Source organism: Fortiea sp. LEGE XX443, from assembly GCF_015206815.1.
Lineage (GTDB): Bacteria > Cyanobacteriota > Cyanobacteriia > Cyanobacteriales > Nostocaceae > Nostoc_B.
This window is the reverse complement of the sequence record NZ_JADEXZ010000027.1, coordinates 1-57,671: the sequence shown is the minus strand read 5'-3', so window position 1 is coordinate 57,671 and position 57,671 is coordinate 1. Positions and strand designations below refer to the sequence as shown.

At 40.1% G+C, this 57,671-nt stretch carries 43 protein-coding genes, 1 pseudogene and 1 riboswitch (1 of these 45 running past the window's edge); of the genes and pseudogenes, 25 read left to right on the top strand and 19 right to left on the bottom strand.

Annotated elements, in window-relative coordinates; all coding sequences use genetic code 11:
- Both IQ259_RS12580 and IQ259_RS27160 read right to left on the bottom strand, forming a co-directional pair.
- Positions 1–1,368 carry the 5' portion of a CHAT domain-containing protein gene (locus IQ259_RS12580; RefSeq protein WP_339383876.1) on the bottom strand. It extends 408 nt beyond the left edge of the window, so only the first 1,368 of its 1,776 coding nucleotides appear in the window; it begins with the start codon at positions 1,366–1,368; its stop codon lies beyond the left edge, outside the window.
- Between the two features lie 66 nt (positions 1,369–1,434).
- Positions 1,435–1,980 carry a tetratricopeptide repeat protein gene (locus IQ259_RS27160; protein WP_228014507.1) on the bottom strand — a complete coding sequence of 182 codons (546 nt, stop codon included), beginning with the start codon at positions 1,978–1,980 and terminating at the stop codon, positions 1,435–1,437.
- A gap of 464 nt (positions 1,981–2,444) precedes the next feature.
- Here IQ259_RS27160 and IQ259_RS12575 point away from each other — a divergent pair, with 464 nt between their 5' ends.
- The gene (locus IQ259_RS12575) at positions 2,445–3,770 is read left to right on the top strand and encodes an APC family permease (protein ID WP_193885145.1); all 1,326 of its coding nucleotides are present in this window, start codon (positions 2,445–2,447) and stop codon (positions 3,768–3,770) included.
- A 9-nt stretch (positions 3,771–3,779) separates the two neighbouring features.
- Here the strand turns inward: IQ259_RS12575 and IQ259_RS12570 are convergent, their stop codons facing one another.
- The 5 genes from IQ259_RS12570 to IQ259_RS12550 form a co-directional block, all read right to left on the bottom strand.
- Positions 3,780–5,276 carry an NAD(P)/FAD-dependent oxidoreductase gene (locus IQ259_RS12570; RefSeq protein ID WP_193885143.1) on the bottom strand — a complete coding sequence of 499 codons (1,497 nt, stop codon included), beginning with the start codon at positions 5,274–5,276 and terminating at the stop codon, positions 3,780–3,782.
- 112 nt (positions 5,277–5,388) lie between these two features.
- Positions 5,389–6,480 carry a threonine-phosphate decarboxylase CobD gene (cobD, locus tag IQ259_RS12565; RefSeq protein ID WP_193885141.1) on the bottom strand — a complete coding sequence of 364 codons (1,092 nt, stop codon included), beginning with the start codon at positions 6,478–6,480 and terminating at the stop codon, positions 5,389–5,391.
- A gap of 26 nt (positions 6,481–6,506) precedes the next feature.
- On the bottom strand, positions 6,507–6,791 hold the full coding sequence (locus IQ259_RS12560) for an HU family DNA-binding protein (protein ID WP_193885139.1): 285 nt from the start codon (positions 6,789–6,791) through the stop codon (positions 6,507–6,509).
- Between the two features lie 339 nt (positions 6,792–7,130).
- Positions 7,131–7,403: a hypothetical protein gene (locus IQ259_RS12555; protein ID WP_370568021.1), complete on the bottom strand. Its 273-nt coding sequence runs from the start codon at positions 7,401–7,403 to the stop codon at positions 7,131–7,133.
- Between the two features lie 673 nt (positions 7,404–8,076).
- Positions 8,077–8,217 carry an Rrf2 family transcriptional regulator gene (locus IQ259_RS12550; protein WP_228014506.1) on the bottom strand — a complete coding sequence of 47 codons (141 nt, stop codon included), beginning with the start codon at positions 8,215–8,217 and terminating at the stop codon, positions 8,077–8,079.
- A 771-nt stretch (positions 8,218–8,988) separates the two neighbouring features.
- Between IQ259_RS12550 and IQ259_RS12545 the strand changes: the two genes are divergently transcribed.
- Positions 8,989–11,175: a hypothetical protein gene (locus IQ259_RS12545; RefSeq protein ID WP_193885136.1), complete on the top strand. Its 2,187-nt coding sequence runs from the start codon at positions 8,989–8,991 to the stop codon at positions 11,173–11,175.
- Positions 11,176–11,491: 316 nt separating this feature from the next.
- Complete coding sequence (locus IQ259_RS12540; RefSeq protein WP_193885134.1) at positions 11,492–14,368, top strand: calcium-binding protein; 2,877 nt, start codon at positions 11,492–11,494, stop codon at positions 14,366–14,368.
- A gap of 117 nt (positions 14,369–14,485) precedes the next feature.
- Here the strand turns inward: IQ259_RS12540 and rppB are convergent, their stop codons facing one another.
- From rppB to IQ259_RS12525, 3 genes are all read right to left on the bottom strand, one after another.
- Positions 14,486–15,814 carry a two-component system sensor histidine kinase RppB gene (rppB, locus tag IQ259_RS12535; RefSeq protein ID WP_193885132.1) on the bottom strand — a complete coding sequence of 443 codons (1,329 nt, stop codon included), beginning with the start codon at positions 15,812–15,814 and terminating at the stop codon, positions 14,486–14,488.
- Between the two features lie 5 nt (positions 15,815–15,819).
- Entirely contained in the window at positions 15,820–16,554 is a 735-nt protein-coding gene (gene rppA / locus IQ259_RS12530; protein WP_193885130.1) for a two-component system response regulator RppA, read from the bottom strand.
- 209 nt (positions 16,555–16,763) lie between these two features.
- On the bottom strand, positions 16,764–17,555 hold the full coding sequence (locus tag IQ259_RS12525; protein ID WP_193885129.1) for a peptidylprolyl isomerase: 792 nt from the start codon (positions 17,553–17,555) through the stop codon (positions 16,764–16,766).
- Between the two features lie 314 nt (positions 17,556–17,869).
- Here IQ259_RS12525 and IQ259_RS12520 point away from each other — a divergent pair.
- From IQ259_RS12520 to IQ259_RS12490, 7 genes and pseudogenes are all read left to right on the top strand, one after another.
- A pseudogene (locus IQ259_RS12520) lies at positions 17,870–18,146 on the top strand (IS4 family transposase); the annotation flags it as partial.
- Between the two features lie 184 nt (positions 18,147–18,330).
- Entirely contained in the window at positions 18,331–18,591 is a 261-nt protein-coding gene (locus IQ259_RS12515) for a hypothetical protein (RefSeq protein ID WP_193885127.1), read from the top strand.
- A 204-nt stretch (positions 18,592–18,795) separates the two neighbouring features.
- Entirely contained in the window at positions 18,796–19,617 is an 822-nt protein-coding gene (locus tag IQ259_RS12510) for an A24 family peptidase (protein WP_193885125.1), read from the top strand.
- A gap of 241 nt (positions 19,618–19,858) precedes the next feature.
- Complete coding sequence (locus IQ259_RS12505; RefSeq protein ID WP_193885123.1) at positions 19,859–23,602, top strand: PAS domain S-box protein; 3,744 nt, start codon at positions 19,859–19,861, stop codon at positions 23,600–23,602.
- 70 nt (positions 23,603–23,672) lie between these two features.
- Positions 23,673–23,909 (top strand): hypothetical protein, encoded by a 237-nt coding sequence (locus IQ259_RS12500; protein WP_193885121.1) that lies wholly within the window; start codon positions 23,673–23,675, stop codon positions 23,907–23,909.
- Positions 23,909–24,142: a hypothetical protein gene (locus tag IQ259_RS12495; protein WP_228014505.1), complete on the top strand. Its 234-nt coding sequence runs from the start codon at positions 23,909–23,911 to the stop codon at positions 24,140–24,142. Before IQ259_RS12500 ends, IQ259_RS12495 begins: the two co-directional genes overlap by 1 nt.
- 53 nt (positions 24,143–24,195) lie before the next feature.
- Entirely contained in the window at positions 24,196–25,239 is a 1,044-nt protein-coding gene (locus IQ259_RS12490; RefSeq protein WP_193885119.1) for a hypothetical protein, read from the top strand.
- A gap of 324 nt (positions 25,240–25,563) precedes the next feature.
- Here the strand turns inward: IQ259_RS12490 and uvrA are convergent, their stop codons facing one another.
- Positions 25,564–28,446 carry an excinuclease ABC subunit UvrA gene (gene uvrA, locus IQ259_RS12485; protein ID WP_193885117.1) on the bottom strand — a complete coding sequence of 961 codons (2,883 nt, stop codon included), beginning with the start codon at positions 28,444–28,446 and terminating at the stop codon, positions 25,564–25,566.
- Between the two features lie 1,034 nt (positions 28,447–29,480).
- Between uvrA and IQ259_RS12480 the strand changes: the two genes are divergently transcribed.
- On the top strand, positions 29,481–29,858 hold the full coding sequence (locus IQ259_RS12480; protein ID WP_193885115.1) for a Mo-dependent nitrogenase C-terminal domain-containing protein: 378 nt from the start codon (positions 29,481–29,483) through the stop codon (positions 29,856–29,858).
- Between the two features lie 159 nt (positions 29,859–30,017).
- Here IQ259_RS12480 and IQ259_RS12475 read toward each other — a convergent pair whose 3' ends face one another.
- Positions 30,018–31,952 (bottom strand): caspase family protein, encoded by a 1,935-nt coding sequence (locus IQ259_RS12475; RefSeq protein WP_193885113.1) that lies wholly within the window; start codon positions 31,950–31,952, stop codon positions 30,018–30,020.
- Between the two features lie 199 nt (positions 31,953–32,151).
- Between IQ259_RS12475 and IQ259_RS12470 the strand changes: the two genes are divergently transcribed.
- The 3 genes from IQ259_RS12470 (at position 32,152) to IQ259_RS12460 (ending at position 33,942) form a co-directional block, all read left to right on the top strand.
- Positions 32,152–32,661, top strand: coding sequence for a hypothetical protein (locus tag IQ259_RS12470; RefSeq protein WP_193885111.1), 510 nt, complete (start codon positions 32,152–32,154; stop codon positions 32,659–32,661).
- Between the two features lie 116 nt (positions 32,662–32,777).
- Positions 32,778–32,948 (top strand): 50S ribosomal protein L32, encoded by a 171-nt coding sequence (gene rpmF / locus IQ259_RS12465; protein ID WP_193885109.1) that lies wholly within the window; start codon positions 32,778–32,780, stop codon positions 32,946–32,948.
- A gap of 388 nt (positions 32,949–33,336) precedes the next feature.
- Positions 33,337–33,942, top strand: a complete 606-nt coding sequence (locus IQ259_RS12460; RefSeq protein ID WP_193885107.1) for a sulfite oxidase-like oxidoreductase — start codon at positions 33,337–33,339, stop codon at positions 33,940–33,942.
- A gap of 40 nt (positions 33,943–33,982) precedes the next feature.
- Here the strand turns inward: IQ259_RS12460 and IQ259_RS12455 are convergent, their stop codons facing one another.
- Positions 33,983–35,365, bottom strand: coding sequence for an aldehyde dehydrogenase (locus tag IQ259_RS12455; protein ID WP_193885105.1), 1,383 nt, complete (start codon positions 35,363–35,365; stop codon positions 33,983–33,985).
- A gap of 479 nt (positions 35,366–35,844) precedes the next feature.
- Positions 35,845–36,990 (bottom strand): hybrid sensor histidine kinase/response regulator, encoded by a 1,146-nt coding sequence (locus IQ259_RS12450; protein WP_193885103.1) that lies wholly within the window; start codon positions 36,988–36,990, stop codon positions 35,845–35,847.
- 478 nt (positions 36,991–37,468) lie between these two features.
- Between IQ259_RS12450 and IQ259_RS12445 the strand changes: the two genes are divergently transcribed.
- A complete protein-coding gene (locus tag IQ259_RS12445) occupies positions 37,469–40,099 on the top strand; it encodes a DNA polymerase III subunit alpha (protein ID WP_193885101.1) in 2,631 nt (876 codons plus the stop codon).
- Between the two features lie 60 nt (positions 40,100–40,159).
- Here IQ259_RS12445 and IQ259_RS12440 read toward each other — a convergent pair whose 3' ends face one another.
- From IQ259_RS12440 to IQ259_RS12430, 3 genes are all read right to left on the bottom strand, one after another.
- Positions 40,160–41,236 carry a fatty acid desaturase gene (locus IQ259_RS12440; RefSeq protein WP_193885093.1) on the bottom strand — a complete coding sequence of 359 codons (1,077 nt, stop codon included), beginning with the start codon at positions 41,234–41,236 and terminating at the stop codon, positions 40,160–40,162.
- A 214-nt stretch (positions 41,237–41,450) separates the two neighbouring features.
- The gene (locus IQ259_RS12435; RefSeq protein ID WP_193885091.1) at positions 41,451–42,503 is read right to left on the bottom strand and encodes a fatty acid desaturase; all 1,053 of its coding nucleotides are present in this window, start codon (positions 42,501–42,503) and stop codon (positions 41,451–41,453) included.
- Positions 42,504–42,744: 241 nt separating this feature from the next.
- On the bottom strand, positions 42,745–43,563 hold the full coding sequence (locus tag IQ259_RS12430; RefSeq protein ID WP_193885089.1) for an acyl-CoA desaturase: 819 nt from the start codon (positions 43,561–43,563) through the stop codon (positions 42,745–42,747).
- An 85-nt stretch (positions 43,564–43,648) separates the two neighbouring features.
- On the opposite strand from IQ259_RS12430, the gene IQ259_RS12425 reads away from it, so the two are divergent.
- The 9 genes from IQ259_RS12425 (at position 43,649) to IQ259_RS12385 (ending at position 52,497) form a co-directional block, all read left to right on the top strand.
- Positions 43,649–44,878: a methionine gamma-lyase family protein gene (locus IQ259_RS12425; RefSeq protein WP_193885087.1), complete on the top strand. Its 1,230-nt coding sequence runs from the start codon at positions 43,649–43,651 to the stop codon at positions 44,876–44,878.
- A 978-nt stretch (positions 44,879–45,856) separates the two neighbouring features.
- Entirely contained in the window at positions 45,857–46,171 is a 315-nt protein-coding gene (locus IQ259_RS12420) for a PqqD family peptide modification chaperone (protein WP_193885085.1), read from the top strand.
- Entirely contained in the window at positions 46,155–46,598 is a 444-nt protein-coding gene (locus IQ259_RS12415) for a lasso peptide biosynthesis B2 protein (protein ID WP_193885083.1), read from the top strand. The genes IQ259_RS12420 and IQ259_RS12415 overlap by 17 nt, the downstream gene beginning before the upstream one ends.
- A gap of 84 nt (positions 46,599–46,682) precedes the next feature.
- Entirely contained in the window at positions 46,683–48,569 is a 1,887-nt protein-coding gene (locus tag IQ259_RS12410; protein ID WP_193885081.1) for a lasso peptide isopeptide bond-forming cyclase, read from the top strand.
- Between the two features lie 134 nt (positions 48,570–48,703).
- Positions 48,704–48,886 carry a hypothetical protein gene (locus IQ259_RS12405; RefSeq protein WP_193885079.1) on the top strand — a complete coding sequence of 61 codons (183 nt, stop codon included), beginning with the start codon at positions 48,704–48,706 and terminating at the stop codon, positions 48,884–48,886.
- A 377-nt stretch (positions 48,887–49,263) separates the two neighbouring features.
- On the top strand, positions 49,264–50,160 hold the full coding sequence (locus IQ259_RS12400) for a hypothetical protein (RefSeq protein ID WP_193885077.1): 897 nt from the start codon (positions 49,264–49,266) through the stop codon (positions 50,158–50,160).
- Positions 50,161–50,303: 143 nt separating this feature from the next.
- On the top strand, positions 50,304–51,200 hold the full coding sequence (locus IQ259_RS12395; protein ID WP_193885075.1) for a class I SAM-dependent methyltransferase: 897 nt from the start codon (positions 50,304–50,306) through the stop codon (positions 51,198–51,200).
- A 38-nt stretch (positions 51,201–51,238) separates the two neighbouring features.
- Positions 51,239–51,403: a hypothetical protein gene (locus IQ259_RS12390; RefSeq protein ID WP_193885073.1), complete on the top strand. Its 165-nt coding sequence runs from the start codon at positions 51,239–51,241 to the stop codon at positions 51,401–51,403.
- 125 nt (positions 51,404–51,528) lie between these two features.
- Positions 51,529–52,497 carry a hypothetical protein gene (locus tag IQ259_RS12385; protein ID WP_193885072.1) on the top strand — a complete coding sequence of 323 codons (969 nt, stop codon included), beginning with the start codon at positions 51,529–51,531 and terminating at the stop codon, positions 52,495–52,497.
- Between the two features lie 167 nt (positions 52,498–52,664).
- Here IQ259_RS12385 and IQ259_RS12380 read toward each other — a convergent pair whose 3' ends face one another.
- Positions 52,665–52,841: a hypothetical protein gene (locus tag IQ259_RS12380; RefSeq protein WP_193885070.1), complete on the bottom strand. Its 177-nt coding sequence runs from the start codon at positions 52,839–52,841 to the stop codon at positions 52,665–52,667.
- 22 nt (positions 52,842–52,863) lie between these two features.
- Positions 52,864–54,486, bottom strand: coding sequence for a sodium:proton antiporter (locus IQ259_RS12375; protein ID WP_193885068.1), 1,623 nt, complete (start codon positions 54,484–54,486; stop codon positions 52,864–52,866).
- Between the two features lie 84 nt (positions 54,487–54,570).
- A riboswitch (Fluoride riboswitch) is annotated at positions 54,571–54,660 on the bottom strand.
- A 360-nt stretch (positions 54,661–55,020) separates the two neighbouring features.
- Between IQ259_RS12375 and IQ259_RS12370 the strand changes: the two genes are divergently transcribed.
- The gene (locus tag IQ259_RS12370) at positions 55,021–57,249 is read left to right on the top strand and encodes a peptidoglycan-binding protein (RefSeq protein ID WP_228014504.1); all 2,229 of its coding nucleotides are present in this window, start codon (positions 55,021–55,023) and stop codon (positions 57,247–57,249) included.
- Positions 57,250–57,671 lie beyond the last annotated feature (422 nt).

Here is a 57,671-nt window from a genome sequence, read left to right as displayed (position 1 = left end):
CGGATCAGCAAAGCCATGAGTAGCAAAATGAACGTAGCGATATTGTGACAGTTGTTTATTTGTTACCCAGTCATAGTTAGCATCAAAATTAAAGGCAGACAAGCTACTTGCAGGTGGTACTAGCGGCAAAATCGCCTCAGCTTCTTTCTGCGTACCAGGAAGCGCATCCCACTCGCTGCGGTTGAGACTTCGTGCTGCTCGTTTTAAGGCAGACTGTTCCAATTGATCGCGTGTGTCTAAGTTTGGTGTAACGCCTTCTGGTTTGCCTGTCACCCTTGTATCATTGGGTTTGAAGACGGGGTTAGCAAGAATGGCTAGGGTTTTGGGCGCGGGTTGACGTTGACGAAGTTTTTGCCTATGGGTAGCGATCGCCGTCATCGAGGGCAAATTGACAATTTCATGCTGTAGAATGAGAGGCTGGTAATCTTTTTGATTCGTGGCGGGAGTGTTTGGTGCAACTAAGGCGGCGAAGGGGATATCTTGCAATGCGCCATCAGCAACAATGACTAAGCGTTTGTCACCTAACTTATCAGCCACGGGTGCGAGAATGATTTGACTTAGTTGGGTTGCAGCTTGGAAAAATTCGGCTTTTTGGGCAGGAGAACGTTCTTGACAGTTAACGTTTGGTTTTTGGCAGATGAGTAACGGTTTTTGATATTTTTCTACGGCTTGGCCTATCTTGTCGCGTCCTGGTAGTTCGTAACTGTGGAGAGAATTGGGTGTAACAGCCCAGAGATAACTGCGTTCTTCACCTACGGAGTATTGCAATAGCAGTGTGTCTTTATCAAGTTGTTGCTGAATTTGCGGCAAGGTGAGGGGTTGGGGATATTTCAACGCCGCATACTCTGGGTTAGTCGCCCGAATTTTATTTGTGAGTTCTCGCTGTTGGTTGAGTATGTCTTCGATTTCTTTTTTGGTAGCAGCGATGATTTCTGTTGATGGTTGCTGTTGACTGGCAAGTTGTGATAGTTGTTTTTCTTTGGCTTCCCGTAACAGTTGCAGACGTTGTTCTGCGGCTGCTAAATCGGGTGTAATATTTTTGCGAATATCAATGTTGGCTTCAGTTAATAGTTCTATCAAACTCCTAGCACGGGAGCGTTCGCTGATATGTAATGCTTGTGCGGCGTAACCTTTAGATGGTTCTTTTTTGTGCAACTGCATTAGCAAGTCGATGTAAAACTGATAATAGTCTTGTACGGTGGCGAAGTAGGAAGTACGCAATTCTTGGTCGTCAATTTTGGTGCGTAATTCTTCGATGATTTTGACAGCTGCTTCGATTTGGGTGAGTGCGGCTTGCAAGTTGCCTTTGTCTCGTTCTACGTAAGCGACGTTGTAGAGTGTGTTTGCTTCCCCGGAGCGATCGCCCACTGCACGTCTGAGGGGCAGAGCTTGGTTGTAAAATGACAGTGCTTTCTCCTTTTCTCCTAAAGCGTCTTAGACTTTACCAATGTTATTGAGAGTGGTAGCTTCCCCGGAGCGATCGCCCACTGCACGTCTGAGGGGCAGAGCTTGGTTGTAAAATGACAGTGCTTTCTCCTTTTCTCCTAAAGCGTCGTAGACTGTACCAATATTATTGAGAGTGGTAGCTTCCCCGGAGCGATCGCCCACCGCACGATATAGAGGCAGAGCTTGGTTGTAAGATGACAGAGCTTGCTGCTTTTCTCCTAATGCGTTGTAGACTGTACCAGTTCCTAATAGAGTCAAAGCTTCGTTAGATTTATCACCTAGTTTCTGCCACAGGGGTAAAGCAATTTGAAATTTGGCAAGTGCTTGTCGTAAGCTTTCGGCTGTACCTTGCTGATATAACTCTAATCCTTCATTAAATGCTTGTTGTGCTGCGGCGCGGGTTGCGTCTGCTTGGGTTGGTTGTTGTGCTATCTTTAACCCTTGAGTTTTTGATGTTGCGCTGACTGTATCAGATAGCAGCAGCGAACTCAGCAATAATGGCAAAAAAAGGGAGTGGGGAAGAGGATTTTTCATGATTTGGTTAGCTTAAAGCACTGCCTGATACTTATGATGGGCTACGAGATCCTGGACTTCTTCAAGTCGGGGATCTGAACAACCAATGTATTAACCTGTGGCTATAACGGATAAATAAAGGTGATTATTTATTTGTCAACAGAGATATTGCGGAACTTTTATTGTTATCTTACTAATTTCCGGGAATATTGCTGTTGCTGTTGCATTTTTTGCAACAATATTTTTTTACTAACCGCAGAGGCGCAGAGAGCGCAGAGTTAGAGATTAAGAGAGTTGGTCTATCGATAGTGACAAAGCGACTATATAACTCATACCAATTCTCTAAAATTAGGCAACACATTCAAACCCCACAACCCAGACCAAATCAGAGTTTCTTAATTACGAATTACGAATTGGTATTACGATGAATGGTAAAAAGTGCTGTATCTTATGGGTAACTAGCTAAAGAATCAGATGTAAGGAATATGCAACAGCAAAAACCTACACAATCACTCCAGCGGCAATTGGGAGTGTTGGGTGCGATCGCCTTGGGTTTAGGTTCTATTGTCGGTGTCGGCGTTTTTGTGAGTGTGGGTATTGCATCGGGGGTTGCTGGGCCGGCTGTGATTATTTCTGTAGCGATCGCTGCTTTGGTGGCTATCTGCAACGGATTGAATAGCGCTCAACTCGCTGCTAGTCATCCTGTTAGTGGTGGGACATATGAGTATGGCTACCGATACCTCAACCCTTGGCTAGGGTTCACGGCTGGCTGGATGTTTCTCGTTGCTAAATCGGCTTCGGCTGCTACGGCTGCTTTAGGCTGTGCTGGCTATTTACTCAATCTTTTGGGGATACCTGCTAGTAATTACTTAGTTCCCACGGCTTTAGTGGCGGTAGTTCTGCTGACATTAGTTGTGCTGACAGGAATTAAGCGGTCAAATGTCATCAATATAGCGATCGTCTCTATCACGCTGTTTTCTTTGCTATTTTTTATAATTGCTGGTTTACCTGTAGTTTTATCCGCAGGTTTAGATAATTTCACACCTTTTTTTCAACCCATTGCCGATAACACAAAAAACCCCATAGCCGCAGTTTTACAAGCAACAGCACTGATGTTTGTCGCCTACACTGGTTATGGCCGGATTGCTACTATGGGCGAAGAAGTTAGAGAACCAGAACGCACCATCCCCAGAGCCATGATCATCACCCTGGGAATTACGATGCTGCTATATATTGGTGTGGTAGTTGTGGGTATTGGTGCAGTAGGCGCTCCTACTCTAGGCGCAGTTACCAGTAAACAAGTTGCACCTCTAGAAGTTGCTGCACGCACTTTCAATATTCTGGGTAGTAGTTGGATTATGGCAATTGGTGCAGTCACAGCAACATTAGGAGTATTGCTCAACCTGATTTTAGGCTTATCTCGCGTATTGTTGGCAATGGGTCGCCGTCAAGATATGCCAAGTTTTGTCGCTCGTTTGAATGCGTCGAGAACTACACCTTATATTGCTGTATTAATTATGGGTACAGTGATAGCTTGTCTAGTTTTGATTGGTGATGTCAGAACAACTTGGTCATTTAGTGCTTTTTCTGTATTAATTTACTACGGCATTACAGATTTATCCGCATTACAAATTCCAGAAGAACAACGACTTTATCCTAAATGGATCGCATGGGTAGGTTTATCGGCTTGCTTTTTTCTGGCGTTTTGGGTGGAACGGCAAATTTGGTTAGTTGGTGTGGCACTAATTATAGTTGGACTAATTTGGAAAACCGTCATCCGCAAGCTGGTTATGAGTTTTCCTCAGGAATAAAAGCAGGATTTATAAATTCCAATTTCGCCGAAAATGGAAGAAGCTTTCTAATCTGTCTTGTAAAGCTGGATTGTTATTTAATTTTTGTTGATGCCATTCTTGTGCAGTTTGGGTCAAAATTTCTGAGAAATTGGGATGGACAGGAGCTAAGTTAGCTAAATGTTTGACTTTAATTTTTTGGGCTATAGCTAATGCAATTATATTAATTAATTCTGCTGCTGCTACACCTAAGATAGTGGCTCCTAAAATTTCGCCATTGCGTAGCACAATTAATTTACAAATACCTGTAGTTTCGCTTTGAATTTGTGCTGCTGTTAAAGATTTAAAATATTGTCGTAAAACTAAAAATTCATGATTGCGAAATTGCCGTTTTGCCTGTGTTTCTGTTAAACCAACTTGCGCTAACATTGGGCAAGTAAATATTCCCCAAGAAATATGTTGATAATTGACGTGCAATCTGGGGAAGAAGAGGGCATTATTGAGAGCAATTCTCGCTTCATAATTAGCAACGTTAGGGAAATCGTAACCACCAATCACATCGCCACAAGCATAAATGCGTTTGTTGGTAGTTTGCAGTTTATCGTTGACTATTAAGCGATCGCAGTACGATTTCACACCTGCTGCTGCTAAATTTAAAGACTCGAAATTTGGTTTTTGTCTTGTTGCTACTAAAATTTCATCAGTTTCAATTGCTTTGTCTCCGGCTTGAATCCATTTTTTATCTTCAATTTGTCTGACTTGAGTGACTAGTGTTTGAGTCAGAACGCGCACACCATCAACTTCTAATTGTGCCTGGAGTAGTTGAGCAATTTCAGGATCGATATTTTGCAGAATATAAGGATATTTAATTACTAGGGTGACATTGCAACCCAAACGGGCTAAAGTTTGAGCTATTTCAATACTTTGAGGCACACCGCCAATAATTACCCAGTTTTGGAGTAGTGTTGGTTTTTTGAGCGACTGCCAAATGTTAGCTAAGGTAATGTAACCAGTGGCTTGTAAACCTTCAATGTTGGGAATGGCTGGACGGGAACCACTAGCTAGTAAGTAAGTACGTCCGCGTAGCAAGCGGAGGATTTGATGTTGTGCAGAGTATGATGATTTTTTATCATTGTCATAAATGGCAAATGCCAAATGAGGTGAAGATTGAAATTCACCCTGACCAAAAATTACATCAACTCCCAGCGCTGCTAGTGTAGCTAGAGAATTCAGTTCGCGGATATTGGCAGCAACTCCGTCTGCGTATAGCATTGCCTCTTGCCATGCAACGGATATGTGGCATTTTTCTGCAATGTCGGCATGGTTGGTATGTATACCAAAGCCTGCTGCATCATTGAGAGACTGTAGGCGGTTAGCAATTTCGCAGAAAGTGTGGTGATAAATAAATCCGTAATTTATTTGTGGTTCTACTAAAGCAACTTTGGCTTGCAGTTTGGTTGCAGCCAAAGCAGCATAGCGTCCGGCAAGACTGCCGCCAATAATCACGACATCATAATCAATACTCATTTAGTCATTTGTCAATGGTCATTAGTTAATTGTAGAGACGCTAATCGTCTCGTCTCTACAAAAAAGATCAACATAATTCGTCGTTGGTATTCTTAATTACGAATTACGAATTCTAGAGTAATGCTCGAAGCGCTGTTAGTAAGCGCTGATTGTCAGACACAGAACGCACTGCCACTCGAAAGAAGCGATCGCCTAATTCTTTAAAGCTCAGGCAATCTCGAATTAAAATCTGATGGTGTTGGAGTAATTGTTGCTGTAACTGCGAACTTGATTGTTGTGATTCCACAAGTAAAAAGTTCGCCGCACTAGTGTGAGGCTGCAATCCGGGAATGGTGGCCAAACCCTGAAACAGTTGGTTTCGTGTAGGTGGTAGCCATTGCCAGGTTTGCTGTTGGAAATTGCGATCGCTAATTACCGCAATTGCAGCAGCCGCAGCTAGATTGTTGACAGGCCAAGGATCGCGCCATGACTGCCATCGTAATAGGCAATCAGGGTGGGCGATCGCATATCCCAATCTTAGCCCTGGTAGACTGTAAAATTTGGTGAGCGATCGCAACACGACTAAATTTTCATATTCCTGCACCACGGAAATTAGGCTTTGTTCTTCTTCGGGTGGCAAAAAATCCATAAACGCTTCATCCACCACTACCAAGGCAAACTCTTCTAACAGAGGTAAAATTTCCTGCCGCGAAAATAATTTTCCCGTTGGATTGTGGGGATTGTTTAACAGTAGTCCTTTGTCATTGTTGCTTTGTCCTCGAAGTTCTAAGGGAAGTTTATCTTCACTCAGACTCCTGTCATTGTTTATTAACAAATGACTTAAATCAATGGGAAACTCCAGAACTTTAGCGTTATCAGCCGCTAGGGTGCGGTAATAGTCACCAAAGGCTGGAGTGATCAAGATTGTTGCAGCTAACGCCGCTAATTCTCTACCCACCAAAGTTAATAATTCTGCTGAACCGTTACCAGGCAAAATCCACTCTGGTGGTAATTGATGGAAGTGACTGAGAGCTAGTCTCAGTTCACTATATTCTGGTTCTGGATAGTGCCTCAGACTACTAATTTGAGACTTAATCGCTGCGATCGCACTATCCGGTGGCCCTAAAGGGCTGATGCTTGCAGAAAAATCAAGAATAGCATCACGGGGACAGCCAGCCAGTGCTGCTGCCCAGGCTAAGTTTCCCCCGTGTGCTGGTTGCTGCATCAAAATAAAAATCCCGTAAACAAAACCTAAGATTTTGGGGGTGCGACTCTTTCTCTAAAGAGTTTACCAGCGGAGAAAGCAGGCACTTTAGTTGCCGGAATTTCCATTTTCTCATTGGTTTTGGGATTACGACCTTCACGGGCTTTGCGTTCCCGTGATTCAAAGGAACCAAACCCTACTAGTGTGACTTTATCTCCAGAGGAAACCGCTTCAATAATGGTTTCCAAAGCAGCGGTTAAAACCTGATCTGCTTGTTTTTTGGTAACACTAGCCTTTTCTGCCACTGCATCAACCAATTCGCCTTTGTTCATATAAACTCCTTCAGATTTACTTGAGATTTGTTAGAGATGCACCGTGTAGCATCTTTACTGAAATCTCTGTTTGCAGAATTACAAAAATCGCTTCTAGGGAGTATTTTTACTCAAAACGGCTACACATCCCGTAGACTCGACTTTTCAATGAATCATTCTAAGGTGTAGAAGCCTGAAGTGGATATATGAAACCGTTAATTTATATGGATTTCAGGATTTTTTGTGTTTTTTGGGGTTGTATTGCACTCAAAACCACCCCTAAAGTAGGAAAAAATACTTAGTAAAAACCCCTGTTGCGAGAGAAACAATTAAATTATTGGACAAGAGAAAAATCTGGATTCATGTCTGGTTGCTTCCTGATGAGACAATTTCTCCAGGTAATATTATGCCAGAGGCGATCGCTTCCAATTTCTCCCCATTAAGGATGGTAAGCTTGCCGCCTCGGCTATAGGCAATGACTGATTTCAGACTTTTCAGCAGCCGCACACGTTCTTCGTAAGTAATTTCAATACTCCGTGCCATGTGATAGTAAAATAACTTAACATTTAATACTGCACCTTGGAGAGTTGAAACGCTGCCTGATGTCGTTGCAAAGTACTGAATCAATCTCACCAAACGCACAATTGCTCTTTCTGACAGTAAGCTTAGTCAGGCCAGAGGTAAGAAACATGCACTCGCCACGCACCTACTTAGTCTACAGCTTCTCCTCATAGAACTGCCGCTAGTTCAGAAACTCAGCCAATTAGGCAAGCTTCAACAAAAGCAAAGCGCCTGGAAGCATTTGTCGGGAAAGCCTCAAGCAGAGAATTCTACCTCTGACTAAGTATATTCTTGGCGATCGCTGGTCACAAGTGAAGGTATGCAAAGGTTTGGAACGTTTTACTGTTTACCTTATAAATACCTTCTTTTCAGAAAATGAAATTCAGATGAAATTCTTCTCTGCTTAAAGATAGATATAAAAGATAACAGCACATTTGTTAGTGCCACTTTTTTATAAAAATGAAATTCAGATGAAATTCTTCTCTGCTTAAAGATGGATATATGAAATAACAGCACATTTGTTAGTGCCACTTTTTTATAAAAATGAAATTTAAATGAAATTCTTCTCTGCTTAAAGATGGATATATGAAATAACAGTGCATTTATTGATGTAATTTTTTGTAAAAATGAAATTTAAATGAAATACATTTCAGTCTAAAGACTGAGGTAAATTATTAAAATATTGTCTGGATGATATAGTAATTAGCTAACAAATCAAATATAGTGACAAAAGGTAACACAGTATCTAAAATTCCACGCATCTATAAACATTTAAAACTGTAATCTGCTTGGATTGTCGTACCAGAGTATAGCCATTATTGGCATCACGTATGCTTTGAATTAGACCACCACATCTTAATGTCTTTAGCAGATGATCTAGTCTCAAAAACGTGTTCTGTATTGGCTAAAAGCTTTATAGTGCAGGCATTGTAGCTCTCAATCAAATATGCCTTACCACCCTGAGCTTTTGCAAATTCTCATTACCGTTGATGCTAATCCAAACTCCAGATATTGAGGACTAACCGGAATAGTATTAGCAGATAACTTAAAAAAAAAGGTGATTGCTTCTTCTCCGGCAGTCACCTTTTACTTAGTCAATGCGAGCCTCAATTATGCCATAAATACAAACAATAATCTAGATTGTAAAATCATGATAAATAAAATTTACAGGCAATATAAAGTGATAATCTCTTAAGAGGAGAAAGCATTTGCTATCATCGCTACCATTTAGATACAGTTCATAAAATATGAGTTAAGACCAGGTTAATAAACATACATTTGAGGAAAATCTTAACCTTGCAGCTTGATAAAAGATTGGAAGGGTTTGTTTAATTCGGCATCAGTAAAATTTTCAAGCGTGAATAGAGCAATTATTAAATTATTAGTAAAGAGATGCTGAATTTACTGGTTATATATTGTATCTTTTATTTATGTTGAAACAGTGTATGTTTCTGATAGTGAGGCAGTATGAATCATCACCTAGTTGATGATTGATAGCCTTATAAGAAGCAACTTTCCTATGAAAATCTAGAAACTTATGAGAGAGCGAAACATCTTGAAGTTTACGCGCAAGCGTAAGCTTCCAACTTTGCTATTGATAGTATGTTGTTCATTTGCCCTTGCCATATTCTCGACGGCTCTATTTCCAGAGGTCGGTTTGGCAAACATTTTCTCCTCTGCTCCCATTGGGAGTAATACCCCTGATAATGCTGCATTACTGGCTCAACGACAAATAGAGGTTACAGCCAATGTATTTGATGTAGCAGAACCAGGCCCAGGAACTGTATTTACTCCAGCAGAACGTGTACCTCGTCGGAAGTTTGGTGTTGTCGGAACCTTCCCTCTGGGTCTGAAAGACCTTGATGCGTTGGTCTATCCTTCTGCAACTCGCACACAACGTGAGGCGTTGGTAGAAGGGATAGAGTTCTTTACAACACCCCACCTCGCAATAGAAGGTGCGGGGCCAATTGCCAACCAACAGATGTGCTTGGGTTGTCACTTGAGTTCAGCAGAGGCAACACCCAACAGCCGAGTAGTGCGTGACGTTTCTAACGTATCCCGCGCTGCACGTTCGACACCAACTAACTTCAGGTTTACAGCCATCGACCCAGCTACTGGTGGTGGAAGGCCAGCCGATAACCTTGATGCCATCAATAACACTGGGCGGACAGCTGCCTTTACAACCTTCGGTGACTATAACCCCACACAGAATATATTCGATCCTCTTGATGGGACTGCCCGAAATGGAGCCTCACCACGTCTCGGTGGCTTTGTTCAACACGTCCGTTTTTCCATCCCAGAGTGTCTGCCTGAGCGCATTCCAACAATTGCTGAAGACCCGAACTTACCCAACGTTGATCCGGTAACAAAACTTAGCTCCCTTGGTTTCAGAAGAGGTGTGGTAGAGTTTGCCGGGCCTCCATATATTGGTCGTGGTTTGATGGAAGCTATTCCTACAAATGACATCCGACGCTTTGAGGATGAAGGTTCTGATAGCCAAAGTATCCCCTCATCCCTTAACAATGCAGCTATCTTCGCCTGTACAGGTGACTGTGTTACTGGTAAAACCAACACTATCCCTGTCCCTTCAGAGACTGCTATCACTGCTGGTTCAGCTTTTGCCGGTGGTGTAGGGCGCTTCGGTCTTCGGTCTAACGGTGTAGAAATCCTCCAGTTTGTTGCCGGTGGTCTTCAAGGAGAAGTCGGGTTCACAAGTATTCTGAACCGTCGTGAACCAACTGACTCTCCTACCAATGTTGGTCGCCCAGGCTGTAATGATCCATATCCTGACACACCAGCAGATTCGTCGCTAGAAGCGCATCTCAGCGTACCATTGGGCGAACGGAACTTCCTTCGCATGACGGCTCCTCCGGAGTTTGGTGACACACTATTGGCGGTGTTGAATAATCCTACACGATCGCGTCCACCACAAAGTCCTGAAGGTCAAGTTAAGCGCGGAGCAGAGCTTTTTGGAATCGACTTAGTAGCCTTCTCTAACCGCATGATTCCAGGCCGCTTCCCAGCAGGTGGTGACGATCGCGATCCTAATGCTATCAACCGTCAAGATTCTATGGTTAGCTGTGTCACCTGCCATATCCCAGTTCAAAGAACAGGGCAGTCCCCAGCAACCACAACCAGAGACGGTGCGATCGTTGCTCAACATTTGAGCTATAAGTGGGCACCAATTTTCTCTGACCTACTTCTGCACAACGTACCTCAAATCGATGCAGAGCGTTGGGCTTCTTTACCTCGTGATCCACTAGTTGTTGACAGACAATATCAACCAACTCTCTCTAGAGAACAAGGTGCTACCACAGCTGTAGGTCGTTCCTTTGCTACCTTTGATATTCCCCGTAACTTAGCTGGCGACGTATTTGCAAACGGTCAAGCTGCTGCTTTTGGTGATGAGTTCCGCACACCACCCCTCATGGGCTTGGGTAGAATGGGTTCCCCATTCTTACACGATGCTCGTGTGTACTTGAGCAGACTCACATTTAACACCAACCCAGCTGGTACCGTATTCACCAACAGTCAAGTGACCAATGCGCCACTAGTAGTTCGCACCTTGGATGATGCTATCCGTGCAGCTATTGAGTTGCACGACTTACCAGTCCCCGATGATAGCCAGACACCTAACGTTCCTGGCGCAGGATGTCCAGTACCACCTGGTGGAGCCGTAGGCAATATTTCTTATGGCCCTTCACCAAGCAGTGTGATTTGTCCTCCTTACAATAGCGAGATTTCTAGAAACCACCGCAGTGATGCGAAGGAAGTGATTCGTCGCTATCGTGCTTTAAATCCTGCTGACCAGCAGGCCATGATTGAATTCCTGAAAGAGTTATAAAATTTACGACTACCTAAATATTCCTAGCTCTAACGGAATTTAATCTTTGTTCATTTTGATAATCACAGGAGAGATGAGCAATGCTCACCTCTCCTTTCTCTTACTTCACAAAATTGTCAGATACATCTGCATCTGTAAATTATCAAATTCAGAACTAACAGAGAGAAAAATCAAGGCATCGCATAATCCAGGAATGAATTGAATTGTTTTATCTCAATATCACAAAAATTATGCTAAAAGCCTCAACTATCAGTATTTCTTTTCTCCGTTAAAACAGCCAAGTTACTGAAAAAATCGATTTATTTAGGTAAAAGTTATGGCAAATATCAATGGTACGAACGGCAATGATAACCTCATTGGCACAACTGGCAATGATATTATTAGAGGCCTTGCAGGGAATGATACCTTATCGGGTAATGGTGGCAACGACATTATAGATGGTGGTGCTGGAAATGATAGCCTCAATGCTGCCACTGCTGTTGCCAGTTCCACAGGGAACAGTATCCTCAGAGGTGGAACAGAAGATGATTTTTTAGATATTACCAGTTCTTCAGGAAATAATCTTTTAGAAGGTGATGATGATAATGATACTCTACTAGCTATCTTTTCTCTTGGGAATAACACCCTGAGTGGCGGTGAAGGTGACGACATCATTGATATCAGTTTTTCCGCAGGAGACAATCTGGTTGAAGGTGGTAATGGGAATGATGAGATTTATGCAGAGCGAGTTGAAGGAAATAACAGCCTATATGGTGGTGCAGGTAATGACTCCTTCTTCATCAGCAACATTGTGCCACAAGAGTCAAGTTCCATAACAACAACTCAAATAGTCGATGGGGAGGATGGCGAAGATTATCTCTCAGTTGATTACAGCGATGCTGATGCACCGATTTCTTCATCTTTCAATAGTGCGACAAACATTGGCACAATCACCGCTGGAACAAATGAGGTGAGCTACAGCAACATCGAAAGTCTGAACATTATTGGTACAGAGTTCGATGATTTCATCACAATTAGCAATGCGCGTTTAGATGACAATATCGACTTGAGTGATGGAGACAACAACATCGCAGGTGAAGATGGCAATGACGTAATCCTAGCTTCCTTTACCACAGGAAATAACACCCTGAGTGGCGGTGAAGGTGATGACATCATCGATATCAGTTTTTCCGCAGGAGACAATCTGGTTGAAGGTGGTAATGGGAATGATGAGATTTATGCAGAGCGAGTTGAAGGAAATAACAGCCTATATGGTGGTGCAGGTAATGACTCCTTCTTCATCAGCAACATTGTGCCACAAGAGTCAAGTTCCATAACAACAACTCAAATAGTCGATGGGGAGGATGGCGAAGATTATCTCTCAGTTGATTACAGCGATGCTGATGCACCGATTTCTTCATCTTTCAATAGTGCGACAAACATTGGCACAATCACCGCCGGAACAAATGAGGTGAGCTACAGCAACATCGAAAGTCTGAACATTATTGGTACAGAGTTCGATGATTTCATCACAATTAGCAATGCGCGTTTAGATGACAATATCGACTTGAGTGATGGAGACAACAACATCGCAGGTGAAGATGGCAATGACGTAATTCTAGCTTCCTTTACCACAGGAAATAACACCCTGAGTGGCGGTGAAGGTGATGACATCATCGATATCAGTTTTTCCGCAGGAGACAATCTGGTTGAAGGTGGTAATGGGAATGATGAGATTTATGCAGAGCGAGTTGAAGGAAATAACAGCCTATATGGTGGTGCAGGTAATGACTCCTTCTTCATCAGCAACATTGTGCCACAAGAGCCAAGTTCCATAACAACAACTCAAATAGTCGATGGGGAGGATGGCGAAGATTATCTCTCAGTTGATTACAGCGATGCTGATGCAGCAATCTCTTCAACGTTCAATGCTTCAACCAACAGTGGCAGAATTACCGCAGGTACAAATCGGGTTAACTACAGCAACGTCGAAAGTCTGAATATCATTGGCACAGACTACAGTGATAGCATTGTCGGCAGCAATGGCAATGATACACTTTCTGGTGGTAGTGGTGGCAATGATCGGATCAATGGTGGTGCAGGTGACGATACATTAAATGTTGACTATTCAACAGGCAATAACCTTCTGAATGGTGGCGCTGGAAATGATGTGCTTTCCGCTATTGGTGCTTCTGGTAATAACACCCTCGATGGTGGAGTGGGTGACGACAGACTAATTGCGGATGATTCAACAGGCAATAACTTGCTGAATGGTTACAACGGTAATGATGAGCTTTCTGCTATTGGTTCATCTGGGAATAACACCCTCAATGGTGGTGCAGGTGACGATACATTAAACGTTGACTATTCAACAGGCGATAACCTGCTAAATGGTGGTACTGGTGATGATGAGCTTTCTGCTGTTGGTTCATCTGAGAATAACACCCTCAATGGTGGCGCTGGTAGAAACACATTAAATGTGAATCAATCTACCGGCAACAACGTCCTCAATGGTGACAATGCTGATGATTATCTGTCGGCGGTGGCTTCTGAGGGGAATAACATCCTCATTGCTAGAGGTGGGAACGACATATTAATTGTGGATAGTTCCAGTGGCAATAACTTACTAGATGCCGGTACTGGTAATGATGAGCTTTCTGCGATTGGTTCATCTGGTAAGAATGCCCTCAATGGTAGTAATGGTAATGACACATTGACTGTCGATGGTTCTAGTGGCACTAACATACTGAATGGTGGCAGTGGTAATGATTATCTTTCGGCTGCTGGTGCTTTAGGTAATAACACCCTCGACGGTGGTACTGGCAATGATATCCTGATTGGCGGGAATGGAAATGATTTTCTGATAGGTGGCAGAGGTAGTGATCTCATCTCTGGAGGTGGTGGTGCAAATACCTTTGTATTTAATAGTTTCAATGAAGGTACTGATACTATTAGTGACTTCAGCACAACTAATGACATCATTCAAATATCTGCTGCTGGTTTTGGTGGTGAATTGTTAGCTGGTTCACTTTCGATTAGTCAGTTTACTTTGGGAACATCTGCAACAAGTAGTGACCAGCGATTTATCTATAACAACACGACTGGTGCGCTATATTTTGACCGAGATGGTAGCACTGGTGGATTTAGACAGGTGCAACTCGTACAACTATCTAGTGCGCCTTCACTGAGTATCAGCAATTTTGTGATTGTTTAAAGATTTCTACAAAATAAATTATTTGCTAGTCATCTGGCACATTTGAAATAGTTCAGCAAAACAAGGTTGCGCTCATAGCGTGACCTTTTATTTATTAATGATTTGTGGAAGCGATAATTATAGAGGAAGCCGGATTGTAAATGTAGTACCCAAACCAGATTGACTTTGAACGTGAATATTCCCTTTGTGAGCTTGGACGATCGCCAAAGCAATGGCTAAACCTAAACCAGAACCACCAGAACTACGGGAGCGATCGCGATCTACTCGATAGAACCGATCAAAAATTCGCTGTTGATGTTCGGGTGCAATCCCAATTCCTGTATCTTGAACCTTTATAATTGCATAAAGCTCACTAACTTCTAAAAAAATAATAACTTTTCCCCCACTATGTGTTGCTTGAATTGCATTAATAATTAAGTTAGCAATTAAACGATAAAGCTGTTCTTCATTTCCCTGAACATAAACTTTTTTTGTAACTTGCATCTGCCTAGCGAGATTTACTTGATTCTCTATTGCTAAAAATGCTAACTCCTCAATTAAATCGCTAATTAAGTCATTCAAACAACAAAGCTGATATTCTACTGTTATTTGTTTTTGATCTATTCTTGTCAACAACAACAAATCACCAACTAATTGTGATAAGCGATAATTTTGGCGTTTGAGGACATCTAAAGTTCCATTATTTGATTTTGGTTCTTGCTGTAACTTGATAGCAGCCTCAATAGTAGAGTGCATTGCTGCTAAAGGTGTACGGAACTCATGGGCAGCATCAGCAGTAAATTGTTGCATCTGTTGATAGGAAGAATACACAGGTTGCATTGCCCTTTCTGCTAACCACCAACTAGACAAAGCAACAAAAATCATCGAAATTGGCAATCCCAAAATCAAAGTTAATCTCAAATCAGCCAGATGTTGCTCCAAATCAGTGATACTACGTGCTACTTGTAGATAACCTGAAACTTGGTTTTGAGTATACAAAGGTAAAGTGATTTGACGGTATCGAGTCCCAAAAGAATCAGTAATTATTTGCCAGCGTTGTGATGAGAAGGTAAGTTGTAATTTATCAAATCTTATACCTGTACTTGCAAATACTTTTTCCGAACTATCCAATAAGCGTACATAGTAATTAACCTGATTAGCAGCATCCTCTATTGGTTGTTTAATAATAGTTGTTTTAGGCAAACAGTTTGTAGAAGCTATACATAATTCTAAGGAAAGTTCTTGAGCAATTTGTTGTAAATGTCCAGGTTGTTGCCAAGCAGGTTCAATACTTTTATGAAGTGCCTTTGCTACTGATTTTAATCCCTGGTCTATAGTTTCATAATAAGTATGAGCAATTACAGTATAAACTCCTAAACTAGATAGCCCTAAAATACTACCCATGACTAGGGTATACCAAGCTGCTAATCTCAACCGAGTATTGTGGAAAATAGGATTGCGTTCCATATAAATTAACTGCCTATTTCCGTAGCCTGAATATTGAGACGATAACCTACACCATAAATAGTTTCTATCAAAGCTTCGCTGTCTTCTTCTCCTAATTTACGTCTCAATAAGCGAATTTGCGCTGCTACTACATTGCTGACTGGTGCTGCGCCAACTTCCCAAAGTTGATTAATAATCTGGTCGCGGTTGATAATTTGGTTAGGATGTCGCATGAAATATTCTAACAATTGAAATTCCTTAATAGTTAAAGATAAGACTTGCTTTTCACCGTTAGTATACTGGCGAGTTAGTTCATGAGTGTTGTAATTAAGTGTCAGGCAACCTATTTGTAAACGTCGGGGTTGGACTTGGGGTGTAAGCGTTATTCCTGTGTAAGAAGCCCGCCTTTGTAAGGCTCGCAATCTGGCCAGCAATTCTGCCATATCAAAAGGTTTAACTAAATAATCATCTGCACCGCTATCTAGACCAATAATTTTTTCTTCCATCCGGTCTTTAGCAGTTAGCATCAACACAGGTAGGGTTAATTGGTGATCGCGCAACCACTTACACAACTTTATGCCAGAAATTCCAGGCAACATCCAATCAAAAATCGCTAATGTGTACTCAGTCGAGCAGTTTTTGAGATATTGCCATGCCTGAGTCCCATCAAGAAACCAATCTACTACATACGCCTCATGACTAAGAACTTGTTTGATTGCTGCACCTAAATCCGCTTCATCTTCAACTAATATCAGCCGCATAGTCAACCCAGTGCTAAAAGCTTTCTTTAAATTATGCTGGCAAAAGAACGTCAATCAATTTTGGGTGTTTTGAGTCAATTTCCGAGAAAATTATTTATGTTAGTTTTCTTTGTGACAAAGCGGCTGTAACAGCCGCTTTGTCAAGGAGAATTTCTGCCCCTTTCTGCGTCGAGAGGGTTTGGGGAGAAGTTCATCGAACTCACGTCACTCTATTGAGGAACTTTTAGATTCTCTGCGCCTTGAGTGACTTTAGCAGAATCAATGCGATCGCCTTGCTGAATTTTGTTCACCACATCAAAGCCATCTGTGACATAGCCAAATACAGCGTAGTTACCATCCAGAAAACCCAAATCAGCTAATGCAAAGTAAAACTGTGAAGAAGCTGAGTCTGGTTGTTGCGATCGCGCCATTGCGATCGCACCTTGTTTATGGGTTAATTCTGGTGTTTTAGTTACACCAGCCATTTCAAAGGTTTTACTGTAAATTGGGCTGGCTTCACCTTTGGGTTTGATTTCTAAAGGTACATAACGTTCATTGCCACTTTTCGGGTCAATATAGCCGCCTGTCCCTAATCTACCAGCAGGAACTTTGGGGTCTTTCCCTTGAGGATCGCCACCTTGAGCGACGAAAGGTTGAGGATCGCGCACCACTCGATGGAATGCCAACCCATCGTATACACCTTTTTGGACTAAATCTACAAAGTTACCAGACGTAATTGGGGCATTTATGCCGTCTACTTCGATAGTGATTGGCGAACCTTTTACCGTCATCACCACAGTAGCTTTGCCTTCGAGCCGTGGTAAATTGTTCATTCCTGGGATACTCTCACTTATTGTTTCAGATACAGACGTTGCTTCAGTAGTAGTTGTGGTACTGGTTTCGGTGGCTGTAGATGTAGGAGATGAAGAATTAGAGCTAACTTGCTGCGTGGAACATCCTCCCAACATTAAAGCAGCGGCCATCAAAAACGTAACCAAAAATTTTGTCAATATTAAACGCATTTTCAGGTACTGACTCAACCAGAGTATCTTAGCCCAATTTGCAATACGCAATACTTCTCTACGAGAGGCTACGCGGTAATCGAGCGAAGTCGAGATTAGTTTATTTTCATACTTTACGCGATGTGCGACTGATTTTTAAAACCTCTCCCCTGCCAGGCTACGGTGTACACACAAGTCCAAGTAAAGTAATAAGGGAAGGAGTTGCGGGGAGTAAAAGGCAGTGGAAAATCCAATCAGAATACACGCGCAAGCAGTGGATGGAAAAGCATTTGGAGATCCGCGACTCTCTAAAAGGGGCATCATTGTACGAAGCTTTGGGAAAACATCAATCAGTGAGCATTCGCCGAATAAGTAAAAATAGAGCCGAACAAGATACTATCGGTTTTTGGAGAATGAGAATGTGACAGTAGGGGAATTAGTGGGAAGCCTATCAGACCACTGCGTATCTCATGTAGAAGGAAAGCATATATTAGCTATCAGTGATACCAGCGAAATTAACTTGCAGTCTCATGTAGGAAGATGGAAAGCCACAGGTTTAGGTGTGGAAACAACACAGATATAGGATTTTATATTCATCCGACACTAGTGGTCTACCAACCCAACATTGCCATGTAGATCGACCAGGGAAGGGGAGGTTTGGAGAGGGGTTTTAAAAATCAGTCGCACATCGCGTGAAATAATTCTTTAGTATAAACTCGCCAATTTGGCAATCTTTACAAGAAGTTTCGGGTACACTATAGACAAACAAAATCTAGTAAGTAGATAGCAGTAAATAGTGTACGCTTTACGACAAGAGCAAGCTAATTTCACCGCCTCGATAAACCAGTCATCTCTGATTGATCCCGCCGTCATCAGAGCAGCTGGCAAGATTTATTACACATATTGTGAGGTACATCCTGAAATCGTTGGGCAAGCTTCCGGGGTAGCAATTAATCGAGTTAATCATCGGGGTAAGGTGATTTTTACTCACCAACCCGTCCTCTTACCCCAAGAATGTTTTGTGCCTTTGAATCAAATTGAATCGCACATGTATTAAGTAGTCGGACACAATAAAATTCATGGGTGGAGATAGGCCACAGGTTAAAGGCTTCCGCCGTGAGCGTCAGCCGAACGGTTACAGGTTACAGTCAAAAATTTGTGTAATTAATTCTGCCTGATTACTTAGTCAATAGTCATTGGTCATTTGACAAAAGACAAATGACAAAGCACAAATGACACAGGACAATTGACACATGACTATATGGACTTTTTAATGGCTGTTCCGGCAATTATTGTTGTTTTCGCCTTGGGTGCATCTATAGGTAGCTTTATCAACGTTGTTGTTTATCGATTACCTGCGGGTTTGTCGATTCTTTGGCCGCCTTCTCGTTGCCCCCATTGCTTAAACCAGCTAAAAGCTTATGATAATGTACCCGTGCTGGGATGGTTGTGGTTAAGAGGAAAATGCCGTTATTGTAAAAGTAAGATTTCTATTCGTTATCCGGTGGTAGAGGCGATAACGGGCTTAATTTTTGTCATCGTTTTTGTAGTATTTCAAGTTTCCATCGCCACATTAGGATATTGGGCTTTTTGCAGTTGGTTATTAGCGTTAGCGTTAATTGACTTAGATACAATGACTTTACCTAATGCCCTAACTCAATCGGGGTTAGTGCTAGGCTTGGGATTTCAGATGGTTAGCGGTTTTTTCTCAGAAGCCAGCGGAGTAGGATTAATCAGACACCTAATGATGGGGATAGTCGGCGCAGTTATCGGCTTATGGCTATTTGATGCGATCGCCATTGGTGGTTCAATAGCTTTAGGGAAAACCGCAATGGGCGCAGGAGATGCCAAACTAGCTGCGATGATGGGTGCTTGGTTGGGTTGGCGATATTTACTCTTAGCTGGTTTGATTGCCTGTACTGTGGGAGTATTAATAGGTGGAGTTGTAGTTATGCGATCGCAACGCAAAACGGGAATCAAAATCCCCTTCGGCCCTTTTTTAGCTCTAGGAGCAATCATAACTGTATTCACCGGACCGAATATCTTATCAGCCTACTTGCAGTTATTTAATCTATCCCAATAACGCAGTATTGAAAGCACGATCATTGGATTTCAATTACTTGGTAAACAGGTAGAAAAAACACAACTAAATATATATAAATAAATCTATCAAGAGTGAATTGATTCAATTGGATTTGTGAAAATCGCCAGACTCAGATTCTCGAATTATCAAAAAATTTGGGAATCTTGTAGTTGTTTACCTGAGATTGGGAAATATATAACTTAAGTTCATTTTATTTTCCCAACGGGTAAGCAACAAAATTATGGTCGGCAATCTGATTACTGTAGATAAAGATACTTACGAATCTCTGCAAAAAGAACTAATACAGTTGCGTCAGGTAGTTGTCCAGCGTCAGCACACCCAGTCATCAAGTAACCCAGAGCAAATAAATTTGTTTATTGAACATACGCCTGCGGCGATCGCTATACTAGATGATCGAATGCACTACTTGTTAGCAAGTCGGCGTTGGCGAGAAGATTATAATTTGGGCAATAAAGAAATTATTGGTCGCTCTCATTATGAAATTTTCCCAGATACTTCTCAGTCTTGGCGAGAAATTTACCAACGCTGTCTAGCTGGAGCCATTGAAAAATCCGAAGAAGATGTCTTTCCTCGTGGCGATGGAACCATTGATTGGGTGAAGTGGGAAATACATCCTTGGTACAACAATTCTGGTGAAGTTGGCGGCATCATTATCTTTAGTCAAGTAATTACCCATCGCAAACAAGCAGAAATCGCTTTAGCAAATAGCGAAAGGCGTTTAACAGATATTGCCACTAACTTACTTGGGGCAATTTTTCAGTTCACTAACCGCAATGGTGTTTGGATAGTTGACTATATCAGCGATTTTATTTGGCAGCTTGCAGGTATCACAGCAGCCGAAATGATGGAAGATTTTAATTGTTTTCTTGCCTGTGTGCATCCAGAAGATTTTGATAGTTACGTAGCCTCAGTCGTAGAAGTACTGGAAAATCCCATTTCTTGGCATTATGAAGGGCGCTTAATCAAACCCAATGGTGAAATTCGCTGGTGGCAAGGTGATTCAACACCTACACAAAATGAGCAAGGGGAGATTATCTTTTGTGGTGTACTTTTGGATATTACAGAACGCAAGGTAGCAGAAACCGCACTTAAACAATTGAATGAGGAATTAGAAGCGAAAGTAGAGGAACGCACCGCAGCTTTACGCCAGAGTGAAGCACGGTTTCAGAAGCTGGCAGATAACGTACCAGGGATGCTTTATGAATTCTGTCTCTATCCAGATGGTGCAATGTCTTTTCCATTCGTTTCCTCTGGTTCACGAGAAGTTTTAGGGTTAAAACCACAACAAATCAAAGCAGATGCAGCATTTGCATTTGCTTATGTCCACCCTGATGATGCTTCTGGGTTGCAAGCTGCAATTATGCAGTCTGCCAAAACTCTGCAAAATCTTAAATACGAATGGCGTGTGAGAACTCCCTCTGGAAAAAAGAAATGGGTTCAAGGTGTTTCTCGACCGGAGCGCCAACCGGGAGGCGAAATTATCTGGTATGGTTGCTTAATTGATATTAGTGAACGGCAACAAGCCGAGCAACAACTCAAAGAACAAGCACAGTTTTTGCAAAGCATCTGGGAAGGCGTAGACTACGGTATCTATGTTTTAGATGTTTTGGATGAAGGAACAGAGTTTCGTTACGTTAAATTTAATCCTGCCATCCTCAACGCTAGTTTGATACCTTTGAAACCTTTGTTAGGCAAAACAATGGCAGAATCGCTACCTGCTGAGATGGCACATCATTATCGCCAACGCTACAGGACATGTATCCAATCTCGCAAAACTTTATTTTTTGAGGAATCTTTCTTAGCTAATGAACAAGAAATTTGGTGGTTGTTCAATGTCACACCCCTTTTTGACAGTTCCTCCCAAATTTATCAATTAGTTGTCACCATAACTAACATCACAGAACGCAAGCAAGCTGAAAAAGAACGACAAATGTTTGTCTCACTAATTGAAAATAGCAGTGACTTTATTGGTATAGCTGATCTAGAAGGGAAACCACTGTTTATTAATGAAGCTGGACTTAAGCTAGTTGGTATTGAAAATTTAGAAATTGGTAAAAATTTCAGTGTTTCTGACTATATATATCCTGAAGACAGAGAAGACTTAACGCAGCACATGATTCCTGAGATGATGGAACGCGGTGTATGGCAAGGTGAATATCGTTTCCGACACTTTCAAACAGAAGAACCAATCCCAGTTGACTACAACATGTTTGTGATCAAAAACCAAGAAACTGGTGAGCCTCTGTGTATGGCAACTATTACCCGTGATATCCGCGATCGCAAACAAGCAGAAGTTAAATTACAAGAACAAGAACAATTTTTACGCACCATTTATGATGGATTTCCTCAATTAGTATTTGTAGTCAATGTGCTAGGAAATGGTGAGTTTCGTTTTGCAGGTTGTAACTCAGCATTAGAAAAAGTCGTAGGCATTAATCATGCAAGCATTTTTAATAAAACTCCAGAAGAATTGCATGGTTTGGTTGAAGGCGCAGTCGTGACTCAGCGCTATCAAAGCTGTGTAGAGGCTGGTACTAGTATTAATTATGAAGAATGTTTGACTTTCGATGGTCAAGAAACTTGGTGGTTGACAACACTTAATCCCTTGAAAAATAGTGAAGGTATAGTTTATCAAATTGTCGGCTCAACTTTGAATATTACAGACCGCAAACAAGCAGAAGCAGAACTTCAAGCCAGTCAGCACTTTATTCAACGCATTGCTGATTCTTCTCCTAATATTCTCTACATCTTTGATTTAGAAGAACAACGCAATGTTTACGCAAACAATGAAATTTCTACTCTTCTTGGTTACTCCATCGAAATAGTTCAGCAGATGGGAGAAAACCTAATTCCAAATATTATTCATCCAGACGATTTAGAGGCAATCAAACATAATCAACAAAAATTACGTACTGCCAAAGATGGCGATATTTTTGAGTTTGAATTTCGACTGAAAAAATCAACCGGTGAATGGTCTTGGTTATATAGTCGAGAAACACCCTTTACTCGTAATATTAACGGTAAAGTTAAGCAAGTCTTAGGTGTTTCAACTGATATTACTGAACGCAAACAGGCTGAAATTAAATTACAACAACAAGCCAAAAACTTGGAACAAACTTTATTGGAATTGCAACGAACTCAATCCCAACTTATCCACAGTGAAAAAATGTCTTCACTGGGTAACATGGTTGCAGGTGTTGCTCATGAAATAAATAACCCAGTTAACTTCATTCATGGTAATCTTATTCCTGCCAGTGAGTATACCTTAGACTTACTACGACTAGTAGAACTTTATCAACAACATTTTACCGATCCTCCAGAAGAAATTCAATCTGAAATTGACGCTATAGACCTTAATTTCCTCAAAGAAGACTTAATTAAACTTCTTCAATCTATGCGAGTAGGAACTCAACGCATCCGTGAAATTGTTCTATCATTGCGTAACTTCTCGCGTCTAGACGAAGCCGAATTCAAGCAAGTAAATATCCATGAAGGTATAGATAGCACTTTGATGATTTTACATAACCGCTTGAAATGTAAACCAGACCATCCAGAAATCGAAATAATTAAAGAATATGGTAATTTACCTCTAGTTGAATGTTATCCTGGGCAACTAAATCAGGTATTTATGAACATTTTGAGCAATGCTATTGATGCTTTGGATGAGGCTTTTATCGGTGAACAAGGAGAAATTTCTATCTACACTGAAGTCATCGATAATAACCGAGTAGCTATCCACATATCAGATAATGGTATGGGAATTCCTCAACATGTTATTTCCAAACTTTTTGACCCTTTCTTTACTACTAAAGATGTAGGTAAGGGTACTGGATTAGGTCTATCAATTAGTTACCAAATTGTGGTAGATAGGCATGGTGGAAAATTATCGTGCAACTCAACACTAGGGAAAGGTACAGAATTTATAATTGAAATTCCTGTAATTCAACTAGAAAATCGGAAATAACTCTAAGAGCGTGTTTGAAAAGTTTTTTGCTAGAATGATAAGCTGTTGATAATGGCTCAAGTTAGAAAAAATGGAGAAAGCAGTAACTCTAGAAGATGCTCTTACATTGGTAAAGCAACTTTCATTAGTAGATAAAATACGCTTGATTGAACAAGTTGCACCTCAGATTGAAAAAGAGTTGATAACAATTCAGCCGCAACCGCGAACTTCCTTAAGAGGACTGTGGAAAAATAGTAACATCTCAGAATCAGATATTGCTGAAGTGAGACAGCAAATGTGGTCAAACTTCCCCCGCGAGGATGTTTGATGTCTGATTTGGTAACTGATACCCATGCTTTGATTTGGTATTTAGAAGATAGTCCAAACCTCAGCACTGCTGCTAACCAGGCTTTTGAAAGATGCGATCGCGGTGAGATTGTTATTTATATTCCCACAATTTGCCTTGTAGAAATTGTTTATTTACAAGAAAACGGGCGTATATCAGCCCAAATGAAAACGCAGCTAGATGCTGCGTTAATAGCTGAAAATACTGTGATATAAAGGCACTAGTTAGCAATTGAAATGAGAAATTAAATTTTATAAAATTTATGCTTATGAAAATTTCACATAAAGCCTCTAGAGATGGTAATATTAACCCTACTATATATAATTACCTTCATTTGCTAACTGATGATACTTTACATCATAATACTTACAACATGCGCCATCCGTTAGCTATTTATAATATGTCTTTAGGGCGTGTTATATCTGCATTTGTTCCAATTTTGGACGAAATAGATAAAGTTCAAACAGCCTTATTAAATGTTAAAGGAAATATTAATTATGATTTAAGTAAATTTCCGACGCTTCAGAAAGAATTATTAGACTCATTACTTTCTCATATTGATGACTGCTATCATATTCTTAAAACTATTTATCCTCCATCGCAATCCCAATCATCAACTCTATTTGTGGAAAAATGGTTAGAAGAAGTTAAACATCCTACTATTAATAAATTTAAACAAGATATTAAAACCTATAGAGATTCTCTCGCTCCTATAGTTAATCATATTAAGCATGGGCATGGTAGAGTTCGTAGTTTTATAATCTATTCTAAAGATTCAAATTTTTTTGCATATCACAAGGAAAGCAGCGTTAGATATTATCCTTGGAATCCACGTATTCCTGGTTACTATATAGAAGGTGTACAAGCTGATGGAAAAATTGGCCCTGACCCAAAAATCCATCCTCAAAATACAGCCATTTCACTTAATTATGATTTGCGATATCACTTCGTTCATATTTATCTGGTTGGACTTTATCTTAAGAATTCTTTAGTTGATGCAATCAGTAAATTATACAAACGAAAAATAGATTTACCAGGACAGATTGAATCAAACTATATTTCCGCAAAAATAGAAAACGTTGCTGCAAGAATTAGCAAACTTCCAACACTGTTTTTTCCAGATGAGTTTGATAAAACTGTTGCTAGTGTTATTTATCGCAAGAAAAATGAAGAATCGGAGTTAACTGTAGAATATCCAAGTTCAAATATTACTAAATGGCAGGGAAAAGTTATGATGTATTTTAATATCCATTTAGAAGATAGAATGAGTACAGATTATCAATTACCATACGGAGGATTTAAATTTAAATAATTAACTCTTAAGAAACACATTGCATTGAGTCAGAAATAGGGATGAGTCCTAAACCAAAAATCAAAGCTTTTTTCTTGAGGTTATTGACTACCCGTTTTCTATACTGTTGCTCATAAGCATCAATACCAGGTTCAATGAATGTATCACCAAAATGTCTTAATCCGAAGTGAAATTAACTTAAACCAAGACTTCTGAAAATTATAAAGTTACTATTTGTTTCTGATTTGTATCGTTGTGATTTTTAAAATTAATTTTATATTAGTAAAGTAAACAAAATCATCTTTAAAATTCCTTAATTAAAGTTGTTCATCTTTCTACTAAAGTTTATTCTTTCATCGCTGGATACTGTTGTAACACTTGCTGTAAATATTGCCCAGTATAAGACTGAGGATTCTTCGCCACATCTTCAGGTGTTCCAACCGCAATTACTTCGCCGCCTTTATCGCCACCTTCAGGCCCCAAATCTATTACCCAGTCAGCACAACGAATTACATCTAAATTGTGTTCAATTACTAAAATCGAATTACCTTTATCTACTAGTCTTTGCAAGACATCTAACAATTTATGCACATCATAAAAAGATAGTCCTGTGGTGGGTTCATCAATTAAATAAAGTGTCTTTCCTGTGGCGCGACGAGATAATTCTGTGGCTAATTTCACACGCTGTGCTTCACCACCAGATAAGGTAGTTGCGGGTTGTCCAAGTTGAACGTAACCCAACCCGACATCAAATAAAGTTTGTAAGCGTGTAACCGCTTTCGGAATATTTTGGAAAAACGCTAAACTCTCCTCAACAGTCATGTTGAGAACATCAGAAATAGACTTATCTTTGTATTTCACCTGCAAGGTGTCGCGATTATATCTTGCACCTTTACAAACTTCGCACTGTACGTAAACATCAGGAAGAAAGTTCATTTCAATGACGTTCACACCCTGTCCACTGCAAGCTTCGCAACGTCCACCTTTAACGTTGAAGGAAAATTGTCCGGGTTTGTAACCTCTAGCCTTGGCTTCGACAGTTTGGGAAAATACATCGCGAATCACATCGAAAACACCTGTGTAAGTTGCAGGGTTAGAGCGTGGTGTGCGTCCGATGGGAGATTGGTCGATTACAATGGCTTTATCAACTGAATTTAATCCCTGAATTTTTTCTAATTCTTTTGGTGAAGGAACTTTTTTTGTTAAATGATGTTGTAAAGATGGGTAAAGTAATTCGTTAATTAAAGTAGATTTCCCCGAACCAGAAACACCAGTGACGGCGACAAGTTTACCCAGAGGAATTTCGACATTGATATTTCTTAAATTGTTGCGATGGGCGTTTTTAATTATTAAACTGCGACCATTACCTTCGCGGCGTTCTGCTGGTGTTTGAATTACTCTTTTTCCTGATAAGTATGCACCCGTTAATGATTTTTCTGCTGTTAACAATGCTTGTAAATCACCTTGAGCAATAATATGACCGCCGTGAATTCCTGCACCGGGGCCAATATCAACTAAATGGTCAGATGCACGGATAGTTTCTTCATCATGCTCAACCACAATTAAGGTATTACCTAAATCACGTAATCTAATTAAAGTTTTGAGTAGTCTACCATTATCTCGTTGATGCAAACCAATACTTGGTTCGTCTAAAACGTAGAGAACTCCTGTTAAGCCAGAACCAATTTGTGTTGCTAGACGAATGCGTTGTGCTTCGCCACCAGAAAGAGTCATGGCGGGACGGTCAAGTGTGAGATAATTTAAGCCTACATCTAACAAAAATTGCAATCTTGCTTTAATTTCTCGCAAGACTAAATCGGCAATTTGTAGCTGGCGATCGCTCAATTTTAAATCATCAATTCTTGCCTGACAATCTTGAATTGATACACCAGTTAAATCTAAAATTCCGTATTGTCCTAACTTTACCGCCAATGCTTCCGGTTTTAACCTTTTCCCACCGCAAACTTCACAGGGTTGGTCAATTAAATATTGCTCTAATTTTTGCTTAACTAATTCCGAACCACCTTCATATTGTCTCTGCAATATAGGAAGTACGCCTTTGAATTGGGTTTTAGCTGTTTCTTGGTTTTTATCTTCTCCATTTAAAATAATTTGCTGTTGTTCTTCTGTTAACTTGCTCCAATTTGTTTGTAATTCAAACCCATGCGCCTGACCTAAACTGTAAAGTAATTCCAAATAATAAGAATTATCTTTTTCAGACCAAGGAGCGATCGCAGCATATACTGGTGCTTCAGAATCAGGTATGACTAATTCCGCCGAAAATCTTCTTAAAGTCCCAATGCCATGACAGTGAGGACATGCACCATAAGGAGAATTGAACGAGAACAAGCGCGGCGATAATTCTTCCATCACCGCGCCATGTTCTGGACAAGCAAAGTTTTCTGAAAATACGATTTCTTCTTCTTTCGCTTCTTGGCTATCAGTAGCTAGACTCACAAGAATGTTAGCAATACCACTAGATTGTTTAAGGCACGTAGATAAAGAATCGACTAAACGCTCTTGAAGTCCGTCTTTTTTAACTAAGCGGTCAATTACAACTTCAATTGTATGTGTAATATTTTTATCTAATTCAATTGAATCTGAGAGTTCGCGCACATCGCCATCAACGCGCACCCGCACAAAACCTTGGGAAGCCAGACTAGATAACAGCTTGCGGTGAGTTCCTTTTTTACCTCGGACAACAGGCGCAAGAATTTGAAATTTCGTGCGGTCTGGTAAGTCCATGATGCGGTCAACCATCTGATCAATGGTTTGGGGAGCAATACAGCGATCGCATATGGGACAATGGGGTTCACCAGCCCGACCAAATAACAGCCTGAGATAGTCGTAAATTTCTGTCACCGTCCCCACAGTAGAACGAGGGTTATGAGATGTAGATTTTTGGTCAATGGAAATCGCTGGACTTAAGCCGTCAATCGCTTCAACATCTGGTTTATTTAACTGTCCTAAAAATTGCCTTGCATAAGCGCTGAGAGATTCTACATAACGCCGTTGACCTTCAGCAAAAATCGTGTCAAACGCCAGGGAAGACTTACCCGAACCTGATACACCAGTAAACACTATCAGGCGATCGCGCGGTAATTCCAAGTCAATATTTTTCAGATTATGCTGCCTAGCACCCCGAATCCTAATGGTATTTTGGCTATTGTGGTTGGTGTCGGGAAGACGACCATTGAGTAGGGATGCGGCTAACTTATTATCTGACATATTGGCAGGCTGATAGTGAGAGGCAGTATGAAACAGTTCTTAATAATACTATTTTTACTATGGTTATAGTAGAACAATAGTACTGTTTTCGGTAGGGATTGTCCCATATTCATGCCACAGAGATCTTTCTCTATCTGCTAATTTTGGCAGCATCCCGATTTTACATCCAGCTGAGGGCGAAACTATGGTATTGCAAATCTAACCGCAGATGTAGTTACATATGTTAGGACAGCGTTGATTGCTCAAAGATTTGTAGACGCAAAACGACTTACCGTAGAGTAGAAACTGGGCTTATACTCTACGCCTCGCTACCGCTAACAGCACTTTGCTGTATTTATTACCGGAGATTTATTTTGGTATACTGTCGAGGGATGTATAGCAGTAGCCAAGGCAGTTAGGACATCGGCCAATGATAAAACTCATGCACTAAAAGACTTTTAACCCTGTCACCTGCGGTCACTGAGCGGCTGGTGAGCGCAGTCGAACCATGCCGAAGTGTCACCTGTTCCCTGTCACCTGCTATAAAACCATTGTTAACGCTCCCGATGTCATGGTAGTTCTTGGTAGATCAAAAGGAGATAGACTGTCGATACCATAAACTGCAAGTTGCTTGACAAGGAATTTATTGATGGCGCTATTTGTAAGAAGAATATCTAATTATTAGCCTTTGTACCTCTACAAAATTCGCCTATCTGCAAATTTCTCTCCATAGCTAATGTTTATAGTTGCGGAAAATACAGATAAGCATAGTTATATTAAGTTTTGTAACTATTACTGCAAATTCCGTCCAACGATAGATGTCTTTATTAAAATTTAAACTGTGTCAAGTTATAAACAAGATCGGATTATTACACTACCGTTTCCGAAAAAACTGCGATTTACTTAACGTAGTAACAAAGATGTTCTGACGTAAATGATTACTATAATGTCTTATTGTATCTTTGTCAGAACAGGATCTTTCCGGTAAATGTGGTCGTCACATTGTATATATTCATCAGAAAGGTGAATACCCTCAATAATACAGAGGCTCAACCATGAAGGTATTCGATAATACCACAAAAAAGATTTTTCTTGCAAGCTGGGTTTCAATAAGTCCGGCAGAGGTTAGCAAAACTCATGTAACCCAGCTGCACCATCCAAATTCCCAGTCAGGCTTTGATATTTTTAAACCCCTACGGCGGCGGTTAGACAACATTCAAGTGCGCGATAGCGAATTAGCTCATCGTTTGTGCAAAATGATCCCGGCTCAATGTCCTTTTGAGCGTGATGTTAAATTATTTGGCAAAACCGTATTACACATTCCGCCAATGTGCAAACTCAACCCTTTATATGAAGAAGTAGTGAGTTTGCGTTTCCGCGCCATGTGCTATTTAGCTGATGAATGCGGTGAAGATGTTTCGCAATACTGCTAATACAGCAGAATACTGAGTGTAAACCCAGTTTTTCAAATCTTTGAGCTATCAACACTGTCTTTGTATATCTGACTACAGCTATATAAGAAATCAATGGTCAATAATCCAGAGTCAAAGCTAATTACTCTTGACTCTGGACTATTGGCTTTTGACTAATAACTATTTTTTTTGCCATTTGCGGATGGCTTCTTGAGCATCTTCGTAAACAGATGTGACCTCTGGAACTAAAGTTGCGGCTGCGATCGCAGCTTGGGGATCACCTTCCGCAGCACGGCTTTTCGCCAAGTCTAAAATCTTTTCGCTCCATTTATTCATTGATTTTTGTGCCAAATCAAATCCTGGTTGACCTTGGGGGACTCGCTTGGCAACTTCAATAGCACGATTATAAGTAGATGCTTGTCCTGGCTTAATTAAGCCATTAGCTGCATCTAGCAAAGTTTTGTTAGCAAGATATTGCTTGGCTTCTTGTCGCCACTGCTTAATAGCTGCTTGTGCTTGGGGATAGAGTGAGCCTTCCTTGCTGATTAACTGTGCCGCCGCAATGGCGTTGGTATATTGTCTTTGCTTGGCACGACCCTCAGCTAAATTAAGGATCATATTGCTCCAAATATTAATATTTTCCTGCGCTTGTTCGTAAAGCGGTTCCCCTGGCTGAATCTTCCGCGCCGTAGCGATCGCTAAACTGAGGTCGCTGGCTTGAGTTTGTCTGAGAGACATTTTCGCTAGGTCTAATACCGCTTGATTTCGCTTTTTTGACTCAGAATGAGAGGCTATTTGGGCATTAGATTGATTTTTGGCTGAAATTAACTCAGATTCCTCAGACCGATCATCAGGTGAGGCTGACAATATCTCTCGACCTGCAACAAATTTTTCTTGATTGCGGAGAAAAACTACTGTCACTAAAGCTACTACCAACATCGTTCCTCCGCTCCAAAAGACAAACTGTTGCCACAATGAGGTTGTCTTTTTTTCAGGTAAACGAGAAATGTAGGGTTGAGGAACATCGGGAATGAACCTACCTCCCAAACCTGTTTCTTGAGGTTGCTGGTTGAAATACTGTTCTTTGGCTACTAAGTCTGGTGACTGAGAGAATTGTTGTTCTTCTCCCAAGGTGAAATTTGGCGACTTCAACTGCGGGGATCGCTCACCAATAAAAGACTGTAAGGCTGGGGATTCTCCCCATGTAGGGATTTGAGGAGACTTAGCTGTATTTTTGGGTGACGTTGGCGCTAAGGGGGGAGCCGCCAAAGCCACAACAAAGTTTTCCTCTGGAAAAATACTTCCTTCTTCTTCGCCTAATTCATGGGGTGGGGTTTCAGTTGGTTCTAGCGTACTGGGGACTGCTGTAGTGGGGTGATTCACCTCTTGATGGGGCAAGATGGCAGGGGGATCAGATGGTACGATCGCTACTGGGTTTTGTGTAGGCCGCCAATAGTGTTGACATAATTCCGGTGTAAAATCACTTAAGTAGCTGTTTAAGTCTGCCAAATTGCTGCCATGACCAGAACGCAAAGCTGCTAACAATGCAGCCGTAAAAAATCCGTAACCTAGCTCACTACTTTCACGAGAAAATTGCTCTGGTTCACAAGAAAGAATAGTTGCCAGTTGTAATTCTTTTGCTAGTTCAATGGTTTCTTGCCCGACGGTTGCGTCTGCTTGGGTACTAGAAGCGCGGTTAATATCCAGCAAGACCAAAACATTTACTTCAGCTACTTGCAGGCTTTGCATTAGCGATCGCACTTCTATGGCAGTTTCTTGAACCAATTGTGGATTCCCTTCCACAGGCATCAGGTAGTCTTGTCCTGCGTAGTTGACACCATAACCGCTAAAGAAAAACCATACATGGTCTTCTGGTTGCCAACATGCTGCCGCCAAATCTTCCAGCAACAGCAGAATATTTTCTTTTGTCGGATAAGTTGATCTATCACCAATTGGTGGCGAAGTGTCTGTCATTAATAGACAGCGTTGGGGTGTAAAGTCCGCTTCTTGAACCAAAAAGTTTTTTAGCGCCTCGGCATCAGCTTGGGCGCAACGTAAAGGTTGAAAAAATTGATATTGATTTATGCCGATCGCGATCGCCCAGTAATTTGCCATCCCGCTCTTTGTAGGTTGTGGTTGACTTGCCTAAAATTGCGGTTGGCTTTGCTGAAAAAACAAAGCTAACCTATGTCTTATAGTCTATGGGATTCTTGCTGAACCCAAAAAACTAAGTAATTTTTATTGCCTTTAATTTCAGTAAAAATTCTCAGACAATTTCAATTACAGGCCATGAATAGTCAGGAGCTTTAAGATTATGACCAGGAATGTTGCTTATCAACTATCATCGATCATTCCTTGTTTATTTATTAGCCAAATTGCCAAAAAAATCCGGAGATTTCCATTAATACTTTTGCTCTTCTCTACTGTACCTGCATGGATTGTGGTAGAAACAATCACACCACAGATAGTCAGAGCTTACACTGCTAGAGTTGACCTAATTATTGACAGATTACCAGATGAAAACTATGAAACTACACTGCACAGGGCCGAAGCAACGGCTAGAGCCGCCGCGCAACGCAGTTTTGATCAAGATATATTAGCTACAGATGTATCAATTATCGTTTCCGTACAAAGTTACGGTGCGATCGCGCCAATTTTGTCCTTAGAAGTCAGTCGTCCCCAATGGCGTTCTCGTCCTGATGCTCAACGTTGGGCAACTTATTTTAAAATGGCGCGATCGCTCTTATTTTTTGAAAAAACACCAACCAACCCCGTTCCCGTGGCTCCAATTAATACGGTTGCGCCGTCAGATGTCACACCATAATACTTTTGCCCTCAGCACTTCTCGGCATTCTGAATATTTGCAATGGGAATACCATTACAGATGCCAATAGATGGCTTAGAATAAAAAGGTTGTCAAAAATTGCGATATCCGCTACTATGGCTGTTCCTAAGAAGAAAACTTCCAAATCTAAACGAGATAAACGTCGAGCTACCTGGAGACACAAAGCTGTTGTTGAAGCTCAAAAAGCTCTCTCTCTTGGCAAGTCAATTTTGACTGGACGTTCTACATTTGTATATCCTACCGCTGAAGACGAGGACGAAGAATAATAATTTCCCATTAGGGAAAAATAATAGCATCACCGAAGATTTGAGCGGTAAAAGTCACCGCTCAGGCTTTTTAACGATTTTTCAAAAGTTTTTCCTAGATTGCCTGAATCAATTAACAGTCATACGTAGTGGGTAAATAAAAAATCGGTAATGAATAATCAGAAAAATCCATTATCCATTACCTCTTACCCATGACTGATGATCAGATAATCATAATCAACAGTAACGGATCTGGATATCCTAATGATTAGGTGTTCAGCAAAATTAATATTCCTTTTCTTCCTGAGTCTAGTTGTTGATGCTCAGGCTCTCTAGCACAGTTAGGATACGGTTTAAAAGTCATCTCAAAATAGCCCAGTATCTCAAATAAACTGATTTTACTGAGAGTATGTTAGGAAAATTTTTTCGTAAACCAGATCAAGAACAGGGAGAACGTGTCCCTCCAGGACAACACCTAGCAAAGGGTTTCCCTGTATTAACCTATGGTGCAACACCCCAAGTTAGTATAGAAGGCTGGGAATTTCGCGTTTGGGGTTTGGCCAAATCGGCTATCTTCACTTGGTCAGATTTTCTGGCGCTACCACAGCACGAATTTACAGCAGATTTCCACTGTGTCACGCGCTGGTCGAAACTGGATGTCAAGTGGACTGGCGTTAAGGTGACAGACCTCATGAATTTGATTGAGGTAGAGCCACAAGTAGCCCATGTAATGGAACATTGCTATGGCGGCTACACCACAAATATCACAATCGAAGACTTTGTACGGGAAGAAAATTTCTTTGCTTTTCAATTATTTGGAGAGCCATTACCCGCAGAACACGGTGGCCCAATGCGGTTAGTTGTACCCCACCTCTACGCCTGGAAAAGTGCCAAGTGGATTAATGGTTTGGAATTTCTCAATCAAGAAGAACTAGGTTTTTGGGAGCGCAACGGCTATCATCGCCGAGGTGAGCCTTGGGCTGAAGAGCGTTATGGCAGTGGTTTTGGGTTTTAGATATTTGTAGAGAAGTTGCAATGCAACGTCTCTACATTTTTTACCCAATTAGTCGCTTGAGGAAGGATAATTTATCTTTATATGGAGCGTAACGCCATTTCAAATCCAACCAGAATGAGTTGCGTAGTACACTTTTATGGTGGGAAAAAGTGTCAAAGCCAGCTTTACCATGATAGCTGCCAATGCCGCTATCACCTACACCACCAAAGGGTAAAGATGAAACCCCAACGTGCATTACTGTGTCGTTGATACATACACCACCAGAGGAAGTTTCTTGTAAAACTCGCTGTTGCAGGTTTTTGTTTTGGGTGAATAGGTATAAAGCTAAGGGTTTTGGTTTGGAATTAATTAAGGCGATCGCTTCTGTAATATCTGTATACTCAATTACAGGTAAAATTGGGCCAAAAATTTCTTCTTCCATCACAGGATCTGTTAGAGAAACTTGATCAATTATTGTGGGCGCAATGTAGCGTTCTTCTGGTTTTGTTTCTCCACCAGCAATAACTTTACCTTGATTGAGGAAATTGGCTAACCTTTCATAATGTTTTTGACTAATAATTCTGGCATAATCAGGACTATTAGCCGGATGATCACCATAAAATTCTGTGAGGCTTTTTTTCAAGCCATTCAGTAAATCTTGTTTAATTTTTTTATCAACTAAAAGATAGTCTGGAGCCACACAAGTTTGTCCAGCATTAATAAATTTCCCCCAAGTGATGCGTCTGACTGTATGTTCTAAATTTACATCAGCATCAACAATACAAGGGCTTTTGCCACCTAATTCTAAAGTAACTGGTGTGAGATGTTTTGCCGCTGCTGTCATGACAATTTTGCCGACAGCAGTACCACCAGTAAAAAAGATATGATCGAACTTTTCTGCTAAAAGCTTTTGACTGGCTTCTACACCACCTTCAACTACAGCAATAAACTCTGGTTCAAAATATTTACCCATCATCTGGGTTAACAAACTAGAGGTGTGGGGTGCAATTTCCGAAGGCTTAAGAATTGAGCAATTACCTGCGGCGATCGCACCTACTAAGGGTGCAATAATTAAATTAAAGGGATAATTCCAGGGGCCGATAATTAAAACGACTCCTAGAGGTTCAGAACAAATTTTAGCCGAGTAGGAAAAAAAGTCTAAGGAAACTTCTGCTTTTTTAGGTTTAGTCCATGAGTGAAGATTTTTGATCGCATAATCAATTTCTTTGATAACACCAATTTCTGTAGCGTAAGTCTCGAATTCAGGTTTATGTAAATCCCCGTGCAGAGCTTGGACAATAGCTTTTTCGTTATCAATTATCGCTTGCTTGAGGGTTTTGAGTTTTTCTATTCGGAAGGCAATATCTTTAGTTTTGCCAGTCTGGAAAAATTGGCGTTGCTTCTGAATAAGCTCAGTAATATTAGATGATTCAGCGGTAATCATTATGTTCTCCTATATAGGAATCAGGTTTGATTCTTAAAATTAGCTCTGGGAGTAGTGAGTACAATACATTTCGGTTAATATCTCCATCTCGTTCAGATCCCCCCAACTCCTCTTAAAAAGGGGGCTAATAACCCTCTTCTACCCCCTTTTTAAGGGGGTCGCCGCAGGCGGGGGGATCTGAATCTAGGATGACCAAACCTTTATCCGAAAAGTATTGGTAGTGAGTAGAGAATAATACTGTTTAAGTGTACTGAGTTTTGTTCAGAAGTCAAATATCAGTCCTATAGTAAAATCTTGGGTGAGATGATTATTATATAAAAATGTATTTTTTAAAGATAATATTTTTGTTTCAAAATTTCTAATAATTATAAATACCTGGCTCTAAAAGTTTTTGATGATTAATCTGAATAAAAAATAATAAATTATGAGTTAGGCAATCAAAAAAATACATAACTCATAATTTATCATTAATTATTTTTTCATAGTTTAAATGGTAAATGCACAATAAATTCACTCCCCTTACTTAATACAGAATTCACAAAAATCTGGCCTTGATGTGCTTCGACAATACGACGAGAAAGGTATAGTCCTAACCCACTACCAGAACTTTTGTGGCTACCTTGACGAAATCTTTGAAACAAGGTGGTTTGTTCTTCAGGCGGAATACCTGAGCCTGTATCGACTACTACAATATTAATATAGTCATTACTAGAGGCTGGTGACGAGGCTCCAGAAGAGGAAATTTCGTTAATTTCTTTTACGGGTGAGAGGCGAATAGCTACATAGCCAGATTCAGTAAATTTGATCGCATTACCTATGAGGTTAGTTAACAGGCGGTGTAGTTCTAAGCGATCGCCCATGATTGTGCTAGTTGCTAAATCCTCAGCATAATCCAGTGTGATAGTCAGTGCTTTAGCTTGTGCTAAGGGTGTTAGTTCGCCAACTACTTCTTCGACTAACCGCTTTAAATCGACTGGTTGAAACGCCAGGGTTTTGCGTCCGGCTTCAAACCGATAAACTTCTAATAAGGTGTTTACCATTGACAGCAAGTTAGTATTGCTACGAGCCATAATGGTAATTGCTTCTTGCATTTGCGGCGATAAGTTACCCAATGCACCCTGCTCAAACAGCATTAACATGCGATCGGCAGCGACTAGAGGAGTACGTAAGTCATGGGTAAGACGGGACACAAAATCTTCTCGCTGACGCGCAATTTCATCACGTTCATCCATACTATGCTTCAACCGCAAAAGCGATCGCACTCTTGCCATCAATTCATCCACTGTCACAGGTTTACGAATAAAATCATCAGCGCCCAAATCTAATCCATGCGCGACGTTTGGTGCATCGTGAGCCGTAATCAACAGAATTGGGATATATTGCTGCAAGTTCATCTCACCGCGGATGTGCTTGGTGACTTCATAGCCGTCCATTCCTGGCATCATTAAATCCAGCAATACTAAGTCGCAAGGAGATGCTTCTAATTGTGCTAATGCTACAATACCGTTTTCTGCGGTGCTAACTGTATAACCTTCTTCTTCAAGTATGGTTTTGATTAAAAATACGTTATCTGGTGAATCATCGACAACTAAAATTTTGTCAGAGCGGGGTGATAGTGAACTCATGTGGGAGAAAAGTTTTGGGTAGATGTAATTTTTGGGCAAAACTGCTATATTGCCACCACTTTTTGGTTATTTGTTTTTAAGCATACATTCCGCCCGATAAAGTGGCACAGTCAACAATTTTACTTTAATTGTAGAAAATTAGAAGTCATTTAAATCAATACTTACAGCTTAAGTAATGGCGATCGCTACTTTTAAAGCAAGTCTCTTAACCCTCTTTTATCACTCTCTCCAGATCATAATCGCAAAGCCTTGCTACATAAGCTTTTTACTCAAAAACTTATGATTTTTAGTTTGTGTTAGGAAATAAACGCTCAAATTGGCTTTCTGTATGAGGTTTAAAAATTGCGTTCGATGTAATTGAACTAATGTAACTATTAAAACAACCGTTGCGGAAGTGAAATTTACATAAACAAGCTAATCTAAGATTCCGTTGCTTCTGCTCGTCAGGGTTATACAATCAGCTTGGGGTTTGAGTCGTATGTCTTTCGTACCTTTACATATTCACAGTGACTACAGTCTGTTGGATGGGGCGAGTCAGCTACCAGATTTGATTGATAGCGCGATCGCACTTGGGATAAAAGCGATCGCAGTTACCGATCATGGTGTCATGTATGGTGCTGTGGAACTACTGAAAATTTGTCGCAGCAAAAATGTTAAGCCAATTATTGGCAATGAAATGTATATCATTAACGGCGATATTGCAAAACAAGAACGTCGTCCCAAATATCATCAAGTTGTTCTAGCTAAAAATAATCAAGGATATAAACATTTAGTTAAATTAACTACTATTTCTCACCTCCAAGGTGTACAAGGTAAAGGTATTTTTTCTCGTCCTTGCATCAATAAAGAATTACTCAAAGAATATCATGAAGGTTTGATTGTCACTAGCGCATGTTTAGGCGGCGAAATTCCCCAAGCAATTCTGAGTAATAGACCAGATGCCGCTAGAAAAGTAGCCCAGTGGTATAAAGATGTATTTGGTGATGATTTTTATTTAGAAATTCAAGACCACGGCTCTCAAGAAGACCGAATTGTTAACGTCGAAATTGTCAAAATTGCGCGCGAGTTAGGTATAAAATTTATTGCTACTAACGACTCTCATTTTGTTTCCTGTTTTGACGTTGAAGCCCATGACGCTTTGCTTTGTATCCAAACAGGTAAGCTAATTGTTGAAGAAAACAGAATGCGTTATAGCGGTACAGAATATCTCAAATCTGCTGACGAAATGAGACTGCTATTTCGTGATCATTTACCCGAAGATGTAATTACTGAAGCTATAGCTACCACAGAAGAAGTTGCTGATAAAGTTGAGCCTTACCAAATTATGGGTGAGCCTCAGATTCCTAATTTCCCGATTCCTTCCGGTCACACTGCTGATACTTACGTCGAAGAAGTTGCTTGGAACGGACTTTTAGAAAAATTAAACAGAAAATCTCGTAGTGAAGTTGATTTAGTCTATAAAGAGCGATTGGAATATGAACTAAAAATGCTCCAGCAAATGGGTTTTTCTACCTACTTTTTAGTTGTGTGGGACTACATCAAATTTGCTAGGGATAATAATATTCCTGTGGGGCCAGGTCGAGGTTCAGCGGCTGGTTCTTTGGTAGCCTACACAATGGGAATTACCAACATTGACCCCGTACATCATGGATTACTATTTGAGCGATTCTTGAATCCAGAACGTAAATCCATGCCTGATATTGATACGGATTTTTGTATTGAACAACGTGATAAAGTTATTGATTACGTAACAGAAAAATACGGCACAGATAGAGTTGCCCAAATTATTACATTTAACCGTTTAACTTCTAAAGCTGTATTAAAAGATGTCGCCAGAGTATTAAATATTCCCTATGGGGAATCAGACAAAATGGCGAAATTAATTCCGGTGGTGCGGGGTAAACCAACAAAACTCAAGGTAATGATTTCTGATGAAACTCCTGAACCAGAGTTTAAAGAAAAATATGATAATGACCCGAAAGTTCGCCATTGGATTGATATGGCAATGCGGATTGAAGGAACTAACAAAACTTTCGGTGTCCATGCAGCCGGAGTGGTAATTTCTGCTGACCCTCTTGATGAAATTGTTCCCCTACAAAGAAATAATGACGGTTCAGTTATTACCCAATATTTCATGGAAGATTTGGAATCGATGGGTTTATTAAAAATGGACTTCTTAGGTTTAAGAAACCTGACGATGATTCAAAAAACCATTGATTTGATTGAGCAAAGCAATGGTTATAAAATTGACCCTTACGAGATAACTAATCAAGAAAGAAAGGCGCAAAAGATTTTAGCTAAGGGAGAACATAAAACTCTACCCAAAGATGTGCAGAAAACTTATGAACTTTTAGAATCTGGAGAATTAGAAGGCATATTCCAATTAGAATCATCGGGGATGAAGCAGATAGTCCGAGATTTGAAGCCCTCTAACATCGAAGATATATCTTCTATTTTGGCACTTTATCGACCAGGCCCTTTAGATGCGGGTTTGATTCCTAAATTTATTAACCGCAAACATGGACGAGAAAATATTGACTATGAAAGTCAGATTTTAGAACCAATATTAAATGAAACCTACGGCATCATGGTCTATCAAGAGCAAATCATGAAAATTGCTCAAGATATGGCTGGTTATTCTTTAGGACAAGCTGACTTGCTGCGCCGAGCGATGGGGAAAAAGAAAGTCTCGGAAATGCAGAAGCAGCAGGAAAAATTTATTGATGGTTCAACAAAAAACGGTGTGAAAAAGCAAGTAGCCGAAAAGCTATTTGAAGACATGTTGAAGTTCGCCGAATATTGCCTCAGCTATGACACACAAGTTTTGACGGTAGAATATGGCTTGATACCCATTGGCGAAATTGTCGAAAAACAACTTGAATGCAGCGTATTCAGCGTTGATAGTCATGGTCATGTGTATACACAGGCGATCGCTCAGTGGCATAATCGAGGACAACAGGAAGTATTTGAGTATTGCTTAGAGGACGGTTCCGTAATTCGGGCGACAAAAGACCATAAATTTATGACTAGCAATGGTCAAATGTTACCAATTGATGAAATTTTTGAACGCGAATTAGATTTGTTGCAAGTTCAAAGCTTACCAAAATAAAAAATTAGGGACATAGTATTAGTATGTCCCTACAAAGATATTTATAAATTTCAACTGGAATTAGTCTTTAGCTAACTCATTGTTAGATGTGTAATAAACCTTCCCGCCAACATCTGGTACAAAATGACAGCTAACGCAAGAACGCCACAAAGACTGCCAAATTGGCTTCTCAGACTTGTGATAATACTCACCCATCACAGGTTTAATCGCCTCAGTCGCCTTCAACAAATTGTAGTGAGGAATATTCAAAAAGATGTGGTGTGCAACGTGAGTACCAATATCGTGATGAATGTGATTTATCAACCCATAATTGCGGTCAATACTAGAAATCGCACCTTTAAGGAAAGTCCAATCTTCACCACGATACCAAGGAAGTTCGGGTTCTGTGTGATGTAGAAATGTCACTAAATCTAACCACATCACGAACACAATGTAAGGTGCAGCGTAGTATTTCAGCAACCACATCCAACCCCATTGATAAGTGAGGAAACCCAACAATCCTACCATACCAATCCAGAGTATGGTACTAGTAATAATATCCCATTTCTCTGATGGCTTAAAAAGTGGGCTATTCGGTGAAAAGTGAGAGCCTTCTTTATTTGGGGAACGCTTAAATAAATACACTGGATAAGCCAATAAAAATACATAATATCGACCTATCTTTTGTGCCAGAGGCATCTCTTTATACTGCGATTCTGTGACAGGATACCAGCTTTCATCATTATCGATATTGCCAGTATTTTTGTGGTGAGTTCTGTGACTAATTCTCCAACCGTGATAAGGCACTAATATTGGTGTATGCGACAGATATCCAATCAAATCATTCAGCCATTTATGCTTAGAAAAAGATTGATGTCCGCAGTCATGTCCAACTACAAACAAAGCCCAAAACATTGTTCCTTGCATTAACCAAAAAACAGGCCAAAAAAACCAAGAATCCAGGTGATGAGCGACTGCATAAAGCAGACTGATAATCAAGATGTCACGAAAAAAATAAAACAGTGATTTACTAATATTTGGTTGAAAACATTCAGCCGGAATAGCAGATTTTAAATCCTGAAGATTAAATGGCAATTGAGTTATTTCTTCAGATGATTCAAAGACACGAGAATTGTCGAAAGATGCGGTAGTTTGCACTGGATTCTGTTGTGGATATAAATCGGACTTTGTTGGAGGGAATTTTAATTCACCTCTTTGATGCCTGTGATATTAGCACAGAAAATAAAATAAATTCTGGCAATTAATTGAGCAATAATTCAGCAAGAAAATAATTGCCAGAATCTGTTTAATTCGCAGAAAAATAATTACTCTCTTGAGTTTTAAAGCTTAGACTTGCTATGAGCGAGGCTACTTATTTATCTGCGTAGTATTTGTTAAAAGTCTGATAACCAACATCAGTTACATAAAGTTGACATTGGTCTGTAATTTGCTTCATTAAAGACCAAGAAAACTGCAATTCATCATGTAGATAAGGCTGCCAATTTTCTTTGATGCTTTTGTAAGCCAGTCGCAAATTATAGGAAGGAATGGCGGTGGAAAGGTGATGAGGTACGTGGACGTTAATATCGTGGCAAAAGACTTCTATCCAGCGAGGATAATCACAATGAATAGTGCCGAATAGCTGTGCCATTGCTTCGTTCCACTTATGTTCTTTCTCAAAGGGAACATCTGGGTAAGTGTGGTGAACAATTGTGAAGGTACTCATCCAGAAATGATAGACCAACCAAGGCATCAGCCAAAATTTCACGAATCCCCAAATACCAGTTGTAGCAATGAGAATAGGAAAAACAACTGCGGCAAAAACTACGACTACAGCAACAGAAAGTTTAATACTGCCTTGGTCTTTAGCTTTAAATTTGCGCCAGTCGAAATGCACAACAGCCCAATGTCCAACAGAACCTACCCACCAGAAGCGTTTCCGCATAAATAACTCAAAAGCAGATTGGCGAGTTTTATCCCAACCGGCGAAAACTTCTGGTCTGATGGGATGCCAAGCATTATCCTCATCTAACTTGTTAGTATGTTTATGATGATGGTTATGCTTAATTCGCCAGCTATGAAAGGGATATATCAACGGCATCATAAATATATGTCCCACCAAATCATTTACCCAACGACGTTTGGCAAATGAACGATGGCCACAATCATGACCAATAACAAAAAAACCTGTTAAAGCTGTCCCTGTAAAAATCCAGGTAATAGGTAAGAGAAACCAGGGCGAAATAGTCAAGCTATAGCAGCCTAACCCCACCATCAAAACACTGATGAAAACTTGTGTCCAAGCTTTGCGACGATTCTGCTGAAAACATTCCCGTGGCAGAGTTTTGATAATATCTTTTAGCTTCAATTGGGAAGTACTAAGGTCTGTACCTATTTCTTGCGTCTTGATTATTGATGTAGTCATGAAAACCTGAAAAACAAAACAAAACCCTCTACCAAGTCACTAAAAAAGTAACTTGCCGCAAAGTTTCTTTACATTAATCTTAGTCGTTCTGGATTATAGCAACCTAAGCTACCCAATCGCACCAGTAAGTAGCTTTAAAAAACTATTTTAGAACTGACTAGTGGATATTTAGTTACTAAAAAATTCCTCAATCGTTAGTCATTGGCCTTGAATCAATGACTAACGACAAATAATAAATGAGTTACTGCCTTTTGTCTGCCAGTTTCACATTAGTAGCTAAACCAAGTATTTGTAGCAATTGAACAGTCATCCAAGTCAAATCAATTTCCCACCATTCCAGTCCATGACGGGCGGAATACTGAAAAGCGTGGTGGTTGTTGTGCCAGCCTTCGCCAAAAACCAATACAGCTACCCACCAGCAGTTAGTTGATCTATCACCAGATTCATAGCTGCGATAGCCAAATTTATGGGTAGCACTATTCACCAACCAGGTGCAGTGATAAACCCAGACAATGCGAGCGAAAATTCCCCAAACAACAAAAGACCAGCCACCCAGAAATAACAACAACAAACCCAAAGCAACCTGGATCAAAATAAAATATTTTTGAAAAAACTGATAAACTGGGTCTTCGGCAATATCTTTGGTAAAGCGAGGAATTTCAGCGTGAGCAGGAGAGTGGTAAATCAGCCAACCCATATGGCTCCACCAGAAGCCTTTATTAGAATCATGGGGATCGGGATCAGTATCAGAATGTAAATGATGAATGCGGTGTGTCCCTATCCACTCGATTGGCCCTCCTTGACAAGCAAGGGTGCCAAAAAGTACCAAAAGATATTCTAACCACTTGGGAGTTTGGAAGCTGCGATGGGTTACAAGGCGGTGGAAGCCTAAGGTAATACCTAAACCACCAGTTACCCAGTAAAGAAATAACGCCACACCTACTGCTGTCCAGCTAAAGTTACCTGGAACAAAAGCAAACAGCGCGCCGATGTGTAGCGCTAGGAAAAATAGGGTATTTACCCAATTAATTTGAGGTTTAGTTGAAGTAGCAATTGTCATGCAGTAACCTGAATTGATATTTTTCAGCCTAATCTGCGAGATCCGAAAATCCGCATACCTATAATTTTTTATTAACGAGGAAGTAATGAACAGCTTGAAACAGCTGCGGCAAGCAGAACAGGCACTGATAGAGATTTTTTCTGGAATTGACGCTCAGGTCAAGCATAATTTGAAAAAAGTGCTGGATGCCTTTCGTAATCAGCGCGTAGGGGCGCACCACTTTGCTGGTGTAAGTGGCTATGGTCATGATGATTTAGGACGAGAAACTTTAGACAAAGTTTTTGCTGAAGTGATGGGCGCGGAAGCAGCGGCGGTGCGAGTGCAGTTTGTTTCGGGAACTCACGCGATCGCTTGCGCCCTCTTTGGTATACTCCGTCCTGGTGATGAAATGTTAGCAGTTGTCGGCTCTCCCTACGATACGCTCGAAGAAGTTATTGGTTTGCGGGGTCAAGGCCAAGGCTCCCTTATAGAGTTTGGCATAAAATATCGCCAGTTGGAGTTAACTGCCGAAGGAACTATTGATTGGCAAGGGTTAAATCATAGCGTTACCGAAAACACGCGTTTAGTGTTAATTCAACGTTCCTGTGGCTATTCTTGGCGACCTAGCCTATCAATTGCTGATATCGAAAAGATTGTACATCTTGTCAAACAGCAAAATCCTCACACTGTTTGCTTCGTGGATAACTGCTACGGCGAATTTATTGAAACTCAAGAACCCACCCATGTCGGCGCGGATTTAATGGCAGGTTCCTTAATTAAAAATCCTGGTGGTACTATCGTCACTGCTGGCGGTTATGTAGCTGGCCGTGCTGATTTAGTAGAGGCTGCTGCTTGTCGCTTGACTGCTCCTGGTATTGGTAGTTATGGTGGTGCAACCTTTGACCAAAATCGCTTGTTATTCCAGGGCTTATTTTTATCGCCGCAAATGGTGGGTGAGGCGATGAAGGGAACTTTTCTGACTGGTTATGTGTTTGACAAGCTTGGTTATCCAGTGAATCCTGCGCCCCTAGCTCCTCGTGGTGATGTGATTCAAGCGATTAAATTGGGGTCTGCGAAAAAGTTAATTGCTTTCTGTAAAGCCATACAACAGAATTCTCCTGTTGGTTCTTACCTTGACCCTGTTCCTGATGATATGCCGGGGTATGAAAGCCAGGTGGTGATGGCTGGAGGGACATTTATTGAGGGGAGTACTTTGGAATTTTCGGCGGATGGGCCTTTGCGATCGCCATACATAGTTTATTGCCAAGGAGGGACGCATTGGACACATGTGGCGATCGCATTGGAGGCAGCCATTGAGGCTGTAGGTAGTGCTTGAAGTAGCATCAACAAAATTTGACACCGCCACATCATGCCTCTCAATATTGACAAATAGTACAGTATGTGAGTTTTTTAAGAAGGTAACGCGATGTGTGACTTATTCTTAACGTGAGTTCGACGGATTTAAAACGTTATAGTCTTTGCGAATCAAAGGTTTTGAAAGTCAAGGTTCAAACTTAGCTCAATCATTTGTTGAGAACAGTGTCAATAATTGACAGATTCAAGGGTTACTGATTTTATTGTCAATAAACCTAGAGATTTTTAGAAACTCTTAGTTCTCACAAACAATACTGGTTAAGGGTTTCCGGCTTTATAGCTCATCGAACTCACGTTATTCTTAAAACCCCTCTCTGCCAGGAGAGAGGCTTTGAGTATTACTCCCCTTCCCTGCTAGGGAAGGGGTTGGGGGTTAGGTTTGAAAGAAAGTTGCACACCACGTAAGGTAAGACTAAAACAGCAGTTAAGCGGTGATGCTATTTCCTATATTTGATGCTTTTGTAAAAGCCAGCCCTGTCAGTGTAATGATGCGAGTCAATTGAGTAGACACAGAAGAGGGTTAGCAGTCATATTACTACATTTACACTTTGGTTACAAAGATTACTTTTTATTCATCTTAATATTTTCTCACGTGTAGTTCCGGATTGTTATGGTTAACACAACATTAATAATTGGTTAAAAAAATATTTTATACTTGAGTTACTGAAAAACACACACTTTATTTACTCCTTTAGATAGATAGCATAGGGAGTAAGTATATGAAATGTTATTAACATCATAGTAATAGCAAAACTAATTTATTCATAGTTATATTCAAGTTTCAAAATTGAAATTTTATCCTTCTTTGGACTGCATGGCAAAAGAGGAGAACCGTCTTACATACCTAAGCCATAATTCAACAAGCTAAAAGCTTTTAAAGGTAGGCAAGTAATGCAAAAGTTAGAACAAATTCAACCGAAAATTTCAATTAAATGAGAAGATGAACTCCAACAAACTAAATCAAAAAATATCAGATTCTTCAATAGTAGTAGCTGTTGTTGAACAAATTTCCTCAGATATCGGCGACGAAATAGTCATTCTTAATTTCAGGTCTGGAGTCTATCACAGTGTTAATGAAGTGGGAGGGCGGATATGGACTCTGATTAAGGAACCAAAAACTGTAAAAGATATTAAAGAAATTCTTTTACAAGAGTATAAAGTTGAAGCCGAAATCTGCGATCGCGATTTAACTGAATTACTGTTAAAGCTACAAGCCTCGCAGCTAATTGAAATTAGTCATGAAACAACTACATAAGTTACTGCATTTGACTAGTAGTATCCAATTTTTGCTTACAGCTTTTATTACCATGATTATGATTAGGTTAGGGCTGAAGCTATTACCTTGGAGAATTTTATATCAACTCGTGGGAAAAATTGTTCCCACATCCCTCAATATCCCAGAGCCTGGTGAAGTGCTTTGGCGTAGGGTAGTTTGGGCAGTAGATACTGTTAGCAGATATATGATTCCAAAACCTGTGTGTCTTGCTCGTGCTTTAGTGACATATATACTACTGGCAAGGCAGGGTTATCGAACGGAGCTTTGTATTGGCGTTGCTAAAAATTCACAAGGAGAATTTGCAGCTCATGCTTGGGTAGAAAGCCAGGAGCAAGTAATTATAGGCAAAATAAAGAATTTATCGGATTTTATCCGCCTTCCTTCTTTATACCAAAAAACAGTTTGAGTCTTATCTTTTTTCGCCACTGATGAGACTGCTTGAATGCCACATTGGTAAGGCTAGTCTAATTTTCTTAATAGGTATAAGCTTGTGAGCGCAATTTTTGGAGTTTACTATCTTGAGGGAAAGCCGATAGACTCTACCCATTTGGGACGGATGGCTGAAGTTTTAGCTCATCGTGGTCATGATAATGCAGATATATGGATAGAAGAGTCTGTGGGAATGGGACACAGAATGTTGTGGACAACGCCTGAATCTCTATTAGAGAAGTTGCCTTTGGTTAGTAGCACCGGAAATTTAGTCATTACAGCCGATGCCCGTATTGATAATCGAGATGAACTAATTTCTGCGCTGCAATTGAACGACCAAGCATCTGCAAAAATTACCGATAGCCAACTTATTTTATCTGCCTATGAAAAATGGGGGGAACAGTGTCCAGAAAAGCTATTAGGTGATTTTGCCTTTGTAATTTGGGATAAGTATCAGCAGATACTTTTCTGCGCTAGAGATATTATGGGTGTCAGACCCTTCTACTACTATCATTCAAGTCAAATTTTTGTCTTCGCCTCAGAAATTAAAGGCCTCCTGTGCTTACCAGAAGTACCTCGCAGACTTAATGAACTCAGAATAGGACAATACTTGGCGAGAATCTTTGAAGATAGGGAGACGACCTTTTATGAAGATATTCTACGATTACCAGCAGCCCACAGCTTAGTCATTGGTATTGAGACTAAGCAAATACGGCGTTATTGGTCTTTAGATCCATCTCTAGAAATACGATTAAGTTCTAATCAAGAGTATGCTGAGGCCTATCGAGAAATTTTTACTGAAGCAGTCCGTTGCCGTTTACGTAGTGCCTTTCCAGTCGGTTCAATGTTGAGTGGTGGACTGGACTCTTCCTCAATTACTTGTGTTGCTCGTAATATACTTTCACAACAAAAGCATCAAGAATTACATACTTTTTCTGCAATCTTTCCTAACTTAAAAACAGAATATTTACAGCTAATTGATGAACGATTCTATGTTGACTTAGTTGTAGCTCAAGATGGGATTGTGCCTCACTATATCGAGGCAGATAGTATTAGTCCTTTAACAGACTATGACCAAATTTTTTGGTATATGGATGAAGGTTTCTGCGCTCCTAATATCTATCTAAATTGGCTAATTTATCAAAAAGTGCGGGAGAAAAATGTTCGTATTATCTTAGATGGGATAGATGGTGATACCACTATTTCTCATGGTCAAGCCTACCTAACAGATTTAATACGTAGACTTCAATTTAAAACTTTTCTTAAGGAAGCCAGGGCTTACGCATTAAGATTTTACTTGCCTTGGATGCAAGTAATTTGGCAATGGGGATTACAACCTTTAATACCCGAATTTGTTTGGAAAATCAGCGGTAAGCCGATCTGGATGGATACAGCGATTAATCCTGCATTCGCCAAACGTCTGAACCTATCAGATTATTTCAAGGAACAACAGCAGAAGAATAGTCATACGTCTGTCACAGCGAGGGAACTTCATTGGCATAGTCTGAATTCTGGATTAATTCAATATGCACTGGAAATGGCTGATAAGTTATCCAGTGCTTGTTCAGTGTCTTTATCTTTTCCTTTTTGCGATCGCAGGTTAATGGAATTTTGTTTAGCTATACCCCCTGAACAAAAATTTTCTTCTGGATGGACTCGTTTAGTTGCTCGTCGTGCTATGGCAGGTATCCTCCCACCTGAACTGCAAACAAGAATTACTAAGGCCAATTTAGGAGCTAGTTTTAAACCTAAGTTTCTCGAATTTGAGCATAGAATTTTAGATGAAATAATTATCAAAAACCCAAAAAATATTGAGGATTATGTTGATATTTCAGCATTGCGTATGGCCTATTCTCGCTATTTATCAGATCCGATGCAAGAACAAGATGCTATGACAGTTTATACTGTTGTGAATTTAGCTGCTTGGCTGCAAAAAATTCAGTCTTGATGCTTATTATTTATGTATAAAAATTTAGGAAAACTGTTGCATATATGTTGAAAATCCTGAATCTTTATGCAATATTATAAATGTAGGTTAGCCTACTAAAGAATTAGCAAAAATTACTCTAAGGAGCAATTATAATGGAAACAAGAAAAGAATGGACAAAACCAGAATTAAATCTGTACGGTTCAATAGAAAATATTACCGAACAGACATTTTCTAAAAGCGCTGGAACAGGTGATTCCATCAATTTAGTTATTAATGGCGATACGATAAATATTCCTATCCCTGGAGAGCGTGGAACGCTTGGTGTAATAAGTTAAGCATTTAAATCTAATGTGTGTGTGAATTAATGACTTTGGCTAGATATTTTGTGTGTGTAAATTAATGACTTTGGCTAGATATCTTGTGTGTGTGATTTTATAAATCTTATTTCAGCAATATGAAGCTAAGAGTTTGAAACATTTATAGCGCCTCATATTGCTGGAATAGCATACTCAAAAATAGCTAAGGGTTGAAGCTATGTAGAATCAGTTTTTATTCAAAAAACTGAAACATTTTATAGATTCAACCCTATTTTTTCTACATAGAAAAGTTACTTTAAAAAACTAGGAAAATTTCAAAAAATATATTACGAAAAAAAATTTTAAGCTTTTTCAGTTAATTAAATTCATCTAAAGTAATTTACACAATATATGATATGAAGTTTTCATACTTTGCATATGGTTTGGGGATACATTCAGACATAGAGTTACCTGAGTTTGTTCCTGCACTAACACCAGGAGATATCACAATCCGCTATGATAGAAACTTTTCTATACCTGCGGAATTGATTGGCAACCATAAACTTGTCATGAAAATAACACCAGAGGAAGCATTTTTCTTCAATCGGGAATTTGCTCTTTTTGTAGTTCGTAATGGTTGCGAAATCAGTGTTACCCCTTTCAAGGATGATGAAAGATTGATTAGTCTTTACATCATTGGCAATATCATGTCACTTTTGCTCTATCAACGGGGCTTGTTTGTGTTGCATGGTAGTGCGGTAGAAGTTAATGGTAGTGCCATTGCCTTTGTAGGTAAATCAGGCTGGGGTAAGTCAACAATTGCCGCAGCTCTCCATGCTAATGGGCATCAAATTATTACAGATGATGTAGTAGCGATCAGCACAGAAACTGGAGCATTTAAAGTATTTCCGGCATATCCACAACTAAAACTCTTTCCGGAAGTTGCAGAAGTTTTAGGTCATGATCAGTCTGATTTGTTATTGCTACACTCTGAGTTGAACAAGGGTGGTTTCCGGGTGACAAAGAAATTTTCTCAAACTGCCGTGCCACTAAAGCAGATATACATGCTGGCGAAAGGCTCAACTCTGGGGATAGAGAAACTTCGATCGCAGGAAAGTTTAATTGAATTGATGCGTAATTCACTTCCTACTCGATGGTATCAGACTCACAATAAATCTCAATTCTTACAATGTACCAGTGTTGCTAAAAATATTCCTATCTATCGCCTCACAAGGTCTAGTGATTTGCGATCGCTCTCTACTCTAGCCGAGATGGTAGAAACACACACCGTTGATGTTTTTAGTCATTTCTAACTTGAGTAAAAAATAGCCAAGCAGTTAAACTCGCATCAACTATCTATCCTACAAATAAATACTTTGAGCATCACATACAAACATAATTTGTTGATCAAGAGATCATTTTAAAATGTATTTAAAAGAATTGGTACAGAAAAAATATGTTAAAACAATCACCTGTAAACCTGCATCAATATTTAATTTCAGAAGATCGCATTGATGCGGAAGATGAGGGTATTCTTATTGGCAAAATACCTGTTTTAACCTCAGCTATCCGTGCAAATAGTTATTACTTTGGACATCCGGAATGGGCAAATAATTATTTTACCAACTGCCATCGAGATGAAAAATTTGTGAACCTTTGGCAAGCAGCTGTCGGTAATTGGCACGGCAAAATCGTTGTAGATGTGGGTTGTGGCCCTGGCAATTTGTATGCAGCACTCAAAGATGTCTGTGGTGAACCTCGGTTACTCATAGGTGTAGACGTGTCTTTTGGTGCATTAAAAATGGCTCAAAAAATTGGCTACACCCCTATTCTCTCAGATGGTCAACATCTGCCATTAATCTCTGGTTGTGCAGACATTGTGATCGCTAACGCATACCTACATCACTGCGATAATATGGCTCAAGCATTAACAGAAGCTGCGCGCTTGGTTCGCCCTGGTGGACTTTTGATTACCGATCATGATCCTCAGCGTAGTGCAATGCAGTTACGAGGTTTGGGTTTTCTTCTATGGCAAGCACGTCTACCAGTTTATTGTTTAATGAAACGAGGTGGACACTCTACTGCTGAAGAACAGTTTTGGAGTTTAGCCACGGAGGTTCATCACAAACCAGGAGACGGCGTTACACCTGAACTCTACCATCAAACACTTGAACCACTTGGTTTTCAAGTTAAGCTTTATCCCCACAATCATACAGTCGGAGAAGAAGTCTTACAGGGGAATTATGGTCGAGCGTTTCACAAATTTCGCATAGCTCAACTATTATCTGGAATCAACTCTAATTCACCACAAGCAGCCTTATCGCTTATGTGTGTAGCCACACGCCATACCTAAAAAAGCTATATCTACCTTTACTGATCTCTGGTTTTGATATGCAACTGTTCGATTGGATTTGCTCAAACTTTCGCTGGTATCGTCGTTTGCGGCGTGGGCAGTGGTGGCAAGTAGAAATTCCTTTATTTGATGGTTCTCAAATTACTTGGGTACATAACAGACCTGAATGTGAGTGTTACATATTACAAACAGAGAAATACTAAAACAATGATATTTACAAATCATTGACATACCTTATACTCCTACACTCAATCCTGGCGCAATGGCAAGAGTTTTACTTTCTTCGTGATATTCTAAGTAGAACCGATAACCCGTTATATAGGACGACGTGGCAGTATATGATAAAGTTGATTTGAAAAATATGAGCAAAAATAAGCAAAAAATTCTTGATTTTTATATTAGAGATTCATGCTCGGAAATTAGGAGAAGAGTTTCTAAATATTATCGTCAAACCAAGACTAATCCTCTTTGGCTTTTAATGTTTATTATTGGTAGATTTAACATTATCCGTAATTTTGTTATTTCGTTTTATAAACAGCCTATAAGCTATAAAAATTATCAAGGTTTATCTATGTTTGAAGACCTTGAAGTTGATGAAATTGTCACTTCTTTAAAACAAGATGGTATTTATCAGGGAATTTATCTACCTGACAGTATACTTCAAGAAATTCTTAATTTTGCCCAGAATCATAGATGTTATGGAGACGGTAATTACAATTGTGAGTTCTTATATTCTGATAAAGCCAAAGCAGAACAGAACTACAACAAATCCTTTATCCGAGCCGATTATTCCAACACTACTTTGCTTTGTCCAGCAATAAAAAAAATAGCAAGTGATCCAAAAATTTTAGAAATAGCTCATAAATATTTAGAAAAAAATCCTGTTTTTACAGGTAGTCAAATACACTGGATTTTTGTAAACAAAACAACATATAACTTAAATAAAGCAGCGATGAACTTTCATTATGATTTAAATGACTATCGCAATTTGATATTTTTCTTTTATTTAACTGATGTCAATTTATCGAGCAGTCCCCATGTGTACATTCGTGGTAGTCACAAACACAAGAAACTGCGTTATGTTTTATCCTTATTCAGACGACAGTCTGATGCAGAACTTATGACTTATTATGGATCAGATCGGTGGTTAACTATTTGCGGAAAAGCAGGTTTTGGCTTCGTAGAAGATGTATTCGCTTTTCATAAAGCTACACCTCCAATTTCTCAAGATCGTTTGCTATTGCAAATAAAATTTGGAATACATGATTATGGTGAACACAATGATTGTATAGATTAAACCCAGGGCAAATTCATCTTATTTACTAATAAAAACTAAAAAAGATTTCAAAATGATTATAGATAGTCCTAAAATTTGCCCTACTTAATAAATAAAAAAATCAACAACTTTTTAGGACTTACGCAACGACTCTCTGAAACTCTCATTCCTCCGTGTCGCGTCAGTTGCTACAACGCGGGGAAACCGTGCAACGCACTGGCTCCTCTGCGCTTCTGTGGTAGCCTGCGGCAAGCCGCTTGCGCGTCTACGATAAATTGATGATTTTTGCCTAAGTCCTGCTTTTTCAGGACATGAATTAGCTTATATCTAGGTAAATCTCTATCTACTAATACTAAAAAACTCATTAATTGGGTACTTTGGCATAGTTTAACGGAAGTCCCCAACTAAAATAACAGGAATTGAGCTAGATTCTAGTACTGCTTGGGAGACAGAACCCAGCAGCACCTCATTCCAAGGCTGATGTCCTCGTTTGCCCATGACAATATCAGCAACTCGATAGTCTTGGGCAACGCGAACAATTTCTTCTGGTACTGAACCTGTGACAGTAATAAACTTATAGCGGATGTCTGCAAGAAATTTTCGAGATTGTGCTTGCAGATATTCTACTGCTGGGGGATCGGTTGTGCGGATGACGTGCAATACAATTACCTCGCCATCAGTCCGACGGGCAAGATCGGCGGCTTTAGTTAACACCTGACTAGCCAAAGGAGAGGTATCAACGGCAGCTAACAGCACAATCCGACGAGCGATCGCCACCTTCGTGGGATCAACCTCGCCTCTTTCTAGTAATTTGGGCGCAAAGGTAGGAATTGCCCAAGCTCCCAAAGGTGCCGTGACTAGAATAGATAAAGCTGCGATCGCTAAAATTGTCTCTCCCCCTTGAATTCCCTGTGCTAGAGGAATCGCCCCGATAGCAGCTTGCACGGTGGCTTTAGCCGAGTTCCCTGGCAGTAAAAATAGCCGTTCTCGCCATTTCCAGTTACTCCCTAATGTAGACAAATACCATCCGAGAACGCGGCCAATCAATGTCCCAATTGCCAAAATTACTAATCCTGGCAACAGAGTTTTTTCTAACACTTGTAGTTGAATACTTGCTCCTAACAACACAAACAAAATAATTTCTGCGACAACCCACAGGCTATCGAACCCAGAACGTAAACGTCGTGCTAAAGGAGCATCCAACTCAATCAAGAAAAATCCTGTCGCCATGACTGCCAGATAGCCAGAGAAGAAGGGAAATTTCTCTGCCAGTACTACCAGCAACAAAGCCAAACTTGCTGCAACTAAGGTATCCTGCACCGCATTTTGAGTCCAGTTCTGCTTTGCCAGCAACACAACCAAAAGTCGTGCTGTCAAAAAACCGAACACAACGCCTAGAACAATTTGGTAAATAATCTGAATAGGCAATAATTGAATAGCACTCAGGGTTATACCAAAAGGCAAGGTGACTGTGGAAGTTGAGCCTTGTGCCAAAAAGTTCAGTAACAAACTAAACACTAGTAGTAACAAAACATCTGACAAAGCGCTACCGGTGAGGATAGCGTCAGGAATTCCTTTTGTTACTCCCCAACCCAGGCTTTTCAGTCTTAGCATCCCCGGTACAATCACTGCCGGTGACTCCGCCCCAATCACACAGCCCAGCAATAGCCCTGTGGGAAAGTCGAACTTGAAAATCCAGATTGCAGCTAGGGAAATAACTAAAGCTTCACAGGCCGCAGGTAGAAACCCTAATCGTAGTGCTACCGTTCCTTGTTGTACCAGTTTTTCCCTGTCTAAACCTAAGCCAGCCTTCATCAAAATTACCATGACAGCCAGCGATCGCCAAGAAGCAGATGCTGCTAGAACATCGGGGCTGATGAGATTAGTAACTTGCGACCCCAGGATAATTCCCACTAAAATCATGCCTACCAGGGCAGGAATTTTCAGCCGTCGGGTAATCTGTCCCACGAAAAAGCCGAGCAGTAAAATTAACAAAAAACTTTCTAACATCACGCAACTTTAGATAATGAATGGGGAAGCGTGACTTGCTAACGGAAGTTTACTGCAAATAGCCCTACCCTTCCGTAGCAAGTCGGAAAAGTAGGAGCCATCAGCCTTTTGATCAAATGTTAAGTGTGCAAACTTGATTAGGCGGTTATGGCGAGCTCCATCGCCTGATTATTACTTTACAGTCAAACCTGTTCTGTTGGAAAGTTCTTTTCGCTGCTTAAATCTCAGGTACTATTTACTAACAAGCGTTGTAGTGTGTAAAAATTTATAGCGCTTTTTATAGCAGTTCTCAGTATAAAATGTTAATTTCCTAATATAGTAATTACCTTGCTCCTCGTTACCCTTAGTTTAGCAGCCTTGGGTTTAACACACGCAGTCACTCTAAAACGTTCATCTTTCATAAGTTTGCATTAGCATACTTAGAAAAAGTACTGATAAGTTTTATGCTCCTCTAAACACCTGGAAAGTTGACAAGTCCGCCCCGTCTAGGGATGTCGTATTTTTTACTTACCTAATATTGAGTATTCTCTATTTATGGATACACTTGCTTACCTGCATTTAGCGGAAACCTATGAAGCGTCTGTTAAATCAGAACCGGGAAATACTGCCGATGCTGATTTATGCTATCCAGACTTAGACTGGTTACAAGAACAACAAGGAGCTTTAACGCTATTCCTCTCTTTTGCTTTTGGTATCAGTTCTTTGGGTTGGTCTAATCCGGCTCAGGCTCTCAAAAAAGGCGAAAAAAATTCCCAAGTCGCGTCCCTACAACAAAAACTACAAACAGCTGGATACTTTAAACAATCTGTGACTGGATATTTTGGCCCTGTGACGGAAGCAGCTGTAATCAAATTTCAAAAAGCTCATGGATTAACAGCTGATGGGCTTGTTGGTTCTCAAACATTAGCCGCACTAGAATCTAGTTCGGGAACAGCTACTCCACCACCAGCAAAAACAAAGTCTTCTGTAACTACACCAAAAAAGTCGCCATCAGTTAATTCTAAGGTCATCATGCAAAGAGGTGATCTCAGCTATGAGGTGATGTCACTCCAGCGAAAACTGCAAGCAGCGGGATTTTTTGAGCAACCAATTACAGGAGATTTTAACGCAGCAACGGAAGCGGCTGTGATCAAATTTCAGAAAGCTCACAGACTTGTTGATAATGGGATTGTTGACACTAGAACGTTAGCAGCACTGGAGTCTGGTTCAGTCGTACAACCCACCTCACCGGCCAATTTTACTACACCTGTTGCAGTAGATTCTTCAAAATGGCGATCGCCTAAAACTTCACTGTTACGCAGAGGTGATACCAGTTTGCAAGTGAACTCTATCCAGCAACAACTGCAAGCATCTGGATATCTTGAGCAATCCATTACAGGGTCTTTTGATACAGCGACAGAAGTAGCTGTGATGAAATTCCAAAAAGCTCATGGACTAATTACTGATGGAATTGTTGGCCCAAAGACACTTGCAGCACTGAAATCTAAGGGTATCAAATCGTCTTCCCCAAAGTTTCAACCTGCTTTTCAAAACCCTGTAGTTTTAGAAAAATCTCAACAACTCAAAAATCCAGTCAAGGAACAAACGCTATCTAATTCTATCAAGTTGGCATCAGACCCTCCTCAACCCACGAGTGAAAATTCTTTAGTTACAAATCAGCCACCGCAATCGAGATATGATTTCACTCCACCTGCAAGTGAAAAGAATCAACTTTCTCAATTAGAAACTTCTGACCAAAAAGACGACATCCAGAAAACTTCTCCCAGTCATCCCAATAAGATGACACTCACAAAAATTATTTCTGGCAAGATTTCCCCAAAATCTATTGTGCATTCAGGAAATGGGCTATTTTTTGCTCAAAACATGATGTACAACCACACAATAACTGTTTACAATCGAGAGCATAAATTAGTCAAAGTTATTCCTGACAAGGTTGATTTATCAAAATACGGTTACTCCAAATTCAAAGGTAGTTATCAAGGCGCACCTGTGGAAGCCAGCTTTTCCCAAGATGGTAAATACGCCTGGATTTCTAACTATCAAATGTATGGCCTCGGATTTAACAACCCTGGTAGCGACAAATGTAATCCATCTCAAAAAACTGATAAAAGTTTTTTATATCGGATAAATACTGACACTCTAGAGATTGACCACGTTGTTCAAGTTGGGTCTGTGCCTAAATTTGTTGCTACATCTCATGATGAACGGCTAGTATTAGTTAGTAATTGGTGTTCTTGGGATTTGAGTGTTGTTGATGCTATTAAAAACCAAGAAATTAAAAGGATTAAACTTGGCCCTTATCCTCGTGGCATAGCAATAGATAATGCTTCAAATCAGGCTTATATTGCCGTAATGGGTTCTTATAATATTGCTAAAGTTGACCTGAAAAACTTTTCGGTAAAATGGCTAAAAAATATTGGCAATGCACCACGACATTTAAATATAGATCCGACAGGTAAGTATCTTTATGCTTCCTTGAACGGTGAAGGGAAAATAGCCAAAATTGATTTGCTAAAAGGTAAATTAATAGATAAAGTCTCCACAGGTAATGCACCACGAAGCATGGTTTTATCAGATGACGGACAACGGCTTTATATTGTTAACTACAGCGACAACACAATTAGTAAAATTCGTACTAGCGATCTGAAAGTAGTACAAAAGATTAATGTTGGTGCTAACCCGATTGGGATTACTTACGACCCACAAACTAGACAAGTTTGGGTTGCCTGTTACTCCGGTAATATCATGGTATTTCAGGATTAAGAAATAGCCTGAAGATGATAAAAATTTACTTGTCTCTCCCTTCTGAACGCTAGTAATGCTATGGAAGAGAGAGACTTAATTTTTATCTTGCAATCTACGATTACAACACAACAGCCCTAACTTTTCATGCAATAACTATTAAATGGTTTTGTAAAAAAATGTAACAATTTTTCTATAGAAAAAACCAATGGTTGAATGTAAAAGACATACATAGTTAGGGACTTCCAGAGAATAAAGTATACAACTTATGAAAATGATAATCATTCTGGTGGGGGGAAGGGAAAGGTTGCTAACGGCAACCTTTCCCTTCCCTTTTTGTAGTAAATTCAATGATGATTCGATTTTGGATGTGCATAGGTGTCAATGGAATTAACAGATTCACTAAAGCATTTGTTGAAGGAAACTGCACAGCAATTAAAAGG

Excerpts from the sequence above, each read along its gene's own strand:
- IQ259_RS27160 (WP_228014507.1), bottom strand. The coding sequence starts at position 1,980 with ATGAAAAATCCTCTTCCCCACTCCCTTTTTTTGCCATTATTGCTGAGT.
- IQ259_RS12575 (WP_193885145.1), top strand. The coding sequence starts at position 2,445 with ATGCAACAGCAAAAACCTACACAATCACTCCAGCGGCAATTGGGAGTG.
- IQ259_RS12570 (WP_193885143.1), bottom strand. The coding sequence starts at position 5,276 with ATGAGTATTGATTATGATGTCGTGATTATTGGCGGCAGTCTTGCCGGA.
- cobD (WP_193885141.1), bottom strand. The coding sequence starts at position 6,480 with ATGCAGCAACCAGCACACGGGGGAAACTTAGCCTGGGCAGCAGCACTG.
- IQ259_RS12560 (WP_193885139.1), bottom strand. The coding sequence starts at position 6,791 with ATGAACAAAGGCGAATTGGTTGATGCAGTGGCAGAAAAGGCTAGTGTT.
- IQ259_RS12540 (WP_193885134.1), top strand. The coding sequence starts at position 11,492 with ATGGCAAATATCAATGGTACGAACGGCAATGATAACCTCATTGGCACA.
- rppB (WP_193885132.1), bottom strand. The coding sequence starts at position 15,814 with ATGGAACGCAATCCTATTTTCCACAATACTCGGTTGAGATTAGCAGCT.
- rppA (WP_193885130.1), bottom strand. The coding sequence starts at position 16,554 with ATGCGGCTGATATTAGTTGAAGATGAAGCGGATTTAGGTGCAGCAATC.
- IQ259_RS12525 (WP_193885129.1), bottom strand. The coding sequence starts at position 17,555 with ATGCGTTTAATATTGACAAAATTTTTGGTTACGTTTTTGATGGCCGCT.
- IQ259_RS12510 (WP_193885125.1), top strand. The coding sequence starts at position 18,796 with ATGGACTTTTTAATGGCTGTTCCGGCAATTATTGTTGTTTTCGCCTTG.
- IQ259_RS12505 (WP_193885123.1), top strand. The coding sequence starts at position 19,859 with ATGGTCGGCAATCTGATTACTGTAGATAAAGATACTTACGAATCTCTG.
- IQ259_RS12500 (WP_193885121.1), top strand. The coding sequence starts at position 23,673 with ATGGAGAAAGCAGTAACTCTAGAAGATGCTCTTACATTGGTAAAGCAA.
- IQ259_RS12495 (WP_228014505.1), top strand. The coding sequence starts at position 23,909 with ATGTCTGATTTGGTAACTGATACCCATGCTTTGATTTGGTATTTAGAA.
- IQ259_RS12490 (WP_193885119.1), top strand. The coding sequence starts at position 24,196 with ATGAAAATTTCACATAAAGCCTCTAGAGATGGTAATATTAACCCTACT.
- uvrA (WP_193885117.1), bottom strand. The coding sequence starts at position 28,446 with ATGTCAGATAATAAGTTAGCCGCATCCCTACTCAATGGTCGTCTTCCC.
- IQ259_RS12480 (WP_193885115.1), top strand. The coding sequence starts at position 29,481 with ATGAAGGTATTCGATAATACCACAAAAAAGATTTTTCTTGCAAGCTGG.
- IQ259_RS12475 (WP_193885113.1), bottom strand. The coding sequence starts at position 31,952 with ATGGCAAATTACTGGGCGATCGCGATCGGCATAAATCAATATCAATTT.
- IQ259_RS12470 (WP_193885111.1), top strand. The coding sequence starts at position 32,152 with ATGACCAGGAATGTTGCTTATCAACTATCATCGATCATTCCTTGTTTA.
- rpmF (WP_193885109.1), top strand. The coding sequence starts at position 32,778 with ATGGCTGTTCCTAAGAAGAAAACTTCCAAATCTAAACGAGATAAACGT.
- IQ259_RS12460 (WP_193885107.1), top strand. The coding sequence starts at position 33,337 with ATGTTAGGAAAATTTTTTCGTAAACCAGATCAAGAACAGGGAGAACGT.
- IQ259_RS12455 (WP_193885105.1), bottom strand. The coding sequence starts at position 35,365 with ATGATTACCGCTGAATCATCTAATATTACTGAGCTTATTCAGAAGCAA.
- IQ259_RS12450 (WP_193885103.1), bottom strand. The coding sequence starts at position 36,990 with ATGAGTTCACTATCACCCCGCTCTGACAAAATTTTAGTTGTCGATGAT.
- IQ259_RS12445 (WP_193885101.1), top strand. The coding sequence starts at position 37,469 with ATGTCTTTCGTACCTTTACATATTCACAGTGACTACAGTCTGTTGGAT.
- IQ259_RS12435 (WP_193885091.1), bottom strand. The coding sequence starts at position 42,503 with ATGACTACATCAATAATCAAGACGCAAGAAATAGGTACAGACCTTAGT.
- IQ259_RS12430 (WP_193885089.1), bottom strand. The coding sequence starts at position 43,563 with ATGACAATTGCTACTTCAACTAAACCTCAAATTAATTGGGTAAATACC.
- IQ259_RS12425 (WP_193885087.1), top strand. The coding sequence starts at position 43,649 with ATGAACAGCTTGAAACAGCTGCGGCAAGCAGAACAGGCACTGATAGAG.
- IQ259_RS12420 (WP_193885085.1), top strand. The coding sequence starts at position 45,857 with ATGAACTCCAACAAACTAAATCAAAAAATATCAGATTCTTCAATAGTA.
- IQ259_RS12415 (WP_193885083.1), top strand. The coding sequence starts at position 46,155 with ATGAAACAACTACATAAGTTACTGCATTTGACTAGTAGTATCCAATTT.
- IQ259_RS12405 (WP_193885079.1), top strand. The coding sequence starts at position 48,704 with ATGGAAACAAGAAAAGAATGGACAAAACCAGAATTAAATCTGTACGGT.
- IQ259_RS12400 (WP_193885077.1), top strand. The coding sequence starts at position 49,264 with ATGAAGTTTTCATACTTTGCATATGGTTTGGGGATACATTCAGACATA.
- IQ259_RS12395 (WP_193885075.1), top strand. The coding sequence starts at position 50,304 with ATGTTAAAACAATCACCTGTAAACCTGCATCAATATTTAATTTCAGAA.
- IQ259_RS12390 (WP_193885073.1), top strand. The coding sequence starts at position 51,239 with ATGCAACTGTTCGATTGGATTTGCTCAAACTTTCGCTGGTATCGTCGT.
- IQ259_RS12380 (WP_193885070.1), bottom strand. The coding sequence starts at position 52,841 with ATGAGTTTTTTAGTATTAGTAGATAGAGATTTACCTAGATATAAGCTA.
- IQ259_RS12375 (WP_193885068.1), bottom strand. The coding sequence starts at position 54,486 with ATGTTAGAAAGTTTTTTGTTAATTTTACTGCTCGGCTTTTTCGTGGGA.
- IQ259_RS12370 (WP_228014504.1), top strand. The coding sequence starts at position 55,021 with ATGGATACACTTGCTTACCTGCATTTAGCGGAAACCTATGAAGCGTCT.